The sequence below is a fragment of the Pseudogemmobacter hezensis genome (assembly GCF_013155295.1).
In the GTDB taxonomy this organism is placed as follows: domain Bacteria; phylum Pseudomonadota; class Alphaproteobacteria; order Rhodobacterales; family Rhodobacteraceae; genus Pseudogemmobacter; species Pseudogemmobacter hezensis.
Genome location: NZ_JABJXT010000013.1, coordinates 1 through 57,265, shown reverse-complemented (window position 1 = coordinate 57,265; position 57,265 = coordinate 1). Strand labels below are relative to the sequence as shown.

Annotated in this window: 49 protein-coding genes, 1 tRNA gene, 2 pseudogenes and 1 riboswitch (1 of these 53 cut by a window edge); of the genes and pseudogenes, 29 read left to right on the top strand and 23 right to left on the bottom strand. The window is 62.8% G+C overall.

What is annotated here, in order from left to right; translation table 11 throughout:
* Nucleotides 1-522, top strand: partial view of an ATP-dependent helicase gene (locus HOY34_RS14730; protein ID WP_172364173.1) — the end only. The gene continues 1,908 nt to the left of window position 1, outside the view; the window shows 522 of its 2,430 coding nt (coding positions 1,909-2,430); the start codon falls outside the window, past its left edge; its stop codon occupies nt 520-522.
* A 73-nt stretch (nt 523-595) separates the two neighbouring features.
* Here HOY34_RS14730 and HOY34_RS14725 read toward each other — a convergent pair whose 3' ends face one another.
* The 10 genes from HOY34_RS14725 to miaB form a co-directional block, all read right to left on the bottom strand.
* Complete coding sequence (locus tag HOY34_RS14725; RefSeq protein ID WP_172364171.1) at nt 596-1,738, bottom strand: benzoate/H(+) symporter BenE family transporter; 1,143 nt, start codon at nt 1,736-1,738, stop codon at nt 596-598.
* Between the two features lie 5 nt (nt 1,739-1,743).
* A complete protein-coding gene (trmB, locus tag HOY34_RS14720; RefSeq protein ID WP_172364169.1) occupies nt 1,744-2,442 on the bottom strand; it encodes a tRNA (guanine(46)-N(7))-methyltransferase TrmB in 699 nt (232 codons plus the stop codon).
* A 148-nt stretch (nt 2,443-2,590) separates the two neighbouring features.
* Nucleotides 2,591-3,757 (bottom strand): methionine adenosyltransferase, encoded by a 1,167-nt coding sequence (gene metK / locus HOY34_RS14715; protein WP_172364167.1) that lies wholly within the window; start codon nt 3,755-3,757, stop codon nt 2,591-2,593.
* Between the two features lie 7 nt (nt 3,758-3,764).
* Nucleotides 3,765-3,813: riboswitch (SAM-SAH riboswitch) on the bottom strand.
* Nucleotides 3,814-3,848: 35 nt separating this feature from the next.
* A complete protein-coding gene (gene lnt / locus HOY34_RS14710) occupies nt 3,849-5,387 on the bottom strand; it encodes an apolipoprotein N-acyltransferase (protein WP_172364165.1) in 1,539 nt (512 codons plus the stop codon).
* Between the two features lie 18 nt (nt 5,388-5,405).
* On the bottom strand, nt 5,406-6,383 hold the full coding sequence (locus HOY34_RS14705; protein ID WP_172364163.1) for a transporter associated domain-containing protein: 978 nt from the start codon (nt 6,381-6,383) through the stop codon (nt 5,406-5,408).
* A gap of 38 nt (nt 6,384-6,421) precedes the next feature.
* Complete coding sequence (ybeY, locus tag HOY34_RS14700; protein ID WP_172364161.1) at nt 6,422-6,925, bottom strand: rRNA maturation RNase YbeY; 504 nt, start codon at nt 6,923-6,925, stop codon at nt 6,422-6,424.
* A 111-nt stretch (nt 6,926-7,036) separates the two neighbouring features.
* Nucleotides 7,037-8,041, bottom strand: a complete 1,005-nt coding sequence (locus HOY34_RS14695; protein WP_436645201.1) for a PhoH family protein — start codon at nt 8,039-8,041, stop codon at nt 7,037-7,039.
* Between the two features lie 245 nt (nt 8,042-8,286).
* Nucleotides 8,287-8,661, bottom strand: a complete 375-nt coding sequence (locus HOY34_RS14690; RefSeq protein WP_172364157.1) for a hypothetical protein — start codon at nt 8,659-8,661, stop codon at nt 8,287-8,289.
* Between the two features lie 13 nt (nt 8,662-8,674).
* A complete protein-coding gene (locus tag HOY34_RS14685; protein WP_366926964.1) occupies nt 8,675-9,253 on the bottom strand; it encodes an OmpA family protein in 579 nt (192 codons plus the stop codon).
* A gap of 212 nt (nt 9,254-9,465) precedes the next feature.
* A complete protein-coding gene (miaB, locus tag HOY34_RS14680; protein ID WP_172364303.1) occupies nt 9,466-10,779 on the bottom strand; it encodes a tRNA (N6-isopentenyl adenosine(37)-C2)-methylthiotransferase MiaB in 1,314 nt (437 codons plus the stop codon).
* A 422-nt stretch (nt 10,780-11,201) separates the two neighbouring features.
* On the opposite strand from miaB, the gene HOY34_RS14675 reads away from it, so the two are divergent.
* Entirely contained in the window at nt 11,202-12,071 is an 870-nt protein-coding gene (locus tag HOY34_RS14675; protein WP_172364155.1) for a glycosyltransferase family protein, read from the top strand.
* 164 nt (nt 12,072-12,235) lie between these two features.
* Here the strand turns inward: HOY34_RS14675 and HOY34_RS22150 are convergent.
* The 4 genes and pseudogenes from HOY34_RS22150 to HOY34_RS14660 all read right to left on the bottom strand — a co-directional run.
* Nucleotides 12,236-12,748, bottom strand: a pseudogene (locus HOY34_RS22150) (hypothetical protein); the annotation flags it as partial.
* 262 nt (nt 12,749-13,010) lie between these two features.
* Nucleotides 13,011-13,086, bottom strand: a tRNA-Lys gene (locus tag HOY34_RS14670).
* Between the two features lie 319 nt (nt 13,087-13,405).
* Nucleotides 13,406-15,067, bottom strand: coding sequence for an alpha/beta hydrolase (locus tag HOY34_RS14665; protein WP_172364153.1), 1,662 nt, complete (start codon nt 15,065-15,067; stop codon nt 13,406-13,408).
* 348 nt (nt 15,068-15,415) lie between these two features.
* Nucleotides 15,416-16,312: a MurR/RpiR family transcriptional regulator gene (locus HOY34_RS14660; protein ID WP_172364151.1), complete on the bottom strand. Its 897-nt coding sequence runs from the start codon at nt 16,310-16,312 to the stop codon at nt 15,416-15,418.
* A 231-nt stretch (nt 16,313-16,543) separates the two neighbouring features.
* On the opposite strand from HOY34_RS14660, the gene HOY34_RS14655 reads away from it, so the two are divergent.
* The 9 genes from HOY34_RS14655 to HOY34_RS14615 all read left to right on the top strand — a co-directional run bounded on the left by HOY34_RS14655 (nt 16,544) and on the right by HOY34_RS14615 (nt 27,141).
* Nucleotides 16,544-17,050: a TRAP transporter small permease subunit gene (locus HOY34_RS14655; protein ID WP_172364149.1), complete on the top strand. Its 507-nt coding sequence runs from the start codon at nt 16,544-16,546 to the stop codon at nt 17,048-17,050.
* On the top strand, nt 17,050-18,396 hold the full coding sequence (locus HOY34_RS14650; RefSeq protein WP_172364147.1) for a TRAP transporter large permease: 1,347 nt from the start codon (nt 17,050-17,052) through the stop codon (nt 18,394-18,396). Before HOY34_RS14655 ends, HOY34_RS14650 begins: the two co-directional genes overlap by 1 nt.
* Before the next feature lie 25 nt (nt 18,397-18,421).
* Nucleotides 18,422-19,465: a TRAP transporter substrate-binding protein gene (locus tag HOY34_RS14645; protein WP_172364145.1), complete on the top strand. Its 1,044-nt coding sequence runs from the start codon at nt 18,422-18,424 to the stop codon at nt 19,463-19,465.
* 208 nt (nt 19,466-19,673) lie between these two features.
* Entirely contained in the window at nt 19,674-21,041 is a 1,368-nt protein-coding gene (locus tag HOY34_RS14640) for a glutamine synthetase family protein (RefSeq protein WP_172364143.1), read from the top strand.
* Between the two features lie 69 nt (nt 21,042-21,110).
* Entirely contained in the window at nt 21,111-22,493 is a 1,383-nt protein-coding gene (locus HOY34_RS14635; protein WP_172364141.1) for an aldehyde dehydrogenase family protein, read from the top strand.
* A 1-nt stretch (nt 22,494) separates the two neighbouring features.
* Complete coding sequence (locus HOY34_RS14630; protein WP_172364139.1) at nt 22,495-23,667, top strand: iron-containing alcohol dehydrogenase; 1,173 nt, start codon at nt 22,495-22,497, stop codon at nt 23,665-23,667.
* 70 nt (nt 23,668-23,737) lie between these two features.
* Entirely contained in the window at nt 23,738-24,988 is a 1,251-nt protein-coding gene (locus HOY34_RS14625) for an NAD(P)/FAD-dependent oxidoreductase (RefSeq protein WP_172364137.1), read from the top strand.
* Between the two features lie 66 nt (nt 24,989-25,054).
* Complete coding sequence (locus HOY34_RS14620; protein WP_172364135.1) at nt 25,055-26,410, top strand: phospholipase D-like domain-containing protein; 1,356 nt, start codon at nt 25,055-25,057, stop codon at nt 26,408-26,410.
* Nucleotides 26,407-27,141 (top strand): endonuclease/exonuclease/phosphatase family protein, encoded by a 735-nt coding sequence (locus HOY34_RS14615; protein WP_366926963.1) that lies wholly within the window; start codon nt 26,407-26,409, stop codon nt 27,139-27,141. The genes HOY34_RS14620 and HOY34_RS14615 overlap by 4 nt, the downstream gene beginning before the upstream one ends.
* A 33-nt stretch (nt 27,142-27,174) precedes the next feature.
* Here the strand turns inward: HOY34_RS14615 and HOY34_RS14610 are convergent, their stop codons facing one another.
* Together HOY34_RS14610 and HOY34_RS14605 are read right to left on the bottom strand one after the other, a co-directional pair.
* The gene (locus tag HOY34_RS14610; RefSeq protein ID WP_172364133.1) at nt 27,175-28,080 is read right to left on the bottom strand and encodes a DUF6625 family protein; all 906 of its coding nucleotides are present in this window, start codon (nt 28,078-28,080) and stop codon (nt 27,175-27,177) included.
* A gap of 52 nt (nt 28,081-28,132) precedes the next feature.
* Nucleotides 28,133-29,119, bottom strand: coding sequence for a 2-hydroxyacid dehydrogenase (locus HOY34_RS14605; protein WP_172364131.1), 987 nt, complete (start codon nt 29,117-29,119; stop codon nt 28,133-28,135).
* Between the two features lie 482 nt (nt 29,120-29,601).
* On the opposite strand from HOY34_RS14605, the gene HOY34_RS22145 reads away from it, so the two are divergent.
* From HOY34_RS22145 to HOY34_RS14585, 4 genes are all read left to right on the top strand, one after another.
* The gene (locus HOY34_RS22145; RefSeq protein WP_253944483.1) at nt 29,602-30,066 is read left to right on the top strand and encodes an SH3 domain-containing protein; all 465 of its coding nucleotides are present in this window, start codon (nt 29,602-29,604) and stop codon (nt 30,064-30,066) included.
* A gap of 126 nt (nt 30,067-30,192) precedes the next feature.
* Nucleotides 30,193-31,134, top strand: a complete 942-nt coding sequence (locus HOY34_RS14595; RefSeq protein ID WP_172364301.1) for a cation diffusion facilitator family transporter — start codon at nt 30,193-30,195, stop codon at nt 31,132-31,134.
* Between the two features lie 232 nt (nt 31,135-31,366).
* Entirely contained in the window at nt 31,367-32,092 is a 726-nt protein-coding gene (locus tag HOY34_RS14590; protein WP_172364127.1) for a TetR/AcrR family transcriptional regulator, read from the top strand.
* Nucleotides 32,092-33,261: a pyridoxal phosphate-dependent aminotransferase gene (locus tag HOY34_RS14585; protein ID WP_172364300.1), complete on the top strand. Its 1,170-nt coding sequence runs from the start codon at nt 32,092-32,094 to the stop codon at nt 33,259-33,261. Before HOY34_RS14590 ends, HOY34_RS14585 begins: the two co-directional genes overlap by 1 nt.
* Nucleotides 33,262-33,283: 22 nt before the next feature.
* Here the strand turns inward: HOY34_RS14585 and HOY34_RS14580 are convergent, their stop codons facing one another.
* On the bottom strand, nt 33,284-34,429 hold the full coding sequence (locus HOY34_RS14580; protein ID WP_172364125.1) for an MFS transporter: 1,146 nt from the start codon (nt 34,427-34,429) through the stop codon (nt 33,284-33,286).
* A 270-nt stretch (nt 34,430-34,699) separates the two neighbouring features.
* Between HOY34_RS14580 and HOY34_RS14575 the strand changes: the two genes are divergently transcribed.
* Nucleotides 34,700-35,305, top strand: coding sequence for a 50S ribosomal protein L25/general stress protein Ctc (locus tag HOY34_RS14575; RefSeq protein WP_172364123.1), 606 nt, complete (start codon nt 34,700-34,702; stop codon nt 35,303-35,305).
* A gap of 107 nt (nt 35,306-35,412) precedes the next feature.
* Here HOY34_RS14575 and hmuQ read toward each other — a convergent pair whose 3' ends face one another.
* Nucleotides 35,413-35,727, bottom strand: a complete 315-nt coding sequence (hmuQ, locus tag HOY34_RS14570; RefSeq protein WP_172364121.1) for a heme-degrading protein HmuQ — start codon at nt 35,725-35,727, stop codon at nt 35,413-35,415.
* A 121-nt stretch (nt 35,728-35,848) separates the two neighbouring features.
* Nucleotides 35,849-36,544, bottom strand: coding sequence for an FkbM family methyltransferase (locus tag HOY34_RS14565; protein ID WP_172364119.1), 696 nt, complete (start codon nt 36,542-36,544; stop codon nt 35,849-35,851).
* Between the two features lie 155 nt (nt 36,545-36,699).
* Here HOY34_RS14565 and pth point away from each other — a divergent pair, with 155 nt between their 5' ends.
* A complete protein-coding gene (gene pth, locus HOY34_RS14560) occupies nt 36,700-37,425 on the top strand; it encodes an aminoacyl-tRNA hydrolase (RefSeq protein ID WP_172364117.1) in 726 nt (241 codons plus the stop codon).
* 57 nt (nt 37,426-37,482) lie between these two features.
* On the opposite strand, the gene HOY34_RS14555 is transcribed toward pth, so the two are convergent.
* The gene (locus tag HOY34_RS14555) at nt 37,483-37,884 is read right to left on the bottom strand and encodes a tellurite resistance TerB family protein (RefSeq protein WP_172364298.1); all 402 of its coding nucleotides are present in this window, start codon (nt 37,882-37,884) and stop codon (nt 37,483-37,485) included.
* 188 nt (nt 37,885-38,072) lie between these two features.
* Here HOY34_RS14555 and HOY34_RS14550 point away from each other — a divergent pair, with 188 nt between their 5' ends.
* The 8 genes from HOY34_RS14550 (at nt 38,073) to HOY34_RS14515 (ending at nt 49,652) form a co-directional block, all read left to right on the top strand.
* Nucleotides 38,073-39,554, top strand: a complete 1,482-nt coding sequence (locus HOY34_RS14550; protein WP_172364115.1) for an OmpA family protein — start codon at nt 38,073-38,075, stop codon at nt 39,552-39,554.
* 21 nt (nt 39,555-39,575) lie between these two features.
* Nucleotides 39,576-40,181: a helix-hairpin-helix domain-containing protein gene (locus tag HOY34_RS14545; RefSeq protein WP_172364113.1), complete on the top strand. Its 606-nt coding sequence runs from the start codon at nt 39,576-39,578 to the stop codon at nt 40,179-40,181.
* Nucleotides 40,182-40,368: 187 nt separating this feature from the next.
* Entirely contained in the window at nt 40,369-41,961 is a 1,593-nt protein-coding gene (locus HOY34_RS14540; protein ID WP_172364111.1) for a lysine--tRNA ligase, read from the top strand.
* Nucleotides 41,962-42,197: 236 nt separating this feature from the next.
* Nucleotides 42,198-44,489 (top strand): glycosyl hydrolase family 28-related protein, encoded by a 2,292-nt coding sequence (locus HOY34_RS14535; RefSeq protein ID WP_172364109.1) that lies wholly within the window; start codon nt 42,198-42,200, stop codon nt 44,487-44,489.
* 63 nt (nt 44,490-44,552) lie between these two features.
* Entirely contained in the window at nt 44,553-44,780 is a 228-nt protein-coding gene (locus tag HOY34_RS14530; RefSeq protein ID WP_172364107.1) for a hypothetical protein, read from the top strand.
* 140 nt (nt 44,781-44,920) lie between these two features.
* On the top strand, nt 44,921-46,903 hold the full coding sequence (gene acs, locus HOY34_RS14525; protein ID WP_172364105.1) for an acetate--CoA ligase: 1,983 nt from the start codon (nt 44,921-44,923) through the stop codon (nt 46,901-46,903).
* Nucleotides 46,900-47,574, top strand: a complete 675-nt coding sequence (locus tag HOY34_RS14520) for an adenylate kinase (RefSeq protein WP_172364103.1) — start codon at nt 46,900-46,902, stop codon at nt 47,572-47,574. Before acs ends, HOY34_RS14520 begins: the two co-directional genes overlap by 4 nt.
* 296 nt (nt 47,575-47,870) lie before the next feature.
* Entirely contained in the window at nt 47,871-49,652 is a 1,782-nt protein-coding gene (locus tag HOY34_RS14515; RefSeq protein ID WP_216654769.1) for an MFS transporter, read from the top strand.
* 107 nt (nt 49,653-49,759) lie between these two features.
* Here the strand turns inward: HOY34_RS14515 and HOY34_RS14510 are convergent, their stop codons facing one another.
* Both HOY34_RS14510 and truA read right to left on the bottom strand, forming a co-directional pair.
* Nucleotides 49,760-50,050, bottom strand: coding sequence for a hypothetical protein (locus HOY34_RS14510; protein WP_172364101.1), 291 nt, complete (start codon nt 50,048-50,050; stop codon nt 49,760-49,762).
* Between the two features lie 76 nt (nt 50,051-50,126).
* Nucleotides 50,127-50,924 carry a tRNA pseudouridine(38-40) synthase TruA gene (truA, locus tag HOY34_RS14505; RefSeq protein ID WP_172364099.1) on the bottom strand — a complete coding sequence of 266 codons (798 nt, stop codon included), beginning with the start codon at nt 50,922-50,924 and terminating at the stop codon, nt 50,127-50,129.
* A gap of 107 nt (nt 50,925-51,031) precedes the next feature.
* On the opposite strand from truA, the gene HOY34_RS14500 reads away from it, so the two are divergent.
* Both HOY34_RS14500 and HOY34_RS14495 read left to right on the top strand, forming a co-directional pair.
* Nucleotides 51,032-52,444, top strand: a complete 1,413-nt coding sequence (locus tag HOY34_RS14500; RefSeq protein WP_366926965.1) for a YcjX family GTP-binding protein — start codon at nt 51,032-51,034, stop codon at nt 52,442-52,444.
* Complete coding sequence (locus HOY34_RS14495) at nt 52,441-53,481, top strand: YcjF family protein (RefSeq protein ID WP_172364095.1); 1,041 nt, start codon at nt 52,441-52,443, stop codon at nt 53,479-53,481. The genes HOY34_RS14500 and HOY34_RS14495 overlap by 4 nt, the downstream gene beginning before the upstream one ends.
* A gap of 131 nt (nt 53,482-53,612) precedes the next feature.
* On the opposite strand, the gene katG is transcribed toward HOY34_RS14495, so the two are convergent.
* On the bottom strand, nt 53,613-55,790 hold the full coding sequence (gene katG / locus HOY34_RS14490) for a catalase/peroxidase HPI (RefSeq protein ID WP_172364093.1): 2,178 nt from the start codon (nt 55,788-55,790) through the stop codon (nt 53,613-53,615).
* Nucleotides 55,791-55,987: 197 nt separating this feature from the next.
* Between katG and HOY34_RS14485 the strand changes: the two genes are divergently transcribed.
* Nucleotides 55,988-56,914, top strand: a complete 927-nt coding sequence (locus tag HOY34_RS14485; protein WP_172364091.1) for a hydrogen peroxide-inducible genes activator — start codon at nt 55,988-55,990, stop codon at nt 56,912-56,914.
* A gap of 256 nt (nt 56,915-57,170) precedes the next feature.
* A pseudogene (locus HOY34_RS22140) lies at nt 57,171-57,265 on the top strand (glutamine amidotransferase); the annotation flags it as partial.

The following is a 57,265-nucleotide window of genomic DNA, read 5'->3' as shown; positions in this document are numbered from 1 at the left end:
GGGCTGAAAGGCATTGAGGAAGAGCGCCGCCTCGCCTATGTCGGCATCACCCGCGCTGAAGAGCTTTGCTATATCTCATTCGCCTCAAACCGCCGGGTTTATGGCCAGTGGCAATCGCAGGCACCATCGCGCTATATCGACGAACTGCCCGTCCAGCATGTCGAAATCCTCACGCCGCCCGGTCTGATGGGCGGCGGCTATGGCGCGGCAATGGGCGGATTCGGCTCTGACATCGAGACACGGGCGACAAAGGCGGATGTCTATAACTCGCCCGGCTGGCGTCGGCTGCAAAGCAGCGCCTCCCCCAAATCAGTGGCCCCAAAACGATCTTTGACGCTTGATACCGAGGCGCTGGCCGGGTTTTCGGTTGGTGATCGCGTGTTCAATCAGAAATTCGGCTATGGCCGAATTCTGGATATCGAGGCAGATACGTTTGAGGTCATCTTCGACAAGGCTGGCGTGAAACACGTGAAAGCCGGATTTGTCACCCTGGCCGAGTCTGACGCCGAAATCCCTTTCTGAACTCAATGTGGCACGATGCGGTAAGCCCGGAATTTTCGAAAATTCCGGGCCGATTTCTTGAAAGAAATCGGCGCTACCTCTGGCGGGCCTTGTGAAGTCTTTCCAGCCCGTAAAAAACAATACCGGCCAGCAGTCCCCAAAATGCGGCCCCAATACCGAAGGCAGCCATACCTGATGCGCTGACCGCAACCGTCAGAATGGCCGCAAAACGCTGATCGGGCGCGGCACAGGCCGTTGTCAGCGCGCCGGTCAGCGGCGACAGCAGCGCCAGAGCCACCAGCCCCGCCATGACAGCCGCAGGCAGCATCGCCAGCAGCCCCAGGATCACGGGGCTCATCAGGCCAAGGAAAACCCAGATCACAGCATAGACAAGGCCCACCCGCCAGCGGCGTGCTGCGTCCGGATCCACATCCGGCCCCATGCAGATCGCCGCCGTAATCGCCGCCATTGTCGTGCTATGGGCGCCAAACAGCCCCGCCAGCATCGAAATACCGCCCGTCACCGCCAGGGCATTCTGGACGGGTGGTTCATATCCTGCGGCCCGCATCGTCGCAAAACCCGGCAGATTTTGTGAGGCCATATTCACCAGATAAAGCGGCACGGCGAGGCCGATCATCACGCCAGGCGAAAACGCGGGGGCTACGAAAACCGGCACTGGCAGGCTGACTGTGATACTGTGCCATTCGGCCGCGCCGCTCAGCGTCGCCGCCACAATTCCCGTGGCCAGCGCGGCCAGCACTGCCAGCGGCGCGTTGAACAGGCGGACCAGCGCAAAGACCAGCACCATTGGCAGCACAAGTTCCGGGCTGGCCGCTGCCGATTTTGCCCCGGCCATGCAGAACGGCAGCAAGACCCCGGCCAGCATCGCCCCTGCGATTCCATCCGGGATTGCCCGGATCAGCCGTGCGAGCGGCTTCAGCACCGCCGTCAGCGCAACCAGAAGCCCTGCAAGGATAAAGGCCCCCGCCGCCTCGGCCATGTTAACGCCGGAACTGGCGGCGATCAGCGCGGCCCCGGGCGTTGACCAGGCCAGCACCACCGGCACCCGGTGACGCCAGGACAAATAGGCCGAGCCCGCCGCCTTGGCCATGCATAGCATCAGAATCCAGCTGGTGGTCTGCGCCGGGCTGGCCCCGACTGCAGCCGCCGCCGAAAGCACGATGGCGATGCTGGAGCCAAATCCGATCAGGGCGGCGACGAGGGCTGCGGGGAACATCGCGGTCAACTGCGGCGGAAGGTCAGGTAATGCGGGAAGCGCCCCTCCCGAAAGGCTTTCTGCTCATAGCGGGTCGAAATCCAGTCAGACCAGGCACCGCCCTCGCCTGCCTCATGCTCCAGCGCAAAGCCTGCAACCGGCACCTCTTCATGCGCCTGGCGGACGTAGTCGGGGATATCGGTTGCGATGCGGAACTCGCTGCCCGGGCGGGTCACGCGGTGCAGGGCCTGCAGATAGCCCTGGGTGACAAATCGGCGGCGATGATGGCGCGCCTTTGGCCATGGATCGGGATAGTTGAGGAAGGTTTTTTCGATCACCGCCTCGGGCAGCACGTCAAAGAGATCGCGCACATCGCCGGGATGGATCGACAGATTGGTCACCCCGGCCGCGCGGATCTTGCCCAGCAGCATGGCAACCCCGTTCACGAAAGGCTCGCAGCCGATCAGATGGATCTGCGGGTTCAGCGCCGCCATATGCACCAGATGCTCGCCACCGCCAAAGCCCACCTCAAGCCAAAGAGGGCGGCCCTGAAACTGGCTCAGATCCAGCGGCTGACGGGTCGGGTTTTCATCCCGGGTGACGCCTTTCAGGCGCAAAACCTCCAGATCATGCGCGAGATAGTCTTTCTGACTGGCCCTGAGCGTCTTGCCTTTCGAGCGCCCGTAGAAATTGCGGCGGGTCTCGGGGGCGTTGGTGTCTGACATTTGCGGGGCCTCTGGTGGATGCGGGGGGCGAAATGCGCTTGCGCCGGGGCGCGTCTAAGCGCCCTGCCCCTTTGGGTCAAGCGCGGCTGATCTGAAAAAGGGCACCGGATCAGCGGTGCCCTTTGTGATTCTCATCGGGAATTCACCCTCAGACGGCGGCCTTCAGTGCCGAAACGAGATCGTCACGCTCCCAGGAGAAGCCGCCATCGGCCTCAGGCGCGCGGCCGAAGTGGCCATAGGCCGAGGTGCGGGCATAGACCGGGCGGTTCAGCCCCAGATGGGTGCGGATGCCGCGCGGCGTCAGATCCAGCACTTTCGGGATCGCCAGCTCGATCACATTGTCGGGGACCACGCCAGTGCCATGGGTGTCGACATAGATCGACTGCGGCTCGGCCACGCCGATGGCATAAGAGACCTGAACCGTGCAGCGATCGGCAAGCCCGGCCGCCACGATGTTTTTCGCCAGATAACGCGCCGCATAGGCGGCCGAGCGGTCAACCTTGGTCGGATCTTTGCCGGAAAACGCGCCGCCGCCATGCGGGGCCGCGCCACCATAGGTATCAACGATGATCTTGCGCCCGGTGAGGCCCGCATCCCCATCAGGGCCGCCGATCACGAAGGTTCCGGTGGGGTTCACGTGCCAGACGGTCTTTTCGGTGATCCAGCCCGAGGGCAGCACTTCGCGGATATAGGGCTCCACAATGGCGCGGATGTCAGCGGACGACTGGTTGATGTCGGAATGCTGGGTCGAAAGCACGATCGAGGTCGCCTCGACGGGCTTTCCATCCTCATAACGCAGGGAAAGCTGCGATTTCGCATCCGGGCGCAGAGTGGGTTCCGCGCCGGATTTGCGCACCTCGGCCAGACGCCGCAGGATCGCGTGGCTATACTGGATCGGTGCCGGCATCAGCTCGGGCGTTTCGCGGCAGGCATAGCCGAACATGATGCCCTGATCGCCTGCACCATCCTTGTCGACGCCCTGGGCGATATGCGCCGATTGTGCGTGCAGCAGGTTTTGCACCTTCAGGGTGTTCCAGTGGAACTCATCCTGTTCATAGCCAATGTCTTTGACACAATCGCGCACGATGGTCTCGACGCGCTCCAGCATGGTGGTCAGCGCGGATTTATCGCTTAGCCCCACTTCGCCGCCGACCACCACGCAATTCGTGGTGGCAAAGGTTTCGCATGCGACGCGGGCATTGGCCTCTTCGGTCAGGAATGCGTCCAGAACGGCATCGGATACGCGGTCACATACTTTGTCGGGATGGCCTTCAGACACCGATTCGGAGGTGAAGACGTAATTCTTGCGGCTCATTGGGAAGTGCTCCGTTGGATGATCCCCGTCACGCCAGGAAGCCGTTGTGACGGTTGTGTGAAATGGGCCTTAGCGCCGGGGGGGCAAACAATCAAGCTTTGCCGGGCGCGCGCCCCGATTTAGCCCGCAAAAGCCAGGATGTGATGAACGCCAGCACCAAAAGCGCAGCCAGCGGCCAATCCCCGGCAAGGGCCAGCATCCACGCATAGGGGGGCGGCGCGAAGGCGCCTGGCAGGCGGGCATCAATCACCCCCTGAACCCCCAGCGGCAGATATGCGGGTGCGCCGCCCAGATCGGTTGCGATATGGCCGCGGGCGTCTATTACCGCCGAGATCCCGGTATTGGCGGCACGGATCAGCGGCAGGCCCTGTTCAATCGCCCGCAGACGGGTCTGGCCGAAATGCTGATAGGGTCCGGTCAGCGTGCCGAACCAGGCATCATTGGTGGCCTGGATGATCCAGTCAGGCCGCGCGGGCGTGACCAGATCGCCGGGGAAGATCGCCTCATAGCAGATCAGCGGCAGCGCCTTGCCGCCCGCCTGCCCGAAATCCAGCAGATTGCGGCTGATGCCCGGCGAATAGCCGGCCCCGATCTGCGAGGCAAAGGCGCGGATGCCGAAATTCTCATAGAGGAAATCGCCCATCGGCATATACTCCCCGAAGGGCACCAGATGGATCTTGTCAAAGCTCTGGCTGATGCGGCCCTCGCCCTCGAACACCGCAAGCGTGTTCCAGGCGGCCTGCCCCTGATCGCGCTGAATGCCGGTGGCGACGGGCTTGCCTGCGCCCGCATCGGTGATCGCAAGGGCGGCACTTTCGCCCTCGGTGATCAGATAGGGGACGGCGGTTTCAGGCCAGAGCACCATATCGGTCGGCGCATCGCGGGTCAGGCGCAGCAGGGTCTCAAAGTTGCTGCGGGCCTCATCGGCGTCCCATTTCAGGCTTTGGGCGATATTGGGTTGCACGATGCGCAGGCTGAAGTCGCGGGCCTGGGGCTCTGGCAGCGAAAGGCGGTGCCAGGACCAAAGCGAGGCGCAGGCCAGGATCACCGCCGCCACCGCGCCCCCCCGCAGACGGCCAAAGGAAAGCGGGGCGGCCAGGGCGATCAGTGTCAGCGCGGTCATCCCATAGGCCCCGGTCAGCGCCGCCATCTGCGCAAGCGGCGTGTCGATCCAGATATGGCCGGGCAAGGACCAGGGGAAGCCGGTCAGGATATGGCCGCGCAGCAGCTCGGCCAGGGAAAGCGTCAGGGCAAAGCGCATCGCGCCTGCCCTTTGGCCGGATCCGCCCAGCCGATAGGCACCCCAGGCCGCCACCGCCCAGAAAAGGCCCAGGCCAAAGGCGATCAGCAAAAGCGCGAAAGGGGCCATCCAGCCATAGATCAGCGGATCAACGAAGAAGGGCTGGGTGATCCAGTTCAGCGAAAGGCCAAACCAGCCCGCGCCGATAAAAAGCCCGCGCAAAAAGGCCTGACGCCCCGAGGCCGCCTGGCCGACGCGGGCCAGGATCAGCAAAAGCCCCGCCAGCCCCAGCGGCCACAGCCCGAAAGGCGACAGGCCAAGCGCGGTTACCGCGCCAAGCACCAGATCACGCAGCCCCCCGGACAAGAGGCGTTTACGGGCAGGCTGCATGATCGGAACCTTTTACTTTCAGTTGGCGCTGGTCGCAGCTGCCGCCGCAGCAGCCAGCCCGCCTGTCAGCCCCGGCAGTCGCAGCCGCAGCCATTTGATCCGGCGCACATCGGCATCAACCACCTCAAGCGTGGCGCCATTTTCCAGGGTGATCACCTCGCCCTTGACCGGAACATGCCCGGTGCGCAGGAACACAAGGCCGCCAATGGTGTCGATCTCATCGTCCTCGGCCGGGCCGCGCAGACGGATGCCGAAGGCAGTTTCCAGGTCTTCCAGCTCGGCGGTGGATTGCACCAGGATCACGCCCGGGGCCTCTTCTTTCCACAAAAGCCCCGCGACCTCGTCATGCTCATCCTCGATCTCGCCGATCACCGTCTCGATCAGGTCCTCGAAGGTGGCAAGCCCGTCGACGCCGCCATATTCGTCAATCACCAGCGCCATATGGGCGCGCTCTTTTTGCATCTTTTGCAAAAGCACGGCGGCAGGCATCGAGGGCGGCGCGAAAAGGATCGGACGCAAGAGATCCTTCAGCACGAAAGGCGCCTCTTCCCCGAACCCAAAGCGCAGCGCCACATCTTTCAGCAGCACCAGCCCCTGCGGGTGATCCAGGCTTTCATCATAGACCGGCAGACGCGAGAAACCATGTTCCCGAAACACCCGCACCAGATCTGTCAGCCCGATATCCAGCGGCACGGCGACAATCTCGGCCTTGGGGATTGCAATATCATCGACCCTGACCTCGGCCAGAAGTGCCAGCGCCTGCGAGGCCCCATCGGCGGAAAGCTCACCGCCCCCGGCCTCACTGTTGGAAAAGGCGGCGATCAGACGGCCGAAAAAGCCGCGCCCCCCTCCGCCAGACTGGCTTACGCTCTGGCCCGCGTTCTGGCCCGCATTCTGTTCAGCCCCCCCGCGCGCTGTCGGCGCGTCCAAAGATGCTGTGCTGCCTGTTTCCGGCGCGTCCTGCGCCCCAACCGTCCCGTCGCTGCTACTGCCCATTGTCCCTTTGTCCAGATGCGCCCGTTATGTGGGCCCGTTCAATATGGGTCAGAAATACCCATTCCCGCAAGTATCCGCGTCTCCAGCCCTTCCATAAGCTGCGCGTCGGCATCCTCGATGTGATCATAGCCGAAAAGATGCAGCATGCCATGGATCAACAGATGCATCACGTGATCCTGAGGGGGTTTGCCCTGCCCGGCCGCCTCGGCCATGCAGGTCTCATATGCGATGGCGATATCGCCCAGCTCTTCGGGGTCATCCGCATCCCCCGGCTCTGGCAGATCGGGCAGGCCGCCGATCTCTTCCGCGCCGCGCTCATCCGAGGGCCAGGACAGCACATTCGTGGCTTTCGCCTTGCCGCGAAACTCGGTGTTCAGCCCGGCAATCCGCGCATCATCACAGGCCAGAAGCGAGATCGCAAACCCCGCTTCACCCAGACCCAAAGCCGCCAGCACGGCCCGCGCCGCCCGCTCGGCCATGGGCTCCAGCCCAAAGCTCTGCCAGCGCTCGTCCTCAAAGACGCAATCAACGATCATATCCATGATCCCGCGCCTATCCCGCCCGGGCCCTGCTGACAAGAGCGCCAGAGCGTCACACAAAGACGGGCCGGGGCCGCAAAGCCCCGGCCCGCCCTGTTCTTGCAACCGTTCCGGTTATGCAGAGGCTTCATCCCGATCCCAGGCGTCGATGATACGCGCGACCAGCGGGTGGCGCACCACATCGGAGGAATTGAAATAGTTAAAGCTGACGCCTTTGACACCTTTCAGGATCCGCTCGGCCTCGGCCAGCCCCGAGGTCACGCCGCGCGGCAGGTCAACCTGGGTGCGATCCCCGGTGATCACCATACGCGAACCCTCGCCCAGACGGGTCAGGAACATCTTCATCTGCATGGCCGTGGCGTTTTGCGCCTCATCGAGCACCACGAAGGCATTGGCCAGCGTGCGCCCGCGCATGAAGGCCAAAGGCGCGATCTCGATCCGCTTTTCGGCAAAAAGCTTTTCAACCTGGCGCGCTGGCAGAAAGTCGTTCAGCGCGTCGTAAAGCGGCTGCATATAGGGATCGACCTTCTCCTTCATATCGCCTGGCAGAAAGCCAAGCCGCTCACCGGCCTCAACGGCCGGACGCGAGAGGATGATCTTTTCGACCGCGCCAGAGATGAACATCGTCACCCCGACCGCCACCGCCAGATAGGTCTTGCCGGTGCCCGCAGGCCCGATGCCAAACCCCAGCTCATGTTTGAAAAGATTTGCCACATAGGCCTTTTGCGCCTCGGTGCGCGGCTCAATCGGCTTTTTGCGGGTGCGCAGCTCCATGCCGGGGGTGAACATCTCGATCTGTTCATTGTCGCGCTGCACCGCCGGAATCGACAGCCGCAGCGCCCCGTCCACATCGCCCGCCTCGACGCTGCGCCCGGCCTCCAGCCGCGCATAAAGCGCCCTGAGCACCGCCGCCGCCTGTTCACGCGCAGGAACCGCACCGACCACCGTCAGGCGATTGCCGCGTCGCAGAACATGGACGCCCAGCTGATGCTCGATCTGCGCGAGGTTGCGGTCATATTCACCGCAAAGCCCGATCAGAAGGCGGTTGTCGGGGAACTCCAGGATGGTCTCAACCATGTCCTGGGGGCTGGTCGGGGGGGTCAGCGCACTGATGCCCAAATGGGCCTCCTTCCTGCAAGAGCCTGAGGCCAATGCTGCGCCTGACTGCGCCATCTGGCAAGGCTTTTCATCGACACCACTATATCTTGCGGATGTTGATGAGACTTTCATGACATATCTGACCAAAGACGCAGCAGCTGAAACGCAATCAGGCTGCGGGGGTCACCGCAGCCTGAGATAATATACTTTGCTGCGCAATCAATGGCCGATGGCACAGGATGCAGTTGCGCCCTGCGCCGATCCGCTCAGTTGCGGCTGCGCACGATGGTGCCGCGGCCCGGGCCGGGAACGCGGTCGCGGATGCCCGGATTGGACGACTGGTAATCGCCCAGCACGGTGCCCGGCGGGTATTTGTCGTTGCAGATCGGCAGGCCCGAGACCGGGTCGTAACGCGGCGTCGAATAGCCTTCCAGACCGTCGTCGATGATCCAGTTCTGGCAGCCATCGGGGTCATAGGCGATTGCAGCGCGGCCGTTTTGCAGCACGCCCTGGTCGCGGCCCTTGTCGAGGCCGGTCGCAATCACGCTGTTCGGACCGTAGTAGCGCTGCGTGCCCTCAAAGCTTTCGCAGCCAGCCAGCAGACCGACGCCCGCAAGGACAGTCACAAGTTTCATGCTCATGCTCATGGCCCCCTTACCAGCGATAGCAGACGATTTCGACGCGGCGGTTCTTCGCCATGCCGGCCGAGGTGCTGTTCGAGGCAATCGGATTGCGCTCGCCAAAGCCGATCTCACGCTCGACCGAGGCGCCGACCGAGCGGGCAACATCGGCAACCGCTTTGGCGCGGCGCTGCGAAAGGCTCATGTTGTATTCATCCGAGGCGCGGCTGTCGGTATGGCCATAGATGGCAAAGCCGAAAGCATCGGTCGAAGAGAAGAACTGCTGCAGGCGCTGACGCCCGGCGCTGGTCAGTTTCGCACTGTCGGTGGCGAAAAGCTGATCCGTGTTCTGGGTCAGGCACAGGTTCTTTTTCAGGCAGACCGGCTTGCCGGTTTTCGGGTCGCGGCGCGGAACCATATAGCCCTCAAGGCCACCATCGGCCCACCAGTGCATACATCCGTCATCGTCAACCCAGACGCCCCATTCGATCTGGCCGGTCACGACCGTGCGGTCGATCGTGCTTTGGGACATCGCAGCTGTGCCCCCGGAAATGCCGATCGCCAACGCGGTCGCCCCAACCACCATTCGCGCGGCGTGTGAAAAAATATTCACAGACAGCCCCCTTTCACTTCTATGTGACAGCTGGCGCAGATTTGCCGCCTGGGCCATGGCAAGTAAAGGCAATTTTTCCTTAACGCCTTCATTTCTGAGGGATTCAACCCAGGGGAACACAGCCGCCCGCGCCTTCACCGGGGCTCTTATGCGGTGCCCGAAACAATCCCCCGAAGGGCCCGGGATTATCCCCGATCCCTGATCCCGGCGATTCAGGAAATCCGTTTTGCCGCAAGGGAGTTGGACGAGGCAGCTGTCACGCGCGCCCGCACCAGATCGCCGATTCGGCCCTGGGCGTCATCGATGTGAACGGCCATCAGGTGATCGGATTTTCCGACCATCTGGCCCTCCATCCGCCCGGCCTTCTCATAGAGCACCGAAATCTCGCGCCCGACCATCGAGTCCTGCGCGGCACGCTGTTGCGTGATGATCAGAGCCTGCAATTCCTGCAGACGGGAATCGGCAATATCGGCCTCGACGGGCGGTTTTTCGGCGGCAGGCGTGCCCGGACGGGACGAGTATTTGAACGAAAAGGCCGCGCCATATCCCACCCGGCGCACCAGATCCATCGTGTCCCCGAAGTCCTGATCGGTCTCGCCGGGGAAGCCGACGATAAAATCAGAGGTCATCAGAATATCGGGCCGCGCCTCGCGGATGCGGTCAATCAGGCGGAAATACTGATCGCGGGTATGTTTGCGATTCATCGCCTTCAGGATCCGGTCGGATCCCGACTGCACCGGCAGATGCAGATAGGGCATCAGCTGCGGCACATCACCATGGGCGGCGATCAGATCGTCATCCATGTCATTGGGGTGACTGGTGGTATAGCGGATGCGGTCCAGCCCGTCGATCGCGGCCAGCTCGCGGATCAGGCGGCCAAGCGTCCAGTCGGCCCCATCCGCCTCGCCGTGATAGCCGTTGACGTTCTGGCCCAGCAGCGTGATCTCGCGCACGCCGCGCCCGACCAGCTCGCGCGCTTCGCGCATCAGCCGCGCCGCCGGGCGCGAGACCTCGGCGCCGCGCGTATAGGGCACCACGCAAAAGGCGCAGAACTTGTCGCAGCCTTCCTGCACGGTCAGAAAAGCGGTCGGGCCGCGATAGCCCTTGCGCTGCGGCAGATGCTCGAACTTGTCCTCGACGGGGAAATCGGTGTCGACCTGGGCGCCGCCCGCCTCGACCATGGCGGGCAGGCGGTGATAGGCCTGCGGGCCAACGACGATATCGACCAGCGGCATGCGGCGGCGGATCTCTGCGCCCTCGGCCTGGGCCACGCAGCCCGCGACGCCAATCTTCAGATCCGGCTTGTCGCGTTTCAGAGGCTTCAGCCGCCCGAGGTCGGAATAGAGCTTTTCTGACGCCTTTTCCCGGATGTGACAGGTGTTCAGCAGCACCATATCGGCATCATCGGCGCGGTCGGTCAGCACATAGCCTTTGGCCCCCATCGCCTCGGCCATGCGCTCGCTGTCATAGACGTTCATCTGACAGCCATAGGTCTTTATGAAGAGTTTCTTCACCGCATCAGGCATAGCATCCTGGACACCCGTATCAGAGGCTGCCGTATCAGGGCCTGCTGCGGGACTGGTCTGGGTCAGGGCTTCGGGGTTCGACATGGCGTGCCTCCTGCGGATAAAGGGTAATACACGCTGCAGCGCCGCAGAGCAATGTCAGCAGCCAACCCCGCCGGAACCCGAAAGGCGCGGCGCGCTCATTCGCCCTGCCACCATTCGTCTTGCCTGTCGGGCCCGGATGGTGGAATTTGCAAGCGTCATTGCCGCCGGGGCGGTGGCGCTCACGGGTGCGCCCCGCAGAGGCCGCCCGGCAAAGCGGGCTTTGCGCAAAGCTGAGGGCGGCGCAGGCCAGTCCCGGCACAGGATTTTCCGGCGCAGCCTTTACGCGCCGTCTTGCAGGAACGGCATATTGCCCTTTGGGCAAAACCTTTGGGCGGAAGATGAATTACAGTTCGATTGGTCAGTTTCTGGACAATGTCACCCCCACGCCAATGCGTGGCCCGATTGCCATAATCCTGGCCGAGGACAATTGTGAGCTGGCCGCGACATTGCGCCACCATCTGGATCTGGGCTTTGCCAGGGTCATCCTGCTGGCCGGCGAGGATATTCAGGTGCCAGAGGCCCTCGCCCCCCGGATTGAACGCATAGAGACCGACGTCTTTGCCGATGATGCGCTGATCAATGCCGTTAACAAAATAGCCCAGGCCGCGCCCGGTGCCTGGCTTTACTACTGCTATAATGCCGAGTTTCTGTTTTTCCCCTTTTGCGAAACCCGCTCGATCTCGGATCTGACAACCTTTCACGGCGAAGAGCGGCGGACAGCGATGCTCTCTTATGTGATCGACCTTTATGCATCCGATCTGGAGCGATACCCGAATGCGGTTTCGCTTGAGGATGCGCATCTGGACCGCGCGGGCTATTATGCTTTGCCGCGCAAGGATCCCGGGCAAAACTGGGCCGGGAAAGACCGTCAGATGGACTTTTTCGGCGGCCTGCGCTGGCGGTTTGAAGAGCACGTCCCATGGGCGCGGCGCAAAATTGACCGGATATCGCTGTTTCGGGCCCAAAAGGGGGCGCTGCTGCACCCGGATTATACGTTTTCTGACGAAGAGATGAACACCTATGCCTGCCCCTGGCACCACAATCTTACGGCCGCGATCTGCTCATTCCGCACCGCCAAAGCGCTGCGCACCAATCCGGGCAGCCGCAGCGAGATCCGCAGTTTCCGCTGGCACAGCTCTGAGCCGTTCCGCTGGAACAGCCAGCAGCTGATGGACCTTGGCCTGATGGAGCCTGGCCAGTGGTTCTGATGTCAGCTGTGGGCAAATTGTCACCTGCGGGCAAACTTGCCGCAATTGACAGGTTTAGGTCCGCATTTGCCATTCACGGGTGCCGCAGGGGTAGCTTGTTGTGTGTGGGAGGGTAATCCTCCCCGTTTTAACGGAGTGTAAAAGCCGACTTCAGGCAGCCCTCTTCAGTTGCCTCGGGCAAGTGTAATACCGCCGCGGCCCATGTTGGGGCGCTCATTATTGTAGATCCATAGCCATTTGCACCTCCTCGATAATGTCAACGATGCAGAGGTCCAGCCATTCATGCCGGACTGTCATGTTGTAACGCCCGACATAAGCGTGCTGCCGGGTATGAGAAGGGTCATAAAACAGTTCAGTGGACTGTTTTCCCGACGACTGTCCGGGCTGGGCGTGGTCGAGGGCAATACTCTGCTTCCCGGCCCGGATAACCAGCGTAGAGATGATGTATTACGGGCCATTATCGAGCTTTATTGCCTGGGGCTTCCCCGCCACTCGATGATCTGATTGAGGGAACGAACCACCCGCTCAGCCGGGGATGAGGAGGATCAGGAATCGATGGAGGAGAGCGATTTCCCGACGAATGTGAAGTCGACCTTGGCCTCCACCTCTCCACCGTTGAGGTCGCCCACCAGGTCCAGAAGCCGGACTTGGCGGCCATCAGGATCCGGGTCAGTCATTCGGGTCAGTCGTCTGAATCCTGACCGGAGCTAGCTGTCCAGATGGCTGCCTCTATCGGCCCGGAGGTCAGTCAGCCGCACCGCCCATGTCGGAAGCTTTTTGTCCGGAAACCGGACGGCATGTGTCCAGAAGCCGGGCCGCGACAATCTGATGCTGGCCTGCCTCGCCAGGACCTTCAGGATTGGTTCCCTGGCGCCCCCTGGCGTCGTGTGCAGCAATTAAAAAGGGCTTAGGCATTTTTGCCTAAGCCCTCGAATTCAGTGGTGAGCCCGACAGGATTCGAACCTGTGACCCACTGATTAAAAGTCAGTTGCTCTACCAACTGAGCTACGGGCCCACTGTGATTGAGGCGTTTAAGGAAGGTCGCAGGCAGCGTCAAGGCCCGGCTTTTACCTTTTCTGAGAAAAAGTTATAATGCATTGTTTTTAATAGAAAATTATAAACACAGATCCACTGGTGGCGCACCGGAGGCAACAGCCCGGCGATCGAGAAAAGGCGGGGCGCGGCCTCTGAGCTGAATCGCCCTGAATCAATCAGAGGTTTTCCGGTGCAGATTTTCGGCTATCGGCGGCCGGCGCCGGGCGTTCGGCGCTGCGGCGCATCCCTGCAGCGGGGCTCTGCCCCCCTCCCAAAGGGGCGCGGGCAGGCCCCGGTCGCTATTCTTGCGAGAAATGCTGGTGCAGGCGGCGCAGCCCCTCGTCGCCCGGCGCGACTTTCAGCAGCTCGGCCCAGGCGTTCAGATAATGCTTTGCCGCATAGACATGCCCGTAACCCGATTCCGTCGTGGTCGCGGTCATCATGTCAAATCCCAGCTGCAAAAAGGTAACCACCGGCCACCAGCGCAGGCTGGGGCTGACATCGGGCCCCATGGGGGCGGCCAGCCAGTCAGGCGCACGCCACAAAACGCTGGGCGAGAAGAAGGAGATCGGATCAGAGGGATAGACCAGATACACCATCCGCATCACCCCCCAGGGCGCGAATCTGCCTGCCGGCAGGCCAGCCTGCGTCATCACCCGGATCACCGAGCCATCGCCATAGCGCGGGGCCCAGGCGGGGCTGCCGGGATCGCGCGCTTCCAGCAATTGCTGCCAGCCGCGCATCGCAAAGGGCGGGCCCACCCATAATGCGCCCTGCGGCGGGTCTGACAGCAGATCCTGCCAGGAGATCGGCATCTCGCCATTGCGGGCCCCCAGTGAAAGGCCGAAGAGGTAAAGCTCGGGGCGTTTGTCGCGGGGCAGCGTGCTCCAGTGACCGTAGATCTCGCGGAATACGGCTGTGGCGGCCTCTGTGCCGTATTCGGGCTGCATGATCAGCGACATCCAGCTGGGCAGGTAGGAATATTGCACCCCAACCACCGCCAGATCGCCACGGGTCAGATAGTCCAGCGGCTGCATCCCGGCCGGATCCATCCAGCCCGTTCCGGTCGGCGTGGCGATCACCAGGACGCGGCGCTCAAATGCGCCGATGCGCAGGGCCTCGTCCAGCGCCAGCCGCGCGCGGGCCGCCGGATCGGCGGCATTGTTCAGGCCGACGTAGATGCGCAATGGCTCTTTTATGCCCTGATCGGTGCCCATCACCTTTGCAATCGTGGCGCGGTCGGGCTGTTCCAGCACCCATTGCCGCCCCATCGCGCCAAGCCCCTCCCAGCTGATCAGCGAGGCGGAAGACCCGGTTTTCAGCGGATCTGCAGGCGCGGCCTGCTCTGGCTGGATCAGGGTGTCGAGGGCCGCATAGGTGTCATCCAGCGCGCCCAGCACGCGGCCCAGCACCACATCATTGCCGACCCCCCAAAAGATCAGCAGGGCCAGGATGATCCCGATCAGACGCGCCAGCCTGCGCGGGATAAATGCCTCAAGCTGCGCCGCGATCAGCCGCCAGATCCGGCGAAACAGCCGCCCCAGAAACACCAAGACCAGCGCAAGCGCCGCCGCCACCGCAAGGATGGTGAAGGGCCGCGCGGTCTCGACCGGGGGGATGCCCATCGCCTGGTGGATGTCATTTTGCCAGGAGGTCACATTCCAGAGCGCCCAGATCACCGCCATAGCCGCGATCGACAGGCCAAGCGCCATTCTGACCCGCAGCCCATAGGGCGTGACGGGGCGGGCCTCGAACACCCAGGCTCTGCCCCCCTGCATCGCATATCCAAAGAGATAGCCCAGCGCAAAGCACAGCCCGCCAAGCGCGCCTTGCACCAAAGCCGCCCGCGGAATAAGCGAGGGCGACAAAGACGCCGCGAAGAACAGCGCCCCCAATGCAATCCCTGCCGCCGAAGGGCGCCCGATCAGCGGATGGTCATCAGAGGTGCGCCAGCGAAACATTATCGGCCTTTCAATCATCACATTCCGTCAGATGTGCCGCAGCCGCCCCCGCAGCAGATATCCGGGGCCGCCGCAGCCTGGCGTCGCCAGCGGGCCTGCGCCCGAATGCCCGCCCGAAACGGGCTTTTGTCAGATCGCCCTCAGGCTGCGGACAAACAGCTGTCGCCCCGAGATGACATCCCGTGCTGACATCCCAAGCTGCCCCCCCCGGATCACATTCGCGCAGATTTCCCGCAGACCGACCTGAGGTCAAGCCGATTGCCATAACGACGGCCCATTGCGCGCCGGGGCAGAAAGCCCCACACAGGCATTGCCCTGCGCAGGATTTCATCTGAAAACGGGGGGTGCCTAGCGCCCCTGCCCCATCTTTGGGGCACGAAAAACCCGGGTGCGGGCAAAGCAATCCTCCAGCCGGTTCAGACGGTCCTGAACCTGATCGGGCAGCTGCGACTGCACCCGCGCCAGCAGGGCCTCGACCACCATCAAAAGCACGGCCGTCGAATCCCAGGCGGCGGGCATCTCGATATGGCAGGGCAACACATGGCGGGCATGGCTCGCGGCAGGCGACAGCCAGCGATCGGTGATCAGCACCACCTCGGCCCCCTGCAAGGCGGCAAATTCGGCGAACTGGACGGCGTTCGCCTCATAGCGGCGAATGTCGAAAATCACCACGACATCGCCCGGCGCCAGATCCAGCAGCACCTGCTGCCAGTCGGTCAGGTGATCGGCGACCAGGGTCACATCGGGCCGCGTCACCCGCAAAAGCGTGCCCATGTAATCGGCCAGCGCATGGGTCAGCCGCCCCCCCATCACCACGACCCGGCGCGACAGATCGGCCATCAGCGCCGCCGCGCCGTTGAAATCCGCCGCCGGAATCAGGCTGACGGTTGCGCCGATATTGGCCACCACCTGGGCGGCAAAGCCCTGCAGCGGATGCGCCGCCTCGCCGGCCGCGGCCTCGGCCCCGCCGACCCCATTCACCGCCCCCAGCGGCGCGACCAGCAACTGCTGCACCTCCTGGCGCAGGGCGGTCTGATATTCGGTCCAGCCGCGATAGCCCAGCTTTTGCACCAGCCGCACGATGGTCGGCGAAGAGACATCCGCCGCCCGCGCCAGCGTGGTGATCGAGCCAAGCGCCGACATCGGAAAATGCGACAGGATATGGGTGGCCACCTGACGCTCGGCCCGGGTCAGATCGCCCAGCCCGCTGCGCATACGCATCTCGATGGTCGTCGCCTGTTCCATCCTGCCCCTTCCCGCTGTACCCGGGCAGCGTTACAGAAAAGATTGTAACAGGAAACAGGAAACTGAAATAATCTTGACAGCGCCCCCGCCAGAGGGTGACGCTGAAAGAAAATCCAGGGAGCCGACTCGTCCATGTCCTTTTCAGGATTCGCAGCCAGCCGAAGCATGTCCGCGTGTTTCGTTCGCAAAATCGGCATATCCCCAGCCCTTCTTTCCGGCGGGGTCTGAGCGATGCCCCTGTTCCTGATCCGGCTGGTCCGCATCATAGAGGCCGTGAACACCTTCGTCGGCCGGATTGCGATGTATCTGATCTTCGCATTGGCAGGCGTGCTGCTTTATTCGGTGATCGCCAAGGCCTTCTTTCGCCCCGCGCTCTGGACCCAGGAGATGGCCCAGTTCACCATGGTCGGCTATTTCGTGCTGGGCGGCGCCTATTCGCTGATCCTCGGCGCCAATGTGCGGATGGACCTGCTTTATGGCCGCTGGAGCGTGAAGACCCAGGCCCTGGTCGATTGCATCACCGTATTCTGCATGATCCTGTTTCTGGCGGTCGTCCTCTGGGGCGGCATTGAAAGCACGATCTATGCCTTTGAGGTCGGCGAGCGGTCCCGCACCGTCTGGCGGCCCTATATGGCCCCGATCAAGATCGTGATCTGCTCGGGCGTGTTCCTGATGCTGTTGCAATCCATTGCCTTCCTCATCCGCGATATCGCGACCCTGCGCGGAGTGAAAATCTGATGCCCTATGAATATATCGCCCTCGTGATGTTCATGGGCATGATGGCCATGCTGATGACCGGGCAACGCGTCTTCGCGGGTATCGGCTTTGTCGCCGTGGTGGCCGCGATCATGCTTTGGGGGGATCGGGGCGGCTATGACATCGCCTTCACCACCACCATCAAGCTGATGAACTGGTATCCGATGCTGACGCTGCCGATGTTCGTCTGGATGGGCTATGTGATGTCCGAGGCGCGGCTGGCCGATGACCTTTACAAGATGTTCCACGTCTGGTTCGGGCCGATCCCGGGCGGTTTGGCGATTGGCACGATCCTTCTGATGGTGCTGATCTCGGCGATGAACGGGCTTTCCGTCGCGGGCCTTGCGATTGGCGCGACCATCGCCCTGCCGGAACTGCTGAAACGCGGCTATGACAAGCGGATGGTGACGGGGATCATCCAGGGCGGCTCAAGCCTTGGCATCCTGGTGCCGCCCTCTATCGTGCTGGTGCTTTACTCGATGATCGCCCGTCAGCCGGTGGGCCAGGTCTGGCTGGCGGGGATTTTCCCGGGCCTGCTGATGGCCGGGTTCTTCCTGCTTTACGTGGTGATCCGCTGCGGGCTGAACCCCAGCCTCGGTCCAGCGCTGTCGCGCGAAGAACGTGCGCAGACCACCTGGGCCGAGAAGATCAGCCTGTTGCGTGCGGGCATCCTGCCGGTGGTGATCTTTGCCTCGATGATGGGGCCCTTCGTGATGGGCTATGTCAGCCTTGTCGAGGCCTCGGTGATCGGGGCGCTGATTGCGACGCTGGTGGCCCTGCTGAAAGGCCGGATCACCAAAAAGGTCTGGGAGAACTGCATCGTCAACACCCTGGGCGTGACCTGCATGTTCATGTGGATCCTGCTGGCGGCAATGGCCTTTGGCGCGGTCTTTGACGGGCTGGGCGCGGTAAAGACGATTGAGGCCTTCTTCCTCGAAGATCTCGGCCTTGGCCCCTGGGGGATCCTGATCCTGATGCAGGTCTCGTTCCTGGTGATGGGCATGTTCCTTGATGACACCGCTATGCTGGTGATCGTCGCGCCGCTTTACATTCCGCTGGCGGCCAAGCTGGATCTGGGCATGCCGCCGCAGGATGTGCTGATCTGGTATGGCATTCTCTATACCATCACCTGCCAGGTGGCCTATATCACGCCCCCCTTCGGCTATAATCTCTTCCTGATGCGCGCCATGGCACCCGATCATGTCAGCCTCAGCGATATTTACCGCTCTATTGTGCCAATCGTGGCGATTATGATCCTGACTTTGGCGGTGATCATGGTCTTCCCTGAAATCGCCCTATGGCTGCCCCATCAGGTTTACGGACAATAATTATAACCCACCAACGGAGGTAAAAATGACGACGAACAGACGGAAGTTTCTGACCAGCGGGGCGCTTGCCGCCGGTGCAGCCGCCCTCGCCGCCCCTGCCGTTCGCGCGCAGGCCGCGCCGATCAAATGGCGTATGCAGACCTATGCCGGTGCCGCTCTGGGCGAGCATGTCTGCAAACCCGCCATCGACAAATTCAACCAGATTGCCGCCGGGCAAATGGAGATCGAACTTTATTACGCCGATCAGCTGGTGCCGACCTCGGAACTGTTCCGCGCCATGCAAAATGGCACCATCGACGCGGTGCAATCGGATGACGATTCCATGCAATCGCCGACCGAAGTGACCGTATTCGGCGGCTATTTCCCCTTTGCTTCGCGCTATTCGCTGGATGTGCCGGTTCTCTTCAACCAATATGGGCTGAAAGAGATCTGGGAAGAGGAATATGCCAAGGTCGGCGTCAAGCATATCTCGGCCGGATCCTGGGATCCCTGCCATTTCGCCACCAAAGACCCGATCAATTCGCTGAAAGACCTGGAAGGCAAGCGCGTCTTTACCTTCCCGACCGCAGGCCGTTTCCTGGCGCAATTCGGCGTGGTGCCAATGCAGCTGCCCTGGGAAGATATCCAGGTCGCGCTGCAAACCGGCGAGCTGGACGGGATTGCATGGTCGGGGATCACCGAGGATTACACCGTCGGCTGGGCCGATGTGACCAAGTATTTCCTGACGAACAATATCTCAGGCGCATGGATTGGCCACTTCTTTGCCAATCAGGATCGCTGGAATGAAGTGCCTGACCATCTGAAAGCGCTGATGGAAGTTTGCTTCGAGCAATCGCATTATTACCGCCAGTGGTGGTATTGGGGCGGCGAGGCAGATCTGCGCGTCAATGGGCCGAAACTGCAGCTGACCTCGATCCCGGATGCCGAATGGGATACCGTCGAGGCCAAAGCCCGCGAATTCTGGGATGAGATCGCAGCCGAGTCTGAAACCAAGGCAAAAGTTGTCGAAATCTTCAAGAAATACAACGATGTGATGGCCAAAGCCGGCCGTCCCTATCGGTATAGCTAAGACCAGAACCAGGGGCAGGGGCGGCCAAAGCCGCCCTGCCCGAACCAGGGCCCTTTGAGGCTGCATTCCTCTTATGGAGGGGAAACAGACCATGACTGCGAGATTTATTGTCCAGGATTGCTGGCCCAGAAAGCCGGAATTTGGCGGTGGCGGGTCGCTTTGACTTCGCCCGATCTCCACATGTTCTTTAGCAAAAAGTGAGGCCAAAATGCCCGCAAATCTGACACTCGAAACCCTGAAGGCCGCATTTGAAGCGGGAGAGATCGACACCGTTCTGGTCGTCGCCCCCGATATGCAGGGCCGCCTGATGGGAAAACGCTTCCATGCCGGTTTCTTCCTCGACAGCGGCTATAATGAGACGCATTGCTGCAATTACCTGCTGGCGCTCGATATGGAAATGAACACCGTGCCGGGATATAAATCCGCAGGCTGGTCGCAGGGCTATGGCGATTATGTCATGAAACCTGATCTTGCCACCCTGCGCCGTCTGCCCTGGTTGCCCGGAACGGCAATGGTGATGTGTGATCTTCTGGATCACCACACGCATGAAGAAATCAGCATCTCGCCGCGTGCTATTCTGAAAAAGCAGGTCAATCGCGCCCGCGCCATGGGCTTTGAGCCGATGATGGCGACCGAGCTGGAATTCTATCTGTTCGAGAACAGTTATGAAAACCTGCGCGATGACGGGCTGGGAAATCTGCGCCCAATTTCAGCCTATAATGAAGATTACCACATCTTCCAGACCTCGAAAGAAGAGCCCGTCATGCGCAAATTGCGCAATGATCTTTATGCGGCGGGCATTCCGGTCGAAAACACCAAAGGCGAGGCCGACAGCGGCCAGGGCGAGGTGAATTACCGCTATTCAGACGCGCTGGATACCGCCGACAACCACACGATCATCAAACAGGCTGTGAAAGAAATTGCCTGGACGATGGGTAAATCCGTCACCTTCATGGCGAAATACCAGACCGATAAGGCTGGCTCTGCCGCGCATGTGCATCAATCGCTCTGGACACTCGACGGAAAGCCCGCGTTTTTTGACAAAGACGCAGAAAATGGCATGTCGCAACTGATGAAACATTTCATCGCGGGCCAATTAAAGGCTGCCGAAGAGATGACCGTTTTCTTTGCCCCCTATGTGAACAGCTATAAGCGCTTTTGCGTCGGGCTTTTCGCCCCGACCAAGATCGTCTGGTCGGGCGACAACCGCACGGCTGGATTCCGCGTCTGTGGCGCTGATACCAAAGCCGTCCGCGTCGAATGCCGCATCCCCGGCTCGGATGTGAACCCCTATCTCGCCTGCGCGGCCCTGCTGGCGGCAGGGCTGGACGGGATCGAGCAGAAGCTGGAACTGGAACCCGAGATGAAGGGCGACCTTTACGCCATTGAAGGCGTGCGAGAGATCCCGAAAACCCTGCGCGAGGCCGCGGCTAAGCTGAATGGCTCTTCCACCCTGCGCAAGGCGCTTGGCGATGATGTCGTGGATCATTACCACCATGCCGCCCAGTGGGAGATTTCGGAAACTGACCGCGTCGTTACAGATTTCGAACTGAAAAGGCTGCTAGAGCGGGCCTGAACCAGCCGTAAATTGCACAATTCCGACGGAAAGGGGCAGCCGCCCCTTCCCCTCTTCTACAGGTGAAACATGAAACCGATCACACTGATCTCGCCGGTCGACGGCTCAACCTATGTCGAGCGCCAGCCGCTTGATCTGACCTCGGCCGAGGCGGCCGTCGCCCGCGCCCGCGCCGCCCAGCCCGCCTGGGCCGCCCGCCCGCTGGCCGAGCGTATCGCGCTGGTTAAGGCTGGCGTGGCAAAACTGACCGAGCTGAAAGATGAAATCGTGCCCGAGCTGGCCGCCCAGATGGGCCGCCCGGTGAAATTCGGCGCCGGCGAATTTGGCGGCGTCAACGCGCGGGCCGATTATATGGCCTCGATCGCCGAAGAGACCCTGGCGCCGAAAGTGGTTGAGGACAGCGACAAATTCCGTCGTTACCTGGCGCGTGAGGCGCTTGGCGTGATCTTTGTGATCGCTCCCTGGAACTATCCGTTCCTGACCGCGATCAACACCATCATCCCCGGTCTGATCGCCGGGAATACCATCGTGCTGAAACATGCCAGCCAGACCCTGGTCGCGGGCGAGCGCCTGGCCCAGGCCTTCCATGCGGCAGGGATTCCGGCCGATGTGTTCCAGAATCTGGTGCTGGATCACGCCGTAACCGAGAAGCTGATCGCCGACCGCAGGTTCGATTTCGTCAATTTCACCGGATCGGTGAATGGCGGCAAGGCGATTGAACGCGCAGCCGCTGGCACCTTCACGCCGCTTGGGCTTGAACTTGGTGGCAAAGACCCTGGCTATGTCCGCGCGGATGCGAATGTCGATGCTGCCGTTGATACGCTGATGGATGGCGCGATGTTCAATTCCGGACAATGCTGCTGCGGGATCGAGCGGATCTATGTGCATGAATCCCTCTATGATTCCTTTGTGGAAAAAGCAGTTGCCTGGGTGAACGGCCTGACGCTGGGCAATCCGAATGAGCAGACCACCACGCTTGGCCCGATGGCGAATGTTCGATTTGCGAAAGTCGTCCGCGATCAGATCGCTGAGGCGATTGCCAAAGGCGCGAAGCCGCTGGTCGATCCGGCGAACTTCCCGGCAGATGACGGCGGCGCCTATCTGGCACCGCAGATCCTGGTCGATGTCGACCATTCCATGTCGGTGATGACCGAGGAAAGCTTTGGCCCGGTTGTTGGAATTATGAAAGTCTCGTCTGATGAAGAGGCTTTGCGACTGATGAATGACAGCCCCTATGGGCTGACCGCCTCGATCTGGACCGAGGATTATGACACCGCCGCAGCCCTGGGCGATCAGATCTCGACCGGGACCGTTTTCATGAACCGCGCCGACTATCTTGACCCCGCGCTTTGCTGGACGGGCACCAAGGATACCGGGCGCGGCGGCTCGCTTTCTTACCTGGGCTACCATTCGGTAACCCGTCCGAAATCCTACCATCTCAAGAAGGTGTAATATGTCCACTGTTGACAAACAGGGCGTCCCCGACCGCAACTGGTCTTATCCGACCGCGATCAAATTCGGCGTCGGCCGGATTGCTGAACTGGCCGATCACGCCAAATCGCTGGGCATGAAAAAGCCGCTGCTGGTGACCGACAAAGCGCTGGCCTCACTGCCGATCACCACCCAGGCGCTGGATGTGCTTGAGGCTGCAGGCCTTGGCCGCGCGGTTTTCTCAGAGGTTGATCCGAACCCGAATGACAAGAATATGGCTGAGGGTATCGCCGTCTATAAGGCGGGCGGTCATGATGGCGTGATCCTGTTCGGCGGCGGCTCGGCGCTGGATCTGGGCAAGATGATTGCCCTGATGGCGCATCAGCGTGCTGACCTCTCGGTCTGGGATCTGGAAGATATCGACGACTGGTATACCCGCGCCGATGCTGACAAAATCGCACCGATGGTGGCGGTTCCCACCACCGCGGGCACCGGGTCAGAGGTCGGTCGCGCCGGCGTTCTGACCAATCTGGCGACCCATAAGAAGAAGATCATCTTCCATCCGAAGCTGCTGCCGGGCGTGACGATCTGCGATCCGGCCCTGACCGTTGGCATGCCGAAATTCATCACCGCAGGCACCGGGATGGATGCGCTGGCGCATTGCCTTGAGGCCTATTCCTCGCCCTTCTACCACCCGATGAGCCAGGGCATTGCGCTGGAAGGTCTGCGGCTGGTGAAAGAGAACCTGGTCACCGTTTACAACGAGCCGGGCAATCTGATGGCGCGTGGTCATATGATGGCGGCGGCGGCCATGGGGGCGGTTGCTTTCCAGAAGGGCCTCGGCGCGATCCACTCGCTGTCGCATCCGGTCGGCGCGGTTTACGGCACCCATCACGGCACCACCAATGCCGTCGTCATGCCGGTCGTGCTGGACTTCAACCGTCCGGCGATTGAGGACCGGATCAATGCGGCGGCGGCCTATCTGGGCATCGCAGGCGGCTTTGACGGCTTCCGCGCCTGGATCATGGAGCTGCGCGAGCAGCTTTCGATCCCGGCCAATCTGACCGCACTCGGGGTTGAGGAGCAACGTCTGGAAGAGCTGACCGAAATGGCGCTGGAAGATCCCAGCTGCGGTGGCAATCCGATCCCGATGACCCGCGAAAATACCTATGCGCTTTTCAAAGCCGCAATGTAAGATCGTGTAAACTGCAAGCCCCGGCTCCGCCCCGGCGGGGCAGGGTTTTGTTTGAGAAGTGAAACTGCGCATGGCCCGACTGACCACTGACATCGCTGTAATCGGGGCCGGGGTGATTGGCCTGACCATCGCCGCCCGGCTGTCTGCCGAAGGGCGCGAGGTCACGCTGATCGAGCCGGGCGATCCGGGCATGGGCGCCTCTTACGGCAATGCGGGCACGATCGCCGATTACGCGGTCGCCCCGGTCGGCACGCCCGATGTGCTGAAGAGCCTGCCCTCGCTGCTGTTCAATCGCAATTCGCCACTGGCGATCCGTCATTCCACCCTGCCCTCGCTGATGCCATGGCTGTGGAAATTCGCCCGCCAAAGCCTGCCCAAAGCCGCGGCCCGCAACGCCCAAAACATCGCGGCGCTGCTGCAGGGGGCCAATCCGGCCTGGAAAACCCTTGCAAGCGAAGCGGGGGCCGCCGATCTGCTGCGCCCACGCGGCTGCCTTTATCTCTACCGAGATCAGGCGCAATTCGACGCTGCCAGCCGTGAAATGGCCGGGCGACGCGAGCTGGGCGTCCAGGCAGAAATGCTCAGCGGCGGCCAGCTGGCCGGGCTGGAGCCGGGCCTGCCCTTCCACGCCGGGGCCGCCTTCTTCCCCCAGGCGATTTTCCTCAGCGATCCTGGTCTGATGATGCAGCGCATCGCCGCCATGACCTTGCAGCATGCAAGGCTGATCCCAGCCCGGATCGAGCGGCTTACGCGCCAGATCACCGGGGTTAACCTTGATGGCCGCAGCAATGAGGGCCGCCCGGTCAGCCTGCATGCCCGCAAGGTGGTGATCGCGGCGGGGGCGCATTCGCGGGCGCTGGCCCTGCAGGCGGGCGACCGGATTCCACTGGATACCGAGCGCGGCTATCATGTCGAATGGGACATGCAGACGCCCCCGCTGAGCCGCCCCTCTTGCGTGACAGAGCGCGGTTTTTACCTTTGCCCGATGCAGGGGCGGCTGCGGGTGGCGGGCACGGTAGAGCTGGGGGGGCTACAGCTGCCGCCCTCGCCACACCGGATTGCCAAACTGGTCGAGGGGGCGCGCAGCCTCTTTCCCGATCTGCCAGAGCCCTCGCGCAGCTGGATGGGTTTTCGCCCCTCGCTGCCCGACAGCCTGCCGGTGATAGGCCCCTCGCGCGGTGGCGCGGATGTGCTGCATGCCTTTGGCCACGGCCATATCGGGGTGACTTTGGCTCCGAAAACCGCCCAGCTGATTGCCGATCTGATCGCAGGCCGCCCGCAGCCGCCCGAGCTGGCCGCAGTCCTGCCCAGCCGATTTTAACAGATTTGCGCCCTTTCGCTGACGGGGCCATGCCGATAGCATCGGCCAAAACCCCTGCGGAGGCCTATGTATCTGCTGTTTGAACATCTGCTGATCGTTCTGGGCGTTCTGGCGGTTGCCAGTGCCATGATCCTGGCCCTGCAGGCGCGGCGGACGCCGCAAAGCTCGGCCGCCTGGATCCTCTTCATCATCATGGTGCCCTATATTGCGGTGCCGGTCTTTCTGGTGCTGGGCTTTCGCAAATCCGGGCGCAGTTTTCCCGCCATCCGCTTTTCGCCGCATCCTTCGGTGCCCAGTGTCGAGGCGCCGCATCTGGCGCGGGTCTTTGCCAGCCTGGGCGCACCAGAGGCGGTCAGCGGCAATCAGATCACCCTGCATGAAAGCCCACAGGCCGCGAATGAGGCCCTGCAGGCGGTGATCACTTCCGCCCGCGAGCGGCTGGATATTCTGCTTTACGTGCTGGCCAATGATGACAGCGGGCTGCGGTTTCTGGCGCAGCTGACGGCGCGGGTGCAGGCGGGCGTGAAGGTGCGGCTGTCGGTTGACTGGCTGGGCAGCCTGGGCCGCCCGCGCAAGGCCCTGCGTGAATTTGTCCAGGCCGGGGGCGAGCTGCGCTATTTCTCGCCCATCGACCATTTCACCGATACCGCCCATCTGAATCTGCGCAACCACCGCAAGCTGGTGATCGCCGATTGCCGCCGCGTCTGGTCGGGCGGGCGCAATGTCGGCGATGATTATCTGGCATCCCCCCCGGGGCAATGGGTCGACCTCAGCTTCAGTGCCGAGGGCCCGGTTCTCGATGCTTTCAACGCGGTCTTTGCCTCTGACTGGGAAGTGGCGGGCGAGCCACTTGACGCCCCCTTCCCGCCGCCAAGCCCCCCCGCAGGCCAGGCGCAGCTGCAGCTGGTGCCCGCAGGCCCGGATGAGCCCCAGGATGTGCTGCACGACGGGCTGGTCGCCGCGATTTATCGCGCCCGCCAGCGGATCTGGATCGCCACCCCCTATTTCGTGCCGACCGAGGGGCTGGCCCAGGCCCTGGCCACCGCCGCCCGGACCGGCGTTGATGTGCGGATCTTTTTGCCCGCGAAATCAAACCAATGGACGACAGACCTCGCCCGTGGCCCCTATATGCGGGCGCTGGCACCCACGGGGGTGCGTTTTCTGCGCTTTCGCCCCGGCATGATGCATGCAAAGGCCGGGCTGATTGATGATGCGGCCTGGATCGGCTCGGCCAATTTCGATGTGCGTTCGATGCTGCTGAACTTCGAGCTGACGGTTTTCGCCTGGGATCAGCCCACCGTCACCGCCGTGACCCGCTGGTTCGAGCGCCTGCTGCCCGATTGCGAAGAGGGCGTGGCTGAGGCAAAACTGCCCAGACGCCTGATCGAGGGCGTCTTCCGACTGGGGGCACCGATCCTGTGAGCACCATTCCTGAGACCAGCAATCCTGCGAACCATGACCTGCGGTCGCTGCGCGTGGCCAGCTACAATATCCGCAAGGCGCTTGGTACGGACAGGCGTCGCGATCCGGCGCGGGTCTTGCGGGTGATCGCCGATCTGGGCGCAGATGTGGTGGCGCTGCAAGAGGCTGATCTGCGCCTTGGCCCGCGCCGCCCGGTCTTTGAGCGTGACGAGGTGTTTCGCCGCACCGGGCTGCTGCCCGTCGATTTCGACCATGGCCGCGAGTCGCTTGGCTGGCACGGCAATGCGCTGCTGGTCTCGCCGGGGTTTGAGGTGATCTCGCGCAGCCACCACGATCTGCCGGGGCTGGAGCCGCGCGGCCTTGTCTCGGCGCTGCTGGCGCGGGGCGATCAGCGGCTGCGGGTGGTGGGCGTGCATCTGGGCCTCTTGCGCCATTCACGCCGCAGGCAACTGTCAGCACTGCTGGATATGCTGCCCGAGGAAGACAACACCGCCATGCTGATCGCCGGTGATTTCAACGAGCGTTCGCTGCAGGTGGGCCTGGGGCGGCTGTCGAAACGCTTCCGCATCCTTGCGGGCGGGCCGACCTATCACTCACGCCACCCGGTTTTCGCGCTGGACCGCATTGCGATTTCCGACCGCTTCACCGAAGCCGAGGCCTCGGTCTATCGCAGCCATGAGGCCAGCCGCGCCTCAGACCATCTGCCGCTGCTGGCGGATCTGCGGCTCTGACATGACCGCGTGCCGGGAAACCTGGTGCTGTGATCAGAGCAGCCTGATTCCGGCCGCAGAAATGGTAAACCCCTTCTCTGCGGCCTCACGCCAGTCGCATTGCATGATCTGCGGCAGCTGCGTCCAGGGCGCCGGGCGCAGATGCTCGGGCAGCCAGCGGTCGCTGTTCCAGAACATCAGATGCAGATAAAGCGGCGGCGCATTGGGATCCCCATGTGAAAGCACACCGTCTTTCCACTGCCACAGAGCCGGGCTTTCGGCATTGCGGGGCCAGCGCTCGGTGCCACCCGGCGTGGTGTAACGTTCAGCAAAGAGGTATTTCCACGACCACAGCCGACGCGGGTCAAGCCGCCGCAGCAGGCTGCGCGGACGAATGAGATGGCTGAATTGTCGTTCATCAATCCCGACATGCCCGGGCCGCGAGAAAAGCTGCTGCCAATCGGGAATTTCGCGGAACAGCTCGCGCAGCTCTTGCGTGTTGCGAAAGATCGAAAGATGCCCGGAAAGCCGGTTTCTCAGCGTGGAAATCACATCATAACGTGCCAGCGTAATATCGGTATAGACCTGGGTCAGATCACCGAAAATGATATCAAGATCGCAAAAGCCCCAATGTGAATACCCCAAGAGATGCTCTGCAAAAATCGCGCCATAGGCCGGTTTCAGGTCACATAGCTTGTAAGGGGTAACCGCCGCCGCATCGATCTTCAGCCGGGCGGCCAGATCCTCCCTGAAGGCATCGAAAGACTGTCTGACAAAATGCACATTCGTGGCCTGGTTCTCAGGAAAATCCTGGTCAGTCGGGATAAGCCAGTCAAATCCTGCGTTCCACCTGCAGGATTCAACAAAGAGATTGATCCACTCCGGCCAGGGGCCAAACCATGGCGAAATCAGCAGAACCCGTTTGGGGCGCTCTGCCGATTTTGCAGTATTGCTCAGCATCTGTTCAGTGCCTTTCCCAGCGGGGCCGCGCCTGCTCTTTCGCTTATAGCCGTCAGAGCATCCCCGGCACAACCTGATCCGGTGGGCGGTGGCCGTCTGCGAAGGTCTTGATATTGATCAGGACTTTTTCGCCCATTTCGATCCGACCCTCGATGGTCGCCGAGCCCATATGCGGCAGCAGCACGACATTCGGCTCTTCGCGCAGGCGGGGGTTGATCTCATTGCCGCGCTCATAAACGTCAAGGCCTGCGCCCGCGATCTCGCCCGCCCGTAGCGCGCGTGTCAGCGCGTTCTCGTCGATCACCTCACCGCGAGAGGTATTCACCACCACCGATGCAGGCTTCATCAGCTTTAGCCGCCGCGCGTTCAGCAGGTGGAAGGTCGAGGGCGTATGCGGACAGTTGATCGAGACAATATCCATCCGCGCCAGCATCTGGTCCAGGCTTTCCCACCAGGTCGCCTCAAGTTCCGCCTCGATTTCGGGGCGCACGCGGCGGCGGTTGTGGTAATGCACCTGGCAGCCAAAGGCCCGGGCGCGGCGTGCCACCGCCTGGCCGATCCGCCCCATGCCCAGGATGCCAAGCCGCTTTCCGGCCAGACGCGAGCCCAGGAAGGCCATCGGCGTCCAGCCCTCCCATTTGCCGCTGGCCATAGAGGCGATGCCCTCGGGGATGCGCCGCGTCACCGCCATGATCAGCGCCATGACCATGTCGGCGGTGTCCTCGGTCACCACGCCCGGGGTGTTCGAGACAAGGATACCGCGCGAGCGCGCCGTTGCCACATCGATATGGTCAACGCCCGCGCCGTAATTGGCGATCAGCTTCAGCCGCTCGCCCGCCTGGCCGATCAGGCCCGCGTCGATCTGATCGGTGATCGTGGGCACCAGCACATCGCAGCTTTGCATGGCGGCCAGCAGCTCTTCGCGGGTCATTTTGGTGTCGGGATCGCGCAGGCGAACGTCGAACAGCTCTTTCATTCGCGTCTCGACCGGCTCTGGCAAGCGTCGCGTCACAACAACAGTCAGGCGTGGCGATGGCATGGTCTCTCCCTCAACTCTTCCATCAGGCGCATCTTAGGTGCACAGTGGGGTCAAGGGGCGCGAACCACAAGCCCCAGTAAAACGAACATCGAAAGCGACGGGGCCAACCCCGCGAAGAGCAGGCGCGAAAGATGACCCAATCTGACAGCACAGCCCCCGGCGGGCGATCGGTTGCGGCACCCCGGATAGCGGTGGCGGTTCCGGGGGTGGTTTCAGGCACAGCTTTGGCGGCAGCTTCGGAACATACGAACGTCAGCGCTGCGCGGATCAGGCCTTTGCGGGCCCGGATTGGGGCGGCACTGATTGCGGGCCTTTGTTCGGCCCTGGCGGCCGGTTTTTCGGCAGGCGTGGTGGCTGCACAAAGCGCCGAGACCGAGGCCGCGATCGAAAGCGCCGTGGCTGCGGCATCTGCGGCAACCTCGGCTGCAGCCTCCGGGGCGGCCTCTGCGGCGGCGTCTGGCACAACCGCCCCCGCCACCAGCCTGCCCGCAAGGCCAGCCACACGCGAATGCCAGCCCAATATCGGCTGCGTGACCAACCTGCCCCTGCCGCGTTTCGTCTCACTGAAGGGAGATGAGGGCAATGCGCGGCGCGGCCCCGGCCTGACCCATCGCATCGACTGGGTCTTTACCCGCCCGGGCATGCCTTTGCGTGTGACCGCCGAATATGAGAACTGGCGCCGCGTCGAGGATCAGGATGGCGCAGGCGGCTGGGTGCATTACGCACTGCTGTCAGGGGTGCGCTCGGTGCTGATCACCACCGATATGGCCGAATTCCGCGACGCGCCGCGCGCCGACGCCCGCGTCGTCGCCCAGGCCGAGATGGGCGTCGTGGCACGGGTGCTGCAATGCCAGCCCGAATGGTGCCGCATCTCTTCGGGGGGCGAGCGCGGCTGGGTGCAAAAATCCGCGATCTGGGGTGTGGATCCCGCTGAGATTATCGACTGACCTTCCAGCTGGCCTTCCAGCGGGCCTCTGCGCCGATTAGACTGCGGGCTGCAGGATGCGCCCTGCCCCCCTTTGCCATGGGTTAACAGGCAAAAGGGAAAATCAACCATGCCAAAAGGTGCCCTGATGTCCTTAGACAGGCCCCAGACCAGCCCGGATCGCCCGCAGCCTGACCCGCAGCCGCATAAATGGTTAAGCCTTTCGGCGGGGATCGCATCGGTGCTGGTCGCCTCGACGCTGGTGGGGCTGAAGCTTTGGGCGGTGCTGGCGACCGGGGCGCTGTCGGTCGCGGCCTCGCTGGCCGATAGCGCGGTCGATCTGGTGATGTCGCTGGCGGCGGCGACGGCGATCCTTTACGCGGCCCGCCCCGCCGATGATGACCATGCCTTCGGCCATAGCTCTGCCGAGGATCTGACGGCGCTGGCCCAGGCGCTGCTGATCCTGGGATCGGGGGCCTATATTGGCTGGTCGGCGTTGCAGCGCATGATCAGCGGCGACAGCGGGCCGATTGGGTCAGAGGCAGGCGGCACGCTGGTGATGGTCGCCTCGATCCTGCTGACGCTGGGGCTGGTCTGGTGGCAGGGACGGGTGGCGCGGCTGACGGGCAGCCGTGTCGTGGCGGCGGACAGGCTGCATTACTTAGGCGATCTGGTGCCTGCGGTGGGCGCGATCATCGCGCTGCAGGCCTCGCAGCATCTGGGGGTGCGCGGGCTTGATTCCTGGGTCGCGCTGCTGGCGGCGGCGATCATGGTGATGGGGGCCGCCCGCATCGGCAAGGCCGCATGGGACGCGCTGATGGACCGTCGTGCCGACCCTGCGCTGATCGCGGCGATTGCCGATCTGACCCGCAGCTGGCCCGGTGTGCTGGGCTTTCACGACCTGAAAACCCGCACCAGCGGCAGCCGGGTCTTTGTGAATCTGCATATCGAGCTGGATGGCGAGCAAAGCCTGCGCGACGCCCATGCCATCGGCGCGGCGCTGCGGCGTGAGATCCTGGCCCGCTGGCCCCAGACCGATGTGATTATCCACAAGGATGTTGCTGCAAAAGACGGCCAACCCGGCACCTGAACCCGGCACCTGCCCCCTGGCACCTGCCCCCCCCGGACACCTGAACCCCTGGCACCTGAACCCCGGCCGCCCTTTTTCTGCGCAGTCATCCATCCATGCAGGGGGGCTTTGCCTTCAGGGCGGACCATAGCTTGCCAACCGGCGCGGGTTGTGCAATTCTTCGCTCGTATAATTGATCAGGCCCGCCCGTGCAGGGCGCGTCTGATCACAGTGCCCCGGGCGAAAGGACCAGATGGATAAGTCAAGCCCGTCCGCCCCGGCACCTTCGCAATCAGACGCCGCCCCGGGCATCCCGGAACGGCGGCGCTATATCCGCGACACCGAAGAGAACCGCCGCGAGGCACTGATCCAGGCGGCGCAGTCGCTGGTGGCAGAGGGCGGCATGCAGGCCGCGACTGTCAGGGCGATTGCCGCCCGCGCCGGGGTGACGCCAGGGCTGATCCGCCATTACTTCAACTCAAAGGACGAGCTGCTGCGCACCGCCTATGTCGCGCTGATGGACGGGATGACCGACACGGGCGAGGACGCGCTTTCGGCGGTCGGAACCGCGCCCGACGAGCGGCTGGCGGCTTTCATCGCGGCCACGCTGCGCCCCCCGGTGCTGGACCCGAGGGCCGCAGGACTCTGGGCGGGCTATCTGCATCAGGTGCAAAGCGATCCGGGGCTGCTGGCGCGGCATGAAAGCTCTTATCTGCGGTTCCGCGACCGCCTTCAGCAGCTGATCGCCGATCTGGGCCGCGATGTGCCCCCGGCCCGGCTGCGCAGCGAGGCCATCGCCTGCAATGCCACGCTGGACGGGCTTTGGCTGGAAGGTTCGATCCTGACAAATCACTTCGCGCCGGGCGAGCTGATCGTGATCGGCCTGCGTTCGGTTGGTGCAATTCTGGGCGTCGACCTGATGGGCTTTGACACCTTTATTCCCGAGATCGGGATCCACCAGTCACAAGAGGGTAAATGATGCGCTATTCCGCGGTTCATGAGCGGCTGTCCGGGCTTGGATCAGCCAAATGGGCGGTGCACCGTCTGGCGCGTGAGATGAAAGCCCAGGGCACCGCGATAATCGAGCTGACCATCGGCGAGCCGGATTCCCCCACCCCGCCAGAGATGATCGAAACCGCCCGCGCCGCCATGCGCCCGGGCCGGCTGGGCTATTCCGATGGCCGGGGCGAGCCGGGGCTGCGCCGCGCACTGGCCGAACGCTACAGCACAAGGCGCGGGCGTGAGATCGACCCCGATCAGATCATCTGCCTGCCCGGCACCCAGACCTGTCTTTACGCGATCTTCCGCACCCTGGTCGAAAATGGCGATGAGGTGCTGCTGGGCGATCCGATGTATGCCACCTATGAGGGGCTGATCCGCCAGACCGGGGCGGTGCCAGTACCAGTCGCGCTGCGCCCCGAGCACGGCTTTCGCCTGCAGGTCGCGGATCTTGAGGCGGCAATCACCGAACGGACGCGGGTGATTTTCCTGAACACCCCCCACAATCCGACCGGGGCGGTGCTGACGCGCCAGGACATCGCGGCCATCGGGGCCCTGGCGCAAAAGCATGATCTGTGGCTGGTCTCGGATGAGGTCTATGAGGACCTGGTCTTTCCCGGCGTGACCTTCACCTCGCCGCTGGAGCTGCCTGAACTGGCAGAGCGCAGTGTCTCGGCGGCCTCGATCTCGAAATCACATGCGGCGCCTGGCTTTCGCTCGGGCTGGGTTGTGGGGCCGAAGGAATTTACCGAAAGGCTGCTGCCACTTTCAGAAGTCATGCTTTTTGGCAGCCAGCCCTTCCTTGCCGATATGACCGAACTTGCAGTTTCCAAACCTTCGCCGATTGCGGCGGGGATGGTCGAACGCTTTGCGCGTCGCGCCGGGCTGGTAGCGGATATGCTGGATGGCAAGGGCGGGCTGCGGGTGCATCGCCCCGAGGCGGGGATGTTCGCACTGGTCGATGTCAGGGCCACCGGGCTTTCGGGCCAGGACTTCGCGCTGGCCCTTTTGCGCGAGCGCCATGTCGCGGTGATGCCCGGCGAAAGCTTTGGCGCGGGCCTCAGCGGCTGGCTGCGCCTGTCACTGACCCAGCCCGATGAGGATATAGCCGAGGCCTGCCGCCAGATCCTTGATTTCGCAGGCCCTTGATTTCGCGGCGAGCAGACAGCCCTCAGCGTGAGGCGGCACGCCTGAACAGCGGCGCCAGCACGAAAACAAAGCCCAGCATCAGCGCGGCGAACACGAAAGCGCCGCGCAAAGAGAAAGTGCCCGCGATCAGGCCCAAAACCGGCGGGCCGACGAAATAGCCGAAATATCCAAAGAGCGTGGCCCTTGCGACAGCGCGGGCCCGCATCCCCTGGGCTGCATGCTGGCCGACCAGCGAAAAGGCGGTCGGCGCAATGACCGAGGCCCCTATCCCCATGACGACAAAGCCGAAATAGGCCATGGCCGGGCTGATGGCCTGTGAGGCGATCAGCGCCCCCACCGCCGCAATCCCGGCCCCCGCCATCAAAAGCCGGAACGGATCTACCCGCGACAGCGCCCCCTGGCCCAAAAGCCGGGCGATCCCCATGGTCAGCGCCATGGCCGCCGGGCCAACCGCGCCCTGCTCGGGGCTGCCGCCAAGGGTCTTTTCGATATGCAGCGCCGACCAGCCCTCGGCCGCATTCTCGGTCAGGAAGGCGACCAGCACCATCGCGCCACCAATCACCGGCATCATGCCAAGGCCGGGCCCGCCCGCCTCGGGGCGCTTCAGCCCATGGATTGTGCCGTCACGCTCGGCCGTCAGCAGTGCGAAGATCAGCGCGACAAGGCCCATGGTGCCCAGCACCCAATCCGGCCCCCAGCCCATCGCCCGCAGCTGGCCGGTGGCAATCGCGCCCCCCGCATAGCCAAAGGAATAGGCCGCATGGGCAAGGTTCATCAGATGCAGTTTGCGCGTCGTCTCCAGCTCGGCGGTGCGGGCATTCATCAGCACATCGGTCAGCCCGGTGCCAAAGCCGCAGCACATCATCGCCAGCGGGAAGGCCCAGGCCACGCTGACCTGGCCTGGCAGCATGAAGGCCAGCGCCATCACGCCCGCGGCCAGCGGCAAAGCCACCCGGCCCAGCCGATGCCCGATCATCGGTGCCAGCAGCATCGCCGTCACCGCCGCCAGCGGCGTGAACAGCATCAGCCCGCCAAGGCCCGCCTCATCGACATTCAGCTGCGCCTTCAGATCCGGCAGCACCGCTGCAAAGGATCCCCAAAGGATGCCCATTGCCGCAAAGGCAAACATCACCGCCCTGGCACTGGCCAGTGTTCTGATCAAAGACATGCCGCCTCCTGCGCTGATTGCAGCCATGCCGTGCGGGGGCCTGGGTTGTCCAGCCCGCCAGCGACACCTTTCGTGCGGCGGGTGACGCATCGGGGCCATCCGCCCCCCTCCCCGCAGCCCCCATGGCCCTTCTGTTGCGGCAATGCTTTCTGCAATGCCTGCGGGCAGGATGCATTTTCGCCTTTCCCTGAAGCGCATTCCCCGCTATAGGCCGCCCACCCGCCATGCACCCTTGGAGGATGGCGGCTCATTCATATCTGGAGAATACCTATGGCACGCGAGATCCCTGATCTTCTGGCCGTGGTGCGGACGGGGACAGGCAAGGGGGCCGCCCGTCAAGCCCGTCGTGACGGCAACGTACCTGGCATCATCTACGGCGACAACAAAGAGCCGACGCCGATTGCGGTGAACTACAACTACCTGCTGAAGAACCTGCGCAAGGGTCGCTTCCTGCAGACGCTGTTTAACCTGAAGGTTGAAGGCCAGGCTGATCAGCACGTGATCTGCCGCGGCGTGCAGCGTGATGTGGTCAAAGACCTGCCGACCCATGTCGACTTCATGCGCATCCACGACAATTCGCGGATCAACCTGTTCATCCACGTTGATTTCATCAATGCGGATAAAGCACCTGGCATCAAGCGTGGCGGCACCCTGACCGTCGTGCGCGCCGAGGTTGAGCTGGAAGTTCTGGCGTCCGACATCCCGGACCACATCACCGTGGACCTGGAAGGCAAGCAAATCGGCGATGTGATCCACATCAATGACGTTGTTCTGCCCAAAGGCGCCAAGCCCACCATCGACCGCAACTTCGTGATCGCAAACGTCGCAGCACCCTCGGGTCTTGCTGCTGGTGGCGACGACGAAGCTGAAGCCTGATCTGCAACAGATCAGCGCCGAAGGTGCGAAAGACAAAACGGGGGGCATCTGCCCCCCGTTTTCGTTTATCCGACATCACGCAGACGAAAGGGGCCTGAAACGCCCGTTCAGACGCCGATGAATTGCACAGATTCGAATATTTCCAGCTTTGGATGATCCAGGATCACCCCCTTATGGCCGCCCGCGCTGCCATGGGCAGAGCGGAACGCCTCCGAGCGGGTCCAGTCGCGGAATGCCGCCTCGCTTTCCCACATCGTATGTGAGGCATAAAGCCTGACGCCATCGGCCTCGGCGCCTTTCATCAGGTGAAAGCTGATGAAGCCGGGCACCTCGGGCAGACGGGTTTCGCGGTTTTTCCAGATCGCCTCGAAGGTGGCCTCTTCGCCCGCCTTCACGTTAAAGCGGTTCATCGTCAGATACATGGGGCACTCCTGCAATTTCCCGGGGGCCTGGGGGCCGATGCAGACAACGCCCCCCGCCTAGGGCTGCGACTGTCACCCGCGCCCAAACCGCCGTCAAGCAGCGCCCGCCTTCAGGTGAGGTTCAGGCCGCGTTAAGGCGGCGAAACACCACCGTGGCCCCACGAGAGCCATCGGCCTCATAGGCGAATCCCTGGTTTGACAGGCCGTCGAACAGGCGCTTTGTCCCCGCAGGGCCGTAAACGGCAGGATGGATCTCGGTGATGATCAACCGCACAGAGGCGGGCATCGGGGCGGCGAGCGCGTCAATCTCGGCCCCCTCGATATCACAGCTGAGCACAGTTGGCTGCAGACGCTGCAGCAAAGGGGCTGAGGCCAGCGCAGGCACCTGAACCACCTGGGCATTGGGCCCCCATGCCGCCCCCATGCGCAGGCCAGAGGCCCAGAAATTGCGCCGCACCCCGAAATCAACCGCCTCATCCGTGACCTGATCGCCCGTCACCGCCGCATGGATCAGCTTTGCCGCACCATAGCCGTTTTGCTGCAAATTGGCGCGTGCCATATCAATGGTCTCAGGTCCGGCCTCGACGCCGCAGACCGATTGCGGCCCGCATATCCGCGCCGCCAGCGCACAGAGAAAGCCGATCCCCGCCCCGAAATCGACAAAGCGATCCTCTGGGCGCAGGTGCTTTTCCAGCGCGCTTGCCTCATTATTTTCATAGCGCCCGGTCTCCAGCGCCTGGGCCAGCCGCCCCTGGAACGCCTCGGGCGGAAGGGACAGGCGAATGCCGCGAATGGTGAAGTGACGCAGTTCTGCCATGGTCATTCCTGTCAGGTTGAGCGCGGGCGCAGCGGGCGCTATAGAGACACACTGATGAACAAAGGCCACAGGCTCCTGCCGGATCCAGGCCCCTGCCATGCCACCGCTGCCTGCAGATCTGCCCGGCCGTTGCGATGCCTTACCAGGAGACCCGTATGAAACTCTTTGTCGGCCTTGGCAATCCGGGCACACGCTATGCGGGAAACCGGCACAATATCGGCTTTATGGCGCTGGACCGGATCGCGCAGGATCACGGCTTTGGCAGCTGGCGCAAGGCCTTTCAGGGCGAGGTCGCCGAGGGGCGGCTGGGCGCAGAGAAAGTGATCCTGCTGAAGCCCGCGACATTCATGAACCTGTCCGGGCAGTCGGTGCGGGCGGCGATGGATTTCTACAAACTCGGCCCCGATGTGCTGACGGTCTTTCACGACGAGCTGGACCTTGCGCCGGGGAAACTGCGGGTCAAGCAGGGCGGCGGACATGCCGGGCACAACGGGCTGCGCTCGATCCACGGGCATATTGGTGAGGCCTATCACCGCGTCAGGCTGGGGATCGGCCATCCGGGGCACAAGGATGCCGTCGCCCATTACGTGCTGAACGACTTTTCCAAAGCCGACCAGACCTGGCTGGATGCGCTTTTAAGCGGCATCTCTGACGGTGCAGCCGCGCTGGCGGGCGGGGACGCGCAGAAGTTCATGAATGCGGTAAGTTTGCGCACCGCACCGCCCAGGTCCTCAAAGACCGTGGCAGAGGCGAGGGAAGAGACGAAGGCAGAACCAGCGGTCGTAAAGGTGGCCCCTGCGACGAAAGCCGAGAACAGGCCTGACACCACCGCCCCCGACAATCGCAGCCCCTTGCAAAGGCTGGCGGATCGCTTTCGCTAGGCACTTTTACGGTGACAGGCGGCGGGCCGCGCGAAGGGGGCCGCGCCGCAAGGCTGATCAGGGCAGCAGGTGACGAACGCGGGCGCCCCATTCGATGGCCGCCGCATGCAGCCGGTCAATCCCCAGCTCTTCGCGCAATTCCTCAAGCATGCGCAGCTCTTCCTGGCTGTGGCGGCCATCTGCCGTCACCACATCGCAGGCCAGCGCATAGGCGGTCTCATGCAGCCTTTCGGGCAGCGCCGAACGCACCAGGCCGAAGAACGCATCCAGCCCGTCCTCGACCTCAAAGAGATCGAATACAACCTGGGCCACGCGGCGCATCCGGTCGGGGTCATAGCCCGAGAAGACCGGCATGAAATTGACCATGTTCTGGATCGCCACCAGCTCGGCTGTGCGCATATTCTGGTCTGAGGCAGAGCAGGCAATCATCACAGCCACCAGCGCATCCTGGGGTGACATCGACGGCAGGACGGGCTGGTTCAAACGCTTCACTCCGGTGACATTCTGGCGCTGAATCTAATGCGCCTTACCGCTTGCGGCAAGAGCGGGCCGCGCCCCGGTAAAGCGTCAGCTTCCGGATCCTTCCCCCTTGCCCGCCACAGAATCACAGGGCAGAGTTCTTTGCGTGGCAATCCTTGGGGGATCATATGCGCAAGCCGCTTGGTGTTTTGGCCCTTGTGTTGGGCGTTGGCGGATTGGGGCTTTGGGCCCGCGCCTATAATGCACATGAAATTGAACAGAAGATTACGGCCGAGGCGGCGGGCATCGTCGCCCCAGCGATCCACGGCATAACATCGACCGTATCAGGCCGCGACATTACAGCAAAAGGCATCGCCGATACCGAGGCCGAGAAATCCGGCATCCTGGCGGCGCTGAACGGCCTGCCGGGGCGGCGGGTGGTGCATGATCAGATCACGGTGCTGCCAAAGGTCAGCCCCTATGAAATGTCTCTGACCAAAGCAGAGGGCGCAGAGGCGCTGACGGCCGCGGGCTCGGTTCCTTCCGAGGCCTTTCGCAAAGACATAGCCGCCCTGCCCGGCCACCCCGACCCCGGCCCGCTGGTGCTGGCCTCTGGCGCGCCTGCGGATTGGGACAGGCTGGTCAAAGCCGCCGCCGCCGCGCTGCAGCCGCTGGATTTCGGCACCGCCAGCCTGACGGATGACCGGCTGGTCGTGACGGGCCAGGCCCGCACCCCGGCTGAGGCTGATCTTGTCCATGCAGCGCTGCAAGACCTGGCCGCTGACAGGGTCGAGGTCAGGCTGGACCTGCTGGATGACGGCACCCCGCCAGAGTGGCATTTCAGCTATGACGCCTTTTCGGGCGCACAGGTGAGCGGAAAACTCCCGGTGGGTCTGGACGAAAAGACGATCTCAGCCGCGACCGGCATCCCGTCTGTCTATAGCCCGGCGCATCAGGCGCTGATCGGTGAGCCAGGGCATGAGGCCGCACTGCTCGGGGTTCTGGCCCCATGGTTTCCCTCAGTCGAGCGCCTCAATGCGAATATGGCGCCGGGCAAGGCGGAGATCTTCGCCGAGGTCGGCCCGGGCAGCAATACCGCCCTGCTGACTGAAACGCTGCAAAGTGGCATGAAAGCGATCTCGCCAGAGCTGGATGTCAGCGTCACTGTCCAGGAGGTCGCGCCCCGAGGGGATGAGGGCGAGCAGCGCACCAACGCCATCACCGGGCAGACCGAAGAGCTGCGCGGCGGATATTGGCTGCCGGTGGCGAATATCACGCCCTCGCTGACCGAATGCACCGCACAGGCCGATGCGATCCTGGGCCGCTCGACGATCAATTTCGTCTCAGGCTCGGATCAGCTGAGCGCCGATGCCCGCGCGGTGATCAACCAGCTGGCCTCGGTCGTTCTGCCCTGCACCGGAACGGGCGGGCTGCAGGCGAAAATCGGCGGCCATACCGATGCCACGGGTGATGCCGAGATGAACCTGGGCCTTTCGCAGCGCCGGGCGGTGGCGGTGCGCAAAGAGCTGATCGCGCGGGGCATTCCGGCGGGTGATCTCAGGGCGCAGGGATATGGCGCCAGCCAGCCCGTGGCCACCAATGACACCGAAGAGGGCAAAGCCGCCAATCGGCGCACAACCATTGAATGGACCGGGGAAGGTCCGCAGTAACAGATTCTTGGGAGAATCAGGATGTTTCAGAATTGGGGGTTTCTTCTCGGCGAGATCTGGGTGCTGCTGGTGCTCGCCGCGCTGGTTGGGCTGTTTGCGGGCTGGCTGATCTTTGGCCGCCGCGAGGCCAGCGTCACCGTTGACACGTCAGCGGCGGATGCCGCGACAGCAGAGGCGGCGCGGCTGCGGGTCAGCCTTGGCGATTGTGAAAAGGCGCGTGGCAGCGCGGATGGGCGTATAGCCGCGCTTGAGGGCGATCTGGCAAAGGCGAAGGCCGACCTTGCGGCCTGCAATGCCCGCGCAGCCGAGGTCGTGGCCCCGGTAGCGGCCCCGGCGCCGCTGCTGACGCCGGTCGCAGCCAGCAAGCCCGTGTCGCTGACCGCCGCACGTGGTGGCAAGGCCGATGATCTGAAGCTGATCAAAGGCATTGGTCCGGTTCTCGAAGAGCTGTGCCACAAGCTGGGCTATTACCATTTCGACCAGATCGCCGCCTGGACGGATGCGGAAATCGCCTGGGTCGATGAGAACCTGGAAGGGTTCAGGGGCCGCGTCAGCCGCGACGAATGGGTGCAACAGGCCCGCGACCTGGCCGCTGGCAAGCCACCGCGTCCGGATGGCGAGCACTGAAGATATAGCAACAAAAGGGGCCATCCGGCCCCTTTTTCATTGTGGAAAGCCACAAGCGCCCTGCCCTGCACATTGACGCCCCCGGCCTGCGGCAATAGAGCGTTATGGGCTTGCCCGGCCCTTTGGCCCGGCCCCCACTCATGCCCTGGCACTGTCGCCCGGGCAGATCATGTAAAAGGAAATTCTCATGTCTGAGCTTCGCGATGCGGCGATGAAGTCGAAAGCCTGGCCTTTCGAAGAGGCCCGCGCGCTGCTTAAACGCTATGAGAAGAAGGCCCCCGAAAAGGGCTATGTGCTGTTCGAGACCGGCTATGGCCCCTCGGGTCTGCCCCATATCGGCACCTTTGGCGAGGTCGCACGCACCACAATGATCCGTCGCGCGTTCGAGGCGATCTCGGACATCCCGACCCGGCTGATCTGTTTTTCCGACGATCTCGACGGGATGCGCAAAGTGCCGGAAAATGTGCCGCAGCAGGATCTGCTGAAGGCCAATATCCAAAAGCCGCTGACCTCGGTTCCCGATCCTTTCGGCGAATATGAAAGCTTTGGCCATCACAACAACGCCATGCTGCGGCGGTTCCTGGATACCTTCGGCTTCCAGTATGACTTCATCTCTTCGACCGAATTCTACCGCGCTGGCCTCTTTGACGCCACGCTGAAGCTTTGCGTCGAGCGCTATGACGAGATCATGGCGATCATGCTGGCGTCTTTGCGCGAGGAACGTCAGCAGACCTATAGCTGCTTCCTGCCGATCCATCCGGAAACAGGCCGGGTGCTTTACGTGCCGATGAAGTCGATCGACAAGGTGAACCACACCATCACCTTTGACGATGAGGAAGGCCGTGAATGGACGCTGCCCGTCACCGGCGGCAATGTGAAACTGCAGTGGAAGCCCGATTTCGGGGCCCGCTGGGCGCAGCTCGACGTTGATTTCGAGATGTATGGCAAGGATCACTCGACCAATACGCCGATCTATGATGGCATTTGTGAGGTTCTGGGCGGGCGCAAACCCAACCACTTCACCTATGAGCTGTTCCTTGATGAGGCGGGTCAGAAGATCTCGAAATCCAAGGGCAACGGGCTGACCATCGACGAATGGCTGACCTATGCCTCGGCGGAATCGCTGTCCTATTTCATGTATCAAAAACCGAAAACGGCCAAGCGGCTGTGGTGGGATGTGATCCCGAAGGCGGTCGATGAATACCACCAGCAGCTGAAGGCCTATCCCGATCAAACGATCGAGCAACAGGTCAACAACCCGGTCTGGCATATCCACAACGGCAACCCGCCGAAATCGACCATGGTGGTGCCTTTTGCGATGCTGCTGAATCTGGCCTCGGTGGCGGGTGCCAAGGATGCGGCGGGCCTTTGGGGCTTTATCAAGCGCTACGCGCCCGAGGCCTCGCCCGAGGCAAACCCCGATCTGGATGCGGCCGCCGGTTTCGCGCTGAAATACTTCCAGGACAAGATCGCGCCGAGCCGGACCTACCGCCTGCCGACCGATCAGGAACGCGCCGCGATCCTCGATCTGCGGGCGCGCTTCGCGGCCTTCACCGGGCCCGAAGAGGGCCAGGCCGAGGATGAGGCGCTGCAAACCATCGTCTATGCGGTCGGCAAGGACCATGGGTTCGAGCCCCTGCGTGACTGGTTCAAAGCACTCTACGAGGTGCTTCTGGGCGCATCCGAAGGCCCACGCTTTGGCGGTTTCGTCGCCCTTTACGGCGTGACCGAAAGCATCGCGCTGATCGACCGCGCCCTGGCCGGCGAATTGGCGGGCTGAGTTGGCAGGCTGAGTTGGCGGGCTGATCGGGCCGCATTTACAGATCATTCAAAGGGGGCTTCGGCCCCCTTTTTCATTGCCACTTTTCGTTGCCTGCCGCGCCGCTGCTGCGGACGGCGACCTGAGGCCGCGTTAACCCTTTGTTGATACTTCCCTCGGCTGCAGCGCGGGGCGCAGATGTCCGGCGCATTGGCTTTGCCTGTTTTGGGCAGGCACAATCTGGCGGGGGTCATAAGATGAACAAGGCAATCACCGAGGGTCTGACACTGATGCCGCAGCCCTTTGCAGCGGGGCTGGCGCATTGGTCGCAATCGAATGGGCGGCCGGGCGATGCCTCTTATGAGGGCAGCGCGACCGCCGGACTGGTGGGGGCAGACCAGGATTTCGGCACCTGTCTTGAGCTGCAGAAATCCTCGGCGACCCAGCGGCTCCGGGCCTTTGCGCAAACGCCTTTGCGGCCCGATATGTATCTGCGGGTGACCGTGCGGATCAAGGCGGTCGCAGGCAATCTGCCAGCGGTGCGGATCGCGGCCTGGGCGGGGAACGCGGCGGGCACCAATGTAGGCGCGGTGCCGCAGACGGCGACGGCGGTCAGCCTTTCCGCCTATGGCGAGGTGGTGACGGTGCAGGCGATCATCGGCGCGGGCAACCGACCGGGCGTTGATCTGGTCTGGGGCCATCAGCCGGTCTTTGCCCATATTGGCCTTGATCTGACCGGCCCGAATGGCGGCACGGTCAGGATCGCAGATATCGAGGTCGAGGATGTCACCTCTTTCTGGCTGCGCGACCTGAGTGACGTGGTCGATGTGCGCGACCATGGCGCGTTGGGGAATGGTACCACCAATGACATGGCGGCCTTTCAGCGAGCCGATGCGGCGGCGGGCGGGCGCACGATCCTGGTGCCCGCAGGCAATCACCTGATCCAGGGCAATCTGACCGTAAACTCTCCGATCCGCTTTGTGGGCACCGTCAGCGTGCCTGCCGCGAACCGCCTGGTGCTGACCCGGAATTTCGATCTCGAAAGCTATTCCCGCGCCTTTGGCGGCGATACCGAGGGGTTTAAGCGCGCCCTGCAGGCTTTGTTTTACTACAATGACCATGTGACCTTTGACATGTCGGGCCGCCGGGTCGATCTGTCGGAACCGATTGATGTGGCTGGTCTTTCCGGCCAGACCAGCTTTTCCAACCGCCGCGTTTTGCGCAATGGCTCGCTGAATGCGGTCAGCTCAACCGGGTGGAATATCGAAACCTTCACCTCGACCGCCACCTATACACCCGGCACGCATCACACCCGGCTGACCGGGGTCAGCAATGTCGCCAATATCCCGATCGGCGCCCTGGTTGAGGGCAGCGGCGTCGGGCGTGAGGTCTATGTGCGTGCAAAAAACATCGGCGCGGGCTGGGTCGATCTGTCCGAGCCGCTGTTCGGCGCCGCAGGCACCCGCACCTATACCTTCCGCCGTTTCAGATACATGCTGGATTTCGGGGGCTTTTCGCTTCTGAACCGCTTTGAGATCCATGATGTCGAGTTCAACTGCCTCGGCCTCGCTTCGGGCGTGATGCTGCCTGCGGCGGGCTCGGTCAATCGGTTCGAGAATTGCACCTTCAACCGCCCGAAACATCGCGGGATTTCCTCGGCCGGGACGGGCTGCCAGGGGATGCATGTCGATTACTGCCAGTTCCTGTCAGACGAGCAATCGCTTCCGGCGCAAAACCGCACGACGATTGCAATGAACGTCAACGCCAATGACGTGAAGCTGCGCAACAACCGCGTCGTCCGCTTCCGCCATTTCGCGGTGATGAACGGCACCTCGCATATGATCCAGTCGAACCATTTCTTCCAGGGCGATGATATGGCGGCGGGGGTGCGTCTGGCGGGGATCGTGCTGACCCAGACCAATGTGGCCACCGTGATCACCGGCAATTACATCGACAATTGCTTCATCGAATGGGGCAATGAACATGACGCCGCGCCCGAGTTCAACAATGAGTTTTCCTTCGGCGGGCTGAACATCGTCGGCAATATCTTCATCGCCTCAGATGTCAGCTCGGCCTTTCGCTGGGTGGTGATCAAACCCTATGGGCCCGGGCATTTCCTGAACGGATTTTGCATGGAGAACAATACCTTCCGGGTGTTCAACGCCACTGTTGACCGGGTTGACCGCGTCGACACCACGCATTCCGGCCTGGACTTTACCCGCTCACGCGATGTGCGGGTCTCGGCCAATACCTACAATCAGGTGGCGCAGTCGATCTCAAACCCGGTGGTGATCCAGCACATTCAAAACACCAATGCCGAGACCTGGTCGGTGAATGCTTCGGCCTTCATTCCCTTTGGCGGCCGTATCCGCATGGTCGAGGCGGTGCAGGCCGAAAGTGCGATCACCAATGCGGCCAATGCGCTGCGCTATATCTCGCCGACCGCGATCCCGGGGGCAGGCAGCAATGGCAATCTGGTGCAGCTGCGGTGGGGCGAGGCGGTCAAGGGCCGCGCCATTGTCACCATGCGGATGGATGTTCCGACCTGAAAGGCGAAACATGGGGATCAGGAAAGGCGGCCTTCGGGCCGCTTTTCGCATTCGGACCGCGCCGTGATCGGGCGCCCGAAGCAGCGAATCATTTTGTTACCCGGCAGCGCCGCCGAACAGAAAGTATCTTGCCGCAAATACCCCGCCCCGAGGCGTGATGCGCAATCATCAGCAAAGCCTCGCGTTTCTGTGAAGCCCCAGGTTGTTGAAAAAAATGTCAAACTTGTGACAAACGCGGAAAAAATTTACATCGTTGACAGTTATTCGGTCAATATTTTTACTGAAAAATGATTGTGCCAACGGGGGTTACCAAAAAATTCACCTGCCGCTAGACTGTCACAAGGGAGTGAGCAGCCGCGAGCCAGGCCTGACCGGAAATCGGCGGCTGACATATGTCGTGACTGTGTTTGCCGAAGTCTGGGGAGGATGCCATGAAAGACCAGCCCAATCCGAAAGTGTCGAATCCGGGCGCAAGCCGTCCGCCGTCAGCGGATTTCGTCGCCTCGGCGCATGTCGATGCGGCAGGCTATGCGCGGCTTTACGCGGAATCCGTGGCCTCGCCCGAGGCCTATTGGGCACGTGAGGGGCTTCGCCTCGACTGGATCCAGCCCTATCAGTCGGTCAAAGAGACCAGCTTTGCACCCGGCAATATCTCGATCCGCTGGTTTGGCGATGGCTCGCTGAACGTCGCTGCGAATTGCATCGACCGCCACCTGATCGACCGGGCCGAGCAGACCGCGATCATCTGGGAACCCGATGATCCCAGCAAGGAAGATGCAAAACACATCACCTATCGTGAGCTGCTGGAGCAGGTCTCGCGTATGGCCAATGTGCTGAAATCGCATGGCGTGAAGAAGGGCGACCGCGTCGTTCTTTACCTGCCGATGATCCCCGAGGCCGCCTATGCCATGCTGGCCTGCGCCCGGATCGGCGCGGTGCATTCGGTTGTTTTCGGTGGCTTTTCGCCGGATGCGCTGGCCAACCGCATCAATGATTCCGAGGCCAAAGTCGTCATCACCGCCGACTGGGCGCCGCGTGCGGGCAAGAAAACCGGGCTGAAAGACAATACCGACAAGGCGCTCTTGCATTGCTCGGACCGGGTCAAATGTCTGGTCGTGAAGCGCACCGGCGAGCAGACCTCCTGGGTCTCGGGCCGCGATTTCGACCTTTTGGCCGAGATGGCCGAGGCCCGCCCCTATTGCCCCTATGTCGAGGTCGGGGCCGAGGATCCGCTGTTCATCCTTTACACCTCTGGCTCGACCGGAAAGCCCAAGGGCGTGGTGCATACTTCGGGCGGCTATCTCGTCTATGCCTCGATGACGCATCAATATACTTTTGATTACCATGATGGCGACATCTACTGGTGCACCGCCGATGTCGGCTGGGTCACCGGGCACAGCTATATCGTCTACGGCCCGCTGGCGAATGGCGGCACCACGCTGATGTTTGAAGGCGTTCCGACCTTCCCCGATGCAGGCCGCTTCTGGGAGGTCTGCGCCAAGCACAAGGTCAACCAGTTCTATACCGCGCCGACCGCGATCCGCTCACTGATGGGGATGGGGCCGGAGTTTGTCGAAAAGCACGATCTGTCGTCTCTGAAGGTGCTTGGTTCGGTTGGTGAACCTATCAACCCCGAAGCATGGGTCTGGTACGACAAATATGTTGGAAAAGGGAAACTGCCGATCGTTGACACCTTCTGGCAGACCGAGACCGGCGGCCATATGCTGACGCCGCTGCCGGGGGCTACGGCGACGAAACCCGGCTCGGCAACCTTCCCCTTCTTTGGCGTGAAACCCGTGGTTCTTGACCCGCAAACCGCGGCGGAACTGACCGAGACTGAGTGCGAGGGCGTGCTCTGTATCTCGGACAGCTGGCCGGGGCAGATGCGCACGCTCTGGGGCGATCATGCGCGGTTCGAAGAAGCATATTTCAGCCAGTATAAAGGTTACTATTTTACGGGTGACGGCTGCCGTCGTGACGCGGACGGATATTACTGGATTACCGGCCGTGTCGATGATGTCATTAACGTCTCCGGCCACCGGATGGGCACGGCAGAGGTGGAATCCGCCCTTGTCGCGCATGAGAAAGTGGCCGAAGCGGCAGTTGTCGGCTATCCGCATGACCTGAAGGGCCAGGGCATCTATGCCTATGTCACGCTGATGAATGGCGTGGCGCCCTCGGCAGAGCTGCGCAAAGAGCTGGAAACCTGGGTCCGCACCGAGATCGGCCCGATCGCCAAACCCGATCTGATCCAGTTCGCGCCGGGCCTGCCCAAGACCCGCTCGGGCAAGATCATGCGCCGCATCCTGCGCAAGATCGCCGAGAATGACTTTGGCGCGCTTGGCGATACCTCGACGCTGGCCGACCCTTCGGTCGTCGATGACCTGATCGAGAACAGGATGAACAAGGGATGACCAGCGCCGAGACCCCCGTTCTGATCCTGCTTGGCCCCCCCGGGGCCGGCAAGGGCACCCAGGCCCGCATGCTGGAAGAAGAGCAGGGCCTCGTCCAGCTGTCGACCGGCGATATGCTGCGGGCGGCAGTGGCCCAGGGCACGCCTGCGGGCCTTGCCGCAAAGGCCGTGATGGAGGCAGGCGCGCTGGTCTCGGATGAGATCGTGCTGGCGATTTTGCAAGAGCGCATGGCCCAGCCCGACTGTGCCCGGGGCATCATCCTGGATGGGTTCCCGCGCACCGATGGCCAGGCCGCCGCACTTGAGCAGCTGCTGGCCGACCAGGGCCTGCGGATCACCGCAGCTGTCAGCCTTGAGGTCGATGATGAGGCGATGGTGGGCCGGGTTTCGGGCCGCTACAGCTGCGCAAAATGCGGCGAAGGCTATCACGACAGCTTCCGCCAGCCCGCCCATGCCGGCACCTGCGACAAATGCGGCGCAAGCGAGATGAAGCGCCGCGCCGATGACAATGCAACGACGGTGCGCGAACGGCTGAAGGCCTATCACGCCCAGACAGCGCCCCTGATCGCCTTTTATGAGGCGAAAGGCGTTTTGCAACGGATCGATGCGATGGCAGCCATCGATGAGGTCCGCAGCGCCCTTGGCCGGGTTATCGGCCGGGTGGCGGTCTGACAGGTCACTTTCCGGGGTTGGAGGGCCCCGGGCGGTGACAGGAGGAGGAAGCGCCTGCAGATCCCTGCAGGATTTCCAAAGCAGAAAGCGCTGATCCCCAAAGGATCGGCCAGGCGGGCCACATGCCCTGGCTGCAACCGCAGCCGCAACAGGGCACTGCCGGAACCGTCAAAACCCAGCCGCAGCGCGATGATCTCGTCTGCGGGCGGAGGAGATGTTTTTGCATCCGACAGGGACGCAAAGGCCAACAGAGGGAGAGGCCGACCCGAACGGGCGGCAGGCAAGGAGGAAGCCATATGGCAGCATCAACCCCGGACGTGCGCGACCGCTCACGCCCCATGACCAAAGAAGAGAAGAAGGTTATTCTCGCCTCTTCTGCGGGCACGATCTTCGAATGGTATGATTTCTATCTTTACGGATCGCTGGCCGCCATCATCGGCGCACAGTTCTTCACCCCCTTCCCCGAGGCCACCCGCAACGTCTTTGCGCTGCTGGCTTTCGCGGCGGGCTTTATCGTGCGCCCCTTCGGCGCGCTGGTTTTCGGGATGCTGGGCGACCTTGTCGGCCGTAAATACACCTTCCTGATGACCATTCTGATCATGGGCTTCTCGACCTTCATCGTCGGCATCCTGCCCAGCTACCACTCCTGGGGGGTGGCTGCACCGATCATCCTGATCATCCTGCGCATGTTGCAGGGTCTGGCACTTGGCGGCGAATATGGCGGGGCGGCAGTCTATGTGGCGGAACACGCGCCGCAAAACCAGCGCGGCTATTTCACCGCCTTTATTCAGACCACGGCCACGCTGGGCCTTTTGCTGTCGCTGATCGTCATTCTGATGGTGCAGGGCTATGTGAACGGCAACTTCCCCGACCAGCCGGTGCTGGATGCGGCAAGCCAGCCGGTTCTGCTGGCAGATGGCACCCCGCAGATGATGAAGGCCTTCAACGCCTGGGGCTGGCGCATTCCGTTCATCGGCTCGCTGGGGCTGCTGCTGGTCTCGCTTTATATCCGCGTGACCATGAATGAATCCCCCGCCTTCAAGAAGATGAAGGAAGAGGGTTCCGCCTCGAAAGCGCCGCTGCGCGAAGCCTTCGGCAACTGGAAAAACGGCAAGATCGCTCTGATCGCGCTGTTCGGTCTGACCGCAGGCCAGGCTGTGGTCTGGTACTCGGGCCAGTTCTACGCGCTCTTCTATGTGCAAAACGTCATCAAGGTCGACAGCTTCACCGCCAACGTCTTTGTGGCCTGGTCGCTGATCCTCGGCACCTATGGCTTCATCTTCTTCGGCAAGCTTTCCGACCGTATCGGCCGTAAGCCGATCATCCTGGGCGGCTGCCTGATCGCTGCAATCACCTATTTCCCGGTCTTTGGCTTCCTGACCAAAACCGCGAACCCGATGCTTTACGCAGCGCATCAGACCCAGATCACCGTGACCGCAGACCCGAATGACTGCTCGTTCCAGTTCAACCCGGTCGGCACCGCGAAGTTCACCAATTCCTGCGACATCATCAAAGCTGGCCTGACCGCACGTTCGGCCAATTCTGAGACGGTCGACGGGGCTGCGGGCACCCTCGCTTCGGTGAAAATCGGCGAGACGGTGATCCAGGGCTATTCGGGTGTTGCAGCGGATGCCGCAGACCAGAAGAAGCGTTTCGACACCGAGCTGAACGACGCACTCAGCGCCGCAGGCTATCCGGTTGCAGGCCAGCCTAATGAAACGGTTGCCGTGGCGAAGAACTTCTTCGACATCTTCACTGGCCAAAAGCTGACCATCGTGCTGACCCTGACCTATCTGATCATTCTGGTGACGATGGTTTACGGCCCGATTGCCGCAATGCTGGTCGAGCTTTACCCGACCCGGATCCGTTACTCCGGCCTGTCGCTGCCCTATCACATCGGCAATGGCTGGTTTGGTGGCCTGCTGCCTGCGACCGCTTTTGCGATCTCGGCGCAGTCCGGCAATATCTACGCGGGTCTCTGGTATGCAATCGTCGTCGCGCTGATGACGGTGGTGATCGGGGCGCTGTTCGTGCCGGGTGGCACGCATAAGAAAGACATCTTCGCAGATCAGAAATGAGCATCTGATCCGCGTGGAAAGCAGAACGGGCCGGGGATTTCCCCGGCCCGTTTTCATATCGCCGTTTTCATTCCAATGCCCCCCGCCAAGGCCAGGGGCTGAATTGTTCAGCCTTTTCCGCCGCGCAGGCGGGTGACCAGCTCCCAGATCCCAAGGATAATTCCGGCCAGGATCGCATTGGTCACCAACCCCGCACCGATCTGGGTTTGCGCCGGCACCGGGCTGTCCTGGGTCAGGGTCATCGGGATCAGCACGGCAACAAAGACCACGCCCGCCGCCAGCGGGATCACCGTGCCGCTGACCGCGCGGGTGCGCATCATCGTCCATACAAGGCCAAGCAACAGGACGATGCGGAACGGCTCGGCGAATTGTGATACGATGATCTGGCTGAATGTCATGTGAACGCTCTCCCTTTTATGGCTTTGGGTTAAGCCAAAGAGGCCGCGCGGTCTATGTTTTCCTGCAGCCAGGGCGTCAGCCCGCCTCATCCCCGCCCACCTCATCCCCGAAGGGATCAACCGGATAGCAGGCCTTCGTCAGATAAAGCCCTTCTGGCGGGCAGACCGGGCCACAGGCGGCGCGGTCGCGGGCGCGAAGCGCCTCTGCCACACGCGCGGGTGCCCAGGACCCTGCCCCCACCCTTTCAAGCGTGCCCACGATCGAGCGCACCTGGTTGTGCAGGAAGCTGCGCGCCCGCAGGTAAAGGCGGAACTCGGTGCCGCCCGGGGTGTCATGGCATAGGATGCGGATCTCATCGATGGATTTCACCGGGCTTTGCGCCTGACACATGGTCGAGCGGAAGGTGGTGAAATCATGCTTGCCGATCAGATGCGCCGCGCCTTCGCGCATCGCGCCCAGATCAAGTGCGCCGCGCACCTGCCAGACCCGCCCTGCATCCAGCACCGCAGGGGCCCGACGCGCCAGCAGGCGAAAAAGATAACGCCGCTCGATGGCGGAAAAGCGGGCATGGAAATCATCGGGCACCTGCGCACAGGCGGTGATCGCCACCGGGGCCGGTTTCAGATGCCAGTTCAGCGCCTCGGCCAGGCGAAAGGGATCCCAGGGCTTTGCCAGATCGACATGCGCCACCTGGCCCGTGGCATGAACGCCCGCATCGGTGCGGCCAGCGGCTGCGATGCGGTGCTCGCCAGGTTCCAGCCGGGCCAGCGCCTCTTCGATGGCCTGTTGCACCGATGGCTGCCCGCCCGCCTGGCGCTGCCAGCCGTTGAACGGGCCACCGTCATATTCGATCCTGAAAGCATAGCGTGGCATGATGCGCCGCTTAGCCGAATTGCCCGCTTTCGTCCACCTTCCCAATCGGCGCCCGGCCCCCTATCTTTGGCGCCAGACAACAGGGGGCTGGTTTGGCACTTTTCGGCATTACCGACAGCATCACCCGCAGCATAGACCAGACCCAGGCCGGGATATCAGGCCTTTTGTTCGAGCCGGTGCTGCGGCTGGGCGTCACTGGCCTGTCCAGGGCGGGCAAGACGGTTTTCATCACCTCGCTGATTGCCAATCTGCTGAACCGTGGCCGGATGCTGCAGCTTTCCGCCGCGCGTGAGGGGCGGATCGAGGCGGTTCACCTGCAGCCCCAGCCCGATCTGACCCTGCCCCGGTTCGACTATGAAAACCACCTTGCGGCGCTGACCGGGGATGATCCGCGCTGGCCTGCCTCAACCCGCTCGATATCCGAGCTGCGGCTGTCGTTTCGCACCCGGCCCGCAGGCTGGTTTTCCGGCTGGCGCGGGCCGCAGGTGATGCATCTCGATATCGTCGATTACCCGGGCGAGTGGCTGCTGGATCTGGCCCTGATGGAGAAAGACTTTGCCGCCTGGGCCGAGGATACGCTGGCCATCGTCGCAAAACGCGCGACCAGGCTGGCCGAGGCGCGTGATTTCCTGGCGCTGGCCCGGGCCGAGGATGGGGCGCTGGCGCTGGATGAGGCGCGGGCCCAGGTGCTGGCCGCCGCTTTCACCCGCTATCTGAATGCCGCGAGGGCTGCGGGCTGGTCGGATTGCACACCGGGGCGGTTCCTGCTGCCCGGCGATCTGGCGGGCAGCCCGGTGCTGACCTTCGCCCCCCTCCCGCAACCCGCCGAGGCCGGGCGAGGCTCGCTCTGGCGCGAGATGATGCGCCGCTTTGAGGGCTATAAGGCGAAGGTGGTGACGCCGTTTTTCCGCGACCATTTCGCCCGCGTTGACCGCCAGATCGTGCTGATGGATGTGCTGGGCGCGATCCATCAGGGGCCGCAGGCGGTCGAGGATCTGCGCAAGGTCATGGCAGAGGTGCTGACCGCATTCCGGGTCGGGCGCAGCTCGTGGCTGGCCACGCTTTTGGGCGGAAAACGGGTCGAGAAGATCCTTTTCGCCGCCACCCGCGCCGATCACCTGCACCATGAGCAGCACCCGGCCCTGACCGCGATCACCGAGGCGCTGGTCGGTGACGCGAAACGCCGCGCCGAGTTTTCCGGCGCAGGCGTCGCGGCGCTGTCGCTGGCCAGCCTGCGGGCAACGGTTGAGGAAAAGGTCAGCCGTGACGGCCAGGAACTGCCCGCCGTGCGCGGGCGGCTGCTGAGCACCGGCAGGCAGGCGGTGATGTATCCGGGGCTTTTGCCCGCTGATCCCGCCCGGATCCTCTCGCCCGCCCGCGAGGGGGCAGAGGCCTGGCTGGATGCGGAATTCGGCATGATGGAATTTGCCCCCGCCCGGCTAAGCCTGCGCCCGGGCGAGGGCCCGCCCCATATCCGCCTTGACCGCGCCGTCGAATTTCTGATCGGAGACCGGCTGTGAATTATCCAGATCCCCCCGCAGCGCCCCGTTCCGTGCGTCCCTTTGTCGAAGAGATTGACGGCAATGAGATCCCCGATGCCGATCCCGCCGCCGCGCCTGTGGTGGATGAGATCAGCGAGGCCGACCTTGCCCTGCAGCGCATGGCGGATCTGGCCGGGCAGCGCCGCTCTGGCTTTGCGCGGCTGGCGATCTGGGTTTTCACCACGCTTTTCACCTTTGTGCTAAGCGTCGCGGCCTGGGATTTCACCACCTCGCTTTTCGCCCGCAATGCGTTTCTGGGCTGGGTCGCTTTCGTGCTGATCATATTGGCGGTGCTGGTGGCGCTGATCATGGCGCTGCGCGAAGCGCTTGGTTTTGCCCGGATCGCGCGGCTTGATCACCTGCGCCATGCCGCAGCCGAGGCGCATCAAAGCGCCGATCTGAAGGCGGCAAGGGGGGTCTGCGGCCATATTCGCGGCCTTTATCAGGGCCGCCCCGAGGTCAGCTGGGGCCTGAGCCGCTTTGAGGCGGTCGAGGCCGATGTGATGGATGCCGATGCGCTGATGGCGCTGGCCGAGACCACGATCCTTGCGCCCCTTGATACCCAGGCCGTGGCAGAGGTCGAGGCTGCGGCCCGCCGCGTGGCCCTGGTCACAGCCCTGGTGCCGCTGGCTTTGGCCGATGTGGCGGCGGTGCTTTATTCAAACCTGGCGATGATCCGGCGGATTGCGGCAATCTATGGCGGGCGGGCTGGGTTTCTGGGCAGCTGGAGCCTGATGCGGCGGGTGTTTTCCTCGCTGCTGGCGGCGGGCGCGGTCTCGCTGGCCGATGATCTGATGGGCTCGGCGCTTGGCGGCGGCGTGCTGTCAAAGCTGTCGCGTCGCTTTGGCGAGGGAGTGGTGAACGGCGCCCTGACCGCGCGAATTGGCGTCGCCGCGATGGAGCAATGCCGTCCCCTGCCCTTTCGCGCTGTTTCGCGGCCCGGGGTTTCCGGGCTGATTACAAGGGCGCTGGCCGGGCTGGTGCCGCGCGGGAAGAGTGAGGCCTCTGAAAGCTGAGGGGATGGGATGGCGGCGGATGTCAGGGGGCGCTGCCCCCGTCTGCCTTTGGCAGCCTCCCCCGGGATATTTAAGGACAGATGAAATGGGCAGAAAAGGCCCCGGAATGGGTTCCGGGGCCTTTGATTTTGTTACGCTTTGAGGTCGAAACGGTCGCTGTTCATCACTTTGACCCAGGCCTTGATGAAATCATTAACCAGCTTTTGCCGATTGTCGTCCTGGGCATAGACCTCGGCAATGGCGCGAAGGATCGAATTCGAGCCGAAGACCAGATCGACGCGGGTGGCGGTGAAGGCCTTTGCGCCGGTCTTGCGGTCCTGGATCTCATAGGTCGATTTCGAGACCGGCACCCATTTGAAGGCCATATCGGTCAGCGTGGTGAAGAAGTCATTCGTGAGCGCGCCGGGAGTTTTGGTGAAGACGCCATGGGCCGAGCCGCCATGGTTCGCGCCGATCACCCTGAGCCCGCCGAGGAGGACGGTCATCTCGGGCGCGGTCAGCCCCATCAGCTGGGCGCGATCAAGCAGCAGCTCCTCTGGCGAGACGGTGTAATCGGCTTTGACCCAGTTGCGGAAGCCGTCATGGATCGGCTCAAGGGGCGCGAAGCTTTCCGCATCGGTCTGGGCGTCACTTGCGTCACCGCGGCCTGGTGCGAAGGGAACCTCGACGCTGAAGCCGGCCGCCTTCGCGGCCTGTTCCACGCCGACGCCGCCCGCCAGCACGATCACATCAGCGAGGCTTGCGCCTGCGGCTTTGGCGATAGGTTCAAGGATTGACAGGACGCGCGCCAGACGGGCGGGCTCATTGCCTTCCCAGTCTTTTTGCGGGGCAAGGCGGATGCGGGCCCCATTCGCGCCGCCCCGGTTGTCAGACCCCCGGAAGGTGCGGGCCGAATCCCAGGCGGTGGTGACCAGGTCCTGGACCGACAGGCCCGAGGCGGCGATTTTTGCCTTTACCGCCGCCACGTCATAGCCCGTGCTGCCTGCCGGGATCGGATCCTGCCAGATCAGATCTTCTGCCGGAACATCCGGGCCGAGGTAGCGGGATTTCGGGCCAAGATCGCGGTGGGTCAGCTTGAACCAGGCGCGGGCAAAAACCTCTGAGAAATAGGCCTGATCTTCTTTGAACCGCAGCGAGATTTCGCGGTAGCCCGGATCAACCCGCAGCGCCATATCGGCATCGGTCATCATCGGCATCACGCGGATCGAGGGATCCTCGACATCGACCGGCTTGTCTTCCTCGGCAATCGAGACCGGCTCCCACTGATGGGCGCCTGCGGGGGTCGTCACGATATGCCATTCATGTTTGAACAGCATCTCGAAGAAGCCATTGTCCCATTTGGTCGGGTTGGTGGTCCAGGCGCCTTCCAGCCCCGAGACGACCGTGTCACGACCAATGCCGCGGGTTTTGGTGTTCATCCAGCCAAGCCCCTGGAATTCCGGGCCAGCCGCTTCGGGGTCGGGCGAGAGGTTCGCGGCCGAACCATTGCCGTGGCATTTGCCGATCGTATGGCCACCGGCGGTCAGCGCGACGGTTTCCTCATCGTTCATCGCCATGCGCGAGAAGGTCTCACGCATTTGCGCTGCGGTTTTCAGCGGATCGGATTTGCCATTCACGCCTTCCGGGTTCACATAGATCAGACCCATCTGCACGGCGGCCAGCGGATTTTCCAGCGTGTCGGGCTTTGCCACATCGCCGTAACGGGTGTCAGAGGGGGCCAGCCATTCCTTTTCCGAACCCCAATAGGTGTCTTTTTCGGGATGCCAGATGTCTTCGCGGCCAAAGGCGAAACCGTAGGTTTTCAGGCCTGCGACCTCATAGGCAATCGTGCCCGCCAGCAGGATCAGGTCGGCCCAGGACACCGCATTGCCGTATTTCTTCTTGATCGGCCACAAGAGGCGGCGGCCCTTGTCGGTATTGACGTTATCGGGCCAGGAGTTCAGCGGCGCGAAACGCTGGTTGCCGGTATTGCCGCCACCGCGCCCATCCGTGACGCGGTAAGAGCCGGCCATATGCCAGGCGGTGCGGGCGAACATGCCGACATAGCTGCCCCAGTCGGCGGGCCACCAGTCCTGGCTGTCGTTCATCAGGGCGCGCAGATCGGCCTTCAATGCCTCGACATTCAGGCCCTTCAGCGCCTCACGATAGTTGAAGCTTTGCCCCAGAGGGTTGGTTTTCGTGTCATGCTGGCTGAGGATATCGAGGTTCAGCGCATTCGGCCACCAGGCCATAACGCTTTGGCCCAGCTCGGTATTTGCGCCATGGGCCACCGGGCATTTGCCGCCCGCTTTCACGTCATTTCCGTTCATCTGATCCTCCGACTGGCTGCGATCTCGCGTAGCGTGTTGTCCGTCCTGGCACTTCGGTGCGGCAAAGCTTTGATGCGGCGAAACGGCCACCCTTTGCAGCGGATCCGAATCCTCTGTGCCCTCGGCTGTCAGCAGGTTAGCCAGGTTTTGGAATAATTCAAAATTGCAAAATCTTACGCCTGCGATAAGCTGTGCTGATGAACAGCCTGACCATGAAACACCTGCGCTATTTTGAGGCCCTGTCGCGCCATGGCCATTTTGGCCGTGCGGCAGAGGTCTGCGCGATCTCGCAGCCCGCGCTTTCCATGCAGATCCGCGAGTTAGAGGCGCTGATGGGCGCCCCCCTCGTGGAACGCGCCGCGCGGCGGGTGCGGCTGACGGCTTTGGGCGAGGAATTTGCCACCCGCGCCCGCGCCATTCTGCATTCGGTCGATCAGCTGGGCGATCTGGTCCGCGCCTCGGGGGATGAGCCGGGCGGTATGCTGCGGATCGGCGTGATCCCGACCGTGGCCCCCTATCTGCTGCCCGCGCTGATCCAGGACCTGGCCCGCCGATGGCCCGCCATCGACCCGCGCCCGCGCGAGGCCGTGACGCGCACGCTGCTGGCCGATCTGACGGAGGCGCGGCTGGATATGGCGATCCTTGCCTTGCCGATCCAGGAGGCCGCCTTCGAGGCTGTGCCGCTGATCGACGAGGAATTCCTGCTGGTGCGCCCCGAAGCCGAGTCCGGTCGCCCGGTTCCGGATGCCGAGGGCCTGGCCGAGATGCGGCTTTTGCTGCTGGAAGAGGGGCATTGCTTCCGCGACCAGGCGCTGTCTTTTTGCAAGATCCCCGCCGCCACCCGGCCGCGCGACCTGATGGAGGGCAGCTCGCTGTCCACCCTTGTGCAAATGGTCGGGGCGGGAATCGGCGTCACGCTGATCCCCGAAATGGCGCTGCCGATTGAGACACGCTCGGCCCGGGTAACCGTTGACCGCCTGGCCGCGCCGCGCCCCAGACGCAGCATCGGCATGATCTGGCGACGCTCTAACCCATTGAGCCCGCAGCTTTTACGCATCGCCCAGACCCTCAGCCAAAGCCTGCCCGCCGCGCTGGCCTTACAGGCCCGCGACCAGCAGCGCTGACAGCCGCCTGCCGCATGTCACGCGCCCCGTCTGCGCAAGCGCCCCGTCTGCACAAGCGCTTCGTGTGCTGAAAGCGCCCTGCCTGCTGCAAGCGCCCCGTCTGCTGAAGGCGCAGGCAGCGGCTGCCTGAAAATGCGGCAAACACCCTGTTTCATGCGCCGCAACTTTCCCATCATTCAACTTTCTTTCTTGCTGTTTGTTTCTTTGGTTTGTTAGGCTTTGTTTGCGCCAGAGCTAATTTTAGGGAGACGGGGCCATGTGCGGCATTGTCGGCTTGTTTTTGAAGGACCGTTCGCTGGAGGCCGATTTGGGCCGTTTGCTGACGGATATGCTGATCACGATGACGGATCG

What these genes read in the sequence shown, in the direction of transcription:
- HOY34_RS14575 (WP_172364123.1), top strand. Translation starts at nt 34,700, where the DNA reads ATGGCACGCGAGATCCCTGATCTTCTGGCCGTGGTGCGGACGGGGACA.
- lnt (WP_172364165.1), bottom strand. Translation starts at nt 5,387, where the DNA reads ATGCAGCCTGCCCGTAAACGCCTCTTGTCCGGGGGGCTGCGTGATCTG.
- acs (WP_172364105.1), top strand. Translation starts at nt 44,921, where the DNA reads ATGAAAGACCAGCCCAATCCGAAAGTGTCGAATCCGGGCGCAAGCCGT.
- HOY34_RS14595 (WP_172364301.1), top strand. Translation starts at nt 30,193, where the DNA reads ATGTCCTTAGACAGGCCCCAGACCAGCCCGGATCGCCCGCAGCCTGAC.
- truA (WP_172364099.1), bottom strand. Translation starts at nt 50,924, where the DNA reads ATGCCACGCTATGCTTTCAGGATCGAATATGACGGTGGCCCGTTCAAC.
- HOY34_RS14690 (WP_172364157.1), bottom strand. Translation starts at nt 8,661, where the DNA reads ATGAGCATGAAACTTGTGACTGTCCTTGCGGGCGTCGGTCTGCTGGCT.
- HOY34_RS14635 (WP_172364141.1), top strand. Translation starts at nt 21,111, where the DNA reads ATGAAACCGATCACACTGATCTCGCCGGTCGACGGCTCAACCTATGTC.
- ybeY (WP_172364161.1), bottom strand. Translation starts at nt 6,925, where the DNA reads ATGGATATGATCGTTGATTGCGTCTTTGAGGACGAGCGCTGGCAGAGC.
- HOY34_RS14650 (WP_172364147.1), top strand. Translation starts at nt 17,050, where the DNA reads ATGCCCTATGAATATATCGCCCTCGTGATGTTCATGGGCATGATGGCC.
- HOY34_RS14535 (WP_172364109.1), top strand. Translation starts at nt 42,198, where the DNA reads ATGAACAAGGCAATCACCGAGGGTCTGACACTGATGCCGCAGCCCTTT.
- HOY34_RS14705 (WP_172364163.1), bottom strand. Translation starts at nt 6,383, where the DNA reads ATGGGCAGTAGCAGCGACGGGACGGTTGGGGCGCAGGACGCGCCGGAA.
- HOY34_RS14675 (WP_172364155.1), top strand. Translation starts at nt 11,202, where the DNA reads ATGAATTACAGTTCGATTGGTCAGTTTCTGGACAATGTCACCCCCACG.
- HOY34_RS14665 (WP_172364153.1), bottom strand. Translation starts at nt 15,067, where the DNA reads ATGTTTCGCTGGCGCACCTCTGATGACCATCCGCTGATCGGGCGCCCT.
- HOY34_RS14550 (WP_172364115.1), top strand. Translation starts at nt 38,073, where the DNA reads ATGCGCAAGCCGCTTGGTGTTTTGGCCCTTGTGTTGGGCGTTGGCGGA.
- HOY34_RS14580 (WP_172364125.1), bottom strand. Translation starts at nt 34,429, where the DNA reads ATGTCTTTGATCAGAACACTGGCCAGTGCCAGGGCGGTGATGTTTGCC.
- HOY34_RS14545 (WP_172364113.1), top strand. Translation starts at nt 39,576, where the DNA reads ATGTTTCAGAATTGGGGGTTTCTTCTCGGCGAGATCTGGGTGCTGCTG.
- HOY34_RS14585 (WP_172364300.1), top strand. Translation starts at nt 32,092, where the DNA reads ATGCGCTATTCCGCGGTTCATGAGCGGCTGTCCGGGCTTGGATCAGCC.
- miaB (WP_172364303.1), bottom strand. Translation starts at nt 10,779, where the DNA reads ATGCCTGATGCGGTGAAGAAACTCTTCATAAAGACCTATGGCTGTCAG.
- HOY34_RS14565 (WP_172364119.1), bottom strand. Translation starts at nt 36,544, where the DNA reads ATGGCAGAACTGCGTCACTTCACCATTCGCGGCATTCGCCTGTCCCTT.
- HOY34_RS14540 (WP_172364111.1), top strand. Translation starts at nt 40,369, where the DNA reads ATGTCTGAGCTTCGCGATGCGGCGATGAAGTCGAAAGCCTGGCCTTTC.
- HOY34_RS14640 (WP_172364143.1), top strand. Translation starts at nt 19,674, where the DNA reads ATGCCCGCAAATCTGACACTCGAAACCCTGAAGGCCGCATTTGAAGCG.
- HOY34_RS14555 (WP_172364298.1), bottom strand. Translation starts at nt 37,884, where the DNA reads ATGTCACCCCAGGATGCGCTGGTGGCTGTGATGATTGCCTGCTCTGCC.
- HOY34_RS14645 (WP_172364145.1), top strand. Translation starts at nt 18,422, where the DNA reads ATGACGACGAACAGACGGAAGTTTCTGACCAGCGGGGCGCTTGCCGCC.
- HOY34_RS14620 (WP_172364135.1), top strand. Translation starts at nt 25,055, where the DNA reads ATGTATCTGCTGTTTGAACATCTGCTGATCGTTCTGGGCGTTCTGGCG.
- katG (WP_172364093.1), bottom strand. Translation starts at nt 55,790, where the DNA reads ATGAACGGAAATGACGTGAAAGCGGGCGGCAAATGCCCGGTGGCCCAT.
- HOY34_RS14590 (WP_172364127.1), top strand. Translation starts at nt 31,367, where the DNA reads ATGGATAAGTCAAGCCCGTCCGCCCCGGCACCTTCGCAATCAGACGCC.
- trmB (WP_172364169.1), bottom strand. Translation starts at nt 2,442, where the DNA reads ATGTCAGACACCAACGCCCCCGAGACCCGCCGCAATTTCTACGGGCGC.
- HOY34_RS14625 (WP_172364137.1), top strand. Translation starts at nt 23,738, where the DNA reads ATGGCCCGACTGACCACTGACATCGCTGTAATCGGGGCCGGGGTGATT.
- metK (WP_172364167.1), bottom strand. Translation starts at nt 3,757, where the DNA reads ATGAGCCGCAAGAATTACGTCTTCACCTCCGAATCGGTGTCTGAAGGC.
- hmuQ (WP_172364121.1), bottom strand. Translation starts at nt 35,727, where the DNA reads ATGTATCTGACGATGAACCGCTTTAACGTGAAGGCGGGCGAAGAGGCC.
- HOY34_RS14520 (WP_172364103.1), top strand. Translation starts at nt 46,900, where the DNA reads ATGACCAGCGCCGAGACCCCCGTTCTGATCCTGCTTGGCCCCCCCGGG.
- HOY34_RS14660 (WP_172364151.1), bottom strand. Translation starts at nt 16,312, where the DNA reads ATGGAACAGGCGACGACCATCGAGATGCGTATGCGCAGCGGGCTGGGC.
- HOY34_RS14510 (WP_172364101.1), bottom strand. Translation starts at nt 50,050, where the DNA reads ATGACATTCAGCCAGATCATCGTATCACAATTCGCCGAGCCGTTCCGC.
- pth (WP_172364117.1), top strand. Translation starts at nt 36,700, where the DNA reads ATGAAACTCTTTGTCGGCCTTGGCAATCCGGGCACACGCTATGCGGGA.
- HOY34_RS14655 (WP_172364149.1), top strand. Translation starts at nt 16,544, where the DNA reads ATGCCCCTGTTCCTGATCCGGCTGGTCCGCATCATAGAGGCCGTGAAC.
- HOY34_RS14725 (WP_172364171.1), bottom strand. Translation starts at nt 1,738, where the DNA reads ATGTTCCCCGCAGCCCTCGTCGCCGCCCTGATCGGATTTGGCTCCAGC.
- HOY34_RS14515 (WP_216654769.1), top strand. Translation starts at nt 47,871, where the DNA reads ATGGCAGCATCAACCCCGGACGTGCGCGACCGCTCACGCCCCATGACC.
- HOY34_RS14630 (WP_172364139.1), top strand. Translation starts at nt 22,495, where the DNA reads ATGTCCACTGTTGACAAACAGGGCGTCCCCGACCGCAACTGGTCTTAT.
- HOY34_RS14485 (WP_172364091.1), top strand. Translation starts at nt 55,988, where the DNA reads ATGAACAGCCTGACCATGAAACACCTGCGCTATTTTGAGGCCCTGTCG.
- HOY34_RS14605 (WP_172364131.1), bottom strand. Translation starts at nt 29,119, where the DNA reads ATGCCATCGCCACGCCTGACTGTTGTTGTGACGCGACGCTTGCCAGAG.
- HOY34_RS14610 (WP_172364133.1), bottom strand. Translation starts at nt 28,080, where the DNA reads ATGCTGAGCAATACTGCAAAATCGGCAGAGCGCCCCAAACGGGTTCTG.